Source organism: Daejeonella rubra, assembly GCF_900103545.1.
Lineage (GTDB): Bacteria > Bacteroidota > Bacteroidia > Sphingobacteriales > Sphingobacteriaceae > Daejeonella > Daejeonella rubra.
In genome coordinates this window covers 1-43554 of the sequence record NZ_FNHH01000034.1, presented here as the reverse complement: position 1 = coordinate 43554, position 43554 = coordinate 1, and the positions used below count along the sequence as shown (strand labels likewise).

Genomic DNA, 43554 nt, shown 5'->3' with positions numbered 1-43554 from the left:
TTTTCATACATCAATATACTGATTATCAATATATTATGCAAATTAACTTGTATATTTATTCCATAAAAAAGAGGCTGTCCTTTTGAGACAGCCTCATATTTAATTACTTTGCCTTTGTTTCAAATTCACTAACCTTAATGACAGGAGGATTATTATATTTTACACTTTCATCCTCAACATATTTAACAAAATCCTTTTCATTGTTATTTACTTCCCCAAAGCTCCATGCACCTAAAATCATGTATTCATAAGAAAGATCAGCGGTTACAGGCATTTTAAACACATGGTTCCCACCAAAATTCTTGATCGATTTGTATTCGGGCTTATATTTATCCCTTACAACCAAACCGATCCCCTGCCATGGCACTCTTAAAACTTCTTCACCTATATCTTCATCTGGTATCCTGGCTTCCACATCTTTACCCATTGATATGGCTATTCCCTTTTTATTTACGGAAGTATATTCATTCATGATCTTTCTGATCCCGGCTCCAAAATTAACATCGGCATTCGGAGGAAGGAATTTATTGAATTTAGTTTCCACGATGCTCCAGCTTTTACCGGCCATGGCGGTATAATATTGATCCAGCTCATAGAACCCCTTTCCTGAATTCCAGTTGGTGGTAGTCACTTTGATCATACTGCGCAGTGGTCCGTTATAAACAACATCAAATGTATAACGGGTATCATCAAAGGGGCCCTTATTCTTAAATGGAGAATGATAGGCACGTGAAGGGTTTTCCATATCGTTTGGATTTTCAAACACAGCCATCCCACCGGCACCAAAAGTAGTAGCAACTGTCATGATATCAGTTCCCATTTCCCATGGCATATAGTATCCCGACTTATTAGTAGAATATTCATAATAAGCTGTGAGCATAGGGGCTCTTTTTCCATGAAGATCCACATCATGAGGATACCATAGTTTCCATCCCATATCTTTTGACTCCCATAATGGAACCGTATGACGGCCATAATTTGCAATGGCAGCGTGAACCTCATGCTCATACATACCACGCTCATAATGATCTATATAGATGTAGAAATCTCTTGATTCTCTGGCTTTAAGATCCGTCATAAAGAATATTTCATCCCAGATACCATCTTTATCTTTATCATCAACCTGAAGCTCCACATAATGACCATTGGTTTCTTTTCTTCTTACGTAACCGCTATTCTTCTTCAATTCCTCAGCTGTTGGTTCAGGATCTGAGGGTAGAGAAGGGTCAACAACTCCAATCCATCTCTCCGGAATATTCTGAAAAGGAAGACTTTTACGCTGAACTACAACAGGAGCACCTTTAACAGGGATAGCCAGGGGGTTGGTAACATTGATCTTTATACGCCTTGTAGGGGCATAATCCTTACCTTCAGTGTACCAGCCTGATTTAGATTGAGCATTCGCCATTCCCGCTGATAACATGATCACACTCAATACGGCGATCTTCTTTTTAAATTTTAAAAACATAGTATAATTATTATAGTGTATTGTATTTAAGCTTATTAACTAGTAGTATTTATTCTTTATCGATCCTTCTGATGAACTCATCAAACACCAGAAAACTAATTTCCACACAATCCAGCGGCACTTTATCTGCGGTATCGTCAGGGCGATGGTAAACGGGCAAGGTCTTTTCATCATATCCTCTGCTATTCGCATGCAATGCTTTAGCTCCTGATGCTCTGAAAGGCAATGAATCCATTACATAACCATCACCTTCATCAAAAATGGGCTTTGTATCAATATTCAGGTCTTTATGAATTTCACGGATCAAATCTTTTACACCCTGATCTTTGGAAGATATCCATAAATTAGGCCCATAGGTAAGGGAATCAAAATTGAGAACATAGCGTATGTTCTTAAGCGTATTATCGGCAATCCGATCTTCGGCATAATTGTATGCTCCTTCGTAGTTATATTCTTCAGAGTCAGAAGCTACAAATGTGAGTGTATGATTATTTTGCCTTACCGCAGCTGCATGAACAAGCATTAACATCACAATTACAGATGAGGTATTATCATTTGCTCCGGGGGTATTGAAGATGGTATCTGCATGTGAAATTATCAGGATCTCATTTTTGCTTTTACCTGGTATCCTGCCAATAACATTTATTCCTTTACTTTTTGAAGTTCGAACATCAGCACTAATAAATGCCATCAGTTTATTTTGGGCGCTCCGTTCAAGCAATGGTATATCCTGCTTTCCTAAGCCAAAAACCGGGACTGGTTTTGATAACTCCATGTATGGGGATCCCGCAATTGCTTTGCCATATTGATTAATAGAAAAAATGGCCAGGGTCTCAGAACTGAGTTCATCAATAATTGCAAAACCCTTACTGTTTTGTATAAATACACCTCTTATACCTTCATTCGGTGTACCCAAGCCTTTCTTTTGGCAGACTGCTTCAATATGCTGGCCTCCTATAATCAGATCAGAGCTATTCAGGAGTTCCCAATAATCGAAATCATAGATATCATAATTAACATCCGACAAGGAACGCTTCATTTCCTGCAGTATGATCTTTGCACCTTTGGCGTATGCTCTGCTTCCACTTGGCCGTGGTCCAATATCAGTAACAAGTTTTTTAAGTAAACGGATCGTGTAGTACAGCCTTAACTGTGGAGTGGAAACCAGATCAATACCCGACACTTCCAGGGCTTTAGCCCAGGGTCCACTGAATGTTAATAAGGTAATTCCACCCGCCAGACCTATAAATTTACCTCTGGAAATTCCTTGTTCCTTCATTTAAAAAAATATCCCACAATTGACAAAATCACTGGCATTTTAACTATTTAAGTTTAAAAAAAGCCATCCTGTTTTACATTTTAGAACACCGCTGAATGGCTATTTTCTTTTATTGATCAGGGGTTATAAGCAACCTGTAATTCACTTATAGGACCTAATATTCCTCTTGTATTTTTTGCACGTACCTTAATGGAATTCAGACCACTCTGAAGTCCCCAATCCCATGATCTTTGGTCCCTTCTTAACCACTCACCATTATTTACTGCTACAAGAAAACTATCAAATCCACCGGGAGTGAAAGTATCAACTTCTACCTTTAGAACTCCGGGCTTCCGGGTTTCGTTAAGGTATACTTTAGCTTGATTTAGCGGCTGATAAAAATCACTTGCACGATTTGTATATCGCTGATATTCGTCACGTTTAGGGAAAACATCATCGTACCAGTTTAAAAATCCATCCCATCCCCACATGGTATCACCGGTATGAACCGGAACAGGTAAAGGATTTGAAAGGAAATCATTTCGGGGTATTATTCGAAAATGTCCCATGATTTCCAGAATGTGTGTTCCTCCACCCTTTTGAATAGAAAATGGGTTATTGCCCTGACGCTGTGCAACTTTTAATTTGGATACAAGCTCCTCTCCCATTTCAGGTGCAAAAGGACGTTTCCATGTTTCGACACGAGGCATCTGTTCAGCCAGAAGATTGTGAATTTCAAGCAGATTGAAGGGTATACCAGTTTCGGGATTAAAGTAATAGTAATCACGTGTAGAATCCATGTATATCCACTTATTCAGCTGGTTAGACCAAACTTCTGTCACTTCATGTCCGCTTTCTCCTTCACTATGAATATTAATATGCCTTGCCTGATATCCCATTGAAAGCAGAGCCCCAATTAAAGCCTGGTTAGGATAAAGACACATTTCAATCATTCGCCTGCCCTTAAAAAAAGGTCCGTTAAGCTGCGGCATTCCTGTACCTTCTGCAATTACCGGACTTACTGTTACGTTATTCCAATTCCAGGAATAGGCATCGCTTGTGAGCGGTACCCTGTAGGCCCAGTTAAGTAAACGCATCATCACTTCGAATTCTGAATCAGCACCTTTAACGATCTTATCCAGCTGATGATCTTCTCTGTACTTTTTCAGGTCCAGATGGTTTAAATTCTCGTATGAAAAAGGATAAGAAGGCTCCACAATTTTTCCGTTGTTGATTACCTGGGCCTGCAACCCTGTCCCTTTATTCAATGATTGGTCTTCCCATGTTGCTGTAAAACGAAACCTTCTGATCAGGGGTGTCTTGAGGGGGTCGCTTGTTGAAAGTTCAGCCTTCCATTGCATATAGTGCTTATCGGCAAGAGAATACTCTCGTCCTCTTTCCAATGGCTGCCAGGCTGTCCAGGACTGATCTCCGATAACAGGACTTGATCCAAAACGAATGAAAGCTTTAGCCAGGGTTTGGGATGGCTCTTCAAAATCAGGCCATAAAGTCATTTTCAGATTAGCAGAACTTCGTTTTAATGGATTATCTCCGTTTACCGGGTCAATTAAAGGTGAAACATATTCACCTGAAGACAGAAAACGATCGATGCTTAATCGAATTGAATATTCACCGTCAATCAAATCCATAGCACCAAGTCGCGTATCAGTCCAGCTCTTTCCCCCGTCACTGCTTTTCAATGAACGATTCGGACTTGTACGGGTTAGTGAACCACGTTTAAATTCATTAATGTGAGCAATAAGTATCCTCCAGGAAGTTGAATCGCTCTCAGTCCACATGAGGATCTCATTTTTCCCTTTCCGGAGCTTTTCAACAGGAACATCTACATAAAACCATCGGTCTAATCCTGCCATATCGATATATTGCCTTGCCTGAGGATAGGCAATGATCGAAGCAGGTCTGATGAACTTTTCACCATTCAAAGATAAATGAAGCGGTTCTCTGTTTCCCTTAACCTCCATACCCTTGAACACAAGTCTGGCAGAAGTTGCAGCAGGATTTTCAATCTCCAGGATCTTTTTTATGATGATTCCTTTCTTTAAATCTTCCACCCACTCAACAGGGCCTTTGGTATACGTTTTATAGCCCTCAGGAAGACCGGCAGCAGGAGCATCATCCTCAATGAGTTCAGTGTCCTGAAGTCTGATTATTTTTTTATTATTATCAAATTGAAGTTTGATCAATTGTGCCTGACTTTCAATACTGGCGGCATCAAGTTCAATTTCTTTTACCCGAAAATCAGGATTGTTTTTTTGATCAGCGACAACAGTGGCTCCGCTAAGCCTCTTGAAATTTGATTGGCCATTACTGACGATCTGTGCGGAGACGGAAATTACGGTGAAGCACATAACAATAAGAAAAAGAAATACTACTTTTCTCATTGTTACGTGCTTTGAATTACCGTGTGTAAATAAATTATTCATTGAAAAAACGATGTCATTTATAAACACATTTATAAATTAATCAACCGGAATTGGATAAGATGCCAAAGGTTTAGCATCCCACCAAACCCTGGTTGCATAAGTATCCGGGCCACCCAATAGTGCCAAAGCGGCCTCTGTTGCTACTTTATTAGTTGAATAAGAGTTTGGCGGATAGATCAATCTTCTTGCCAGCTGAGTCCTAGTTAGAACTGGATTTGCAGACTCAATAATGGCATAACCTCTGGGATAACCAGTTCTACGGCGTTCAGCCCAGGCTTCTGTGTCGTTCATAGGAAACAGCGCAAGCCATTTCTGAGTGATGATCTGCTCTAATTGTCTCTCAAAGCTACCTGCTGTCTCATAAAGTACCGGGATATCAGAAACCGGCGGACTGTTTCTTACGTCAGGATTACCAAATCTATCCAATGGTTTTGCAGGCTTTTTAGTGCTGTTAATGTATGCATCAACTACCGCATCTGAAGCAGTTGTCCTGAACTTAATGGATGCTCTGATTCCTTCATTATAAAACTGCTGTGCTGTTCCACCCATATTCCATCCTCTCAGAGCTCCTTCAGCCCTCAGGAAAAACACTTCTGCAGCTTCCATAATATGATCGGGCTCATTGGTTCCTCCGTTATTTATAGGCAACCATCTTTTTCCAACATATGAATATTGTAAATCAAGGTTGGTACCCCTTTGAGATGATGGGTTACCATTCCTAAATCCTACCAAACCCCCAAAAACAGCACTGGCGGGAGTTAAACGTCCGCAGCAAGGTTGAGTATAAACCGGAATTCTGGGATCCTCATATCCATTCATAAGACTAGCAACAGTAGAGCTAAGTACAAATTCACTGATATAAGTAATTGTACTTAGTTTATTTACGTTTGTACCGTCTATTTTAACCTTTGAAAGCGCATTATCCGCATTATTTACGATAAAACCCTCAGGAGCAGCTGCAGCTTTTTCAGCCTCTTGCTTTGCTTTTGCAGGTTCAATATAAGATATCCGTATAGCAAGCCTCAGACGTAAAGAGTTAAGAAACTTAAGATTCTTTAACACATTTCCATCGTAAACAAGATCATGGGACCCAGTGCTTATAGCGAAAATTTTGGTCGCCGGATTTGCTGCTCTCAGGTCTGCTGCTGCCTCGTCTAATATCTTGAAGAAATCAAAATATATGTCCTTCTGTGAATCAAAAGCAACACTGGTTTTACCATTACCAAAATTGGAATAGATAATTGGTCCCCAATAATCAGTCTGACGGTGATATAATGCAACTTTCCAGATCTTTGCGAGTGCATTCTCGGGCTTCAGGTTATTTGCAGCAGTATTTTTAAGTACTAAATCAAGTTGATTCGCTGCAGCTCCATAAGCAGTGTTCGAATAAAACCCTTCCATTAGCAAGTTTGACCAGCTACCCGGACCGTTATAATTGGAAGATGCAAAGTTAGGATGTATTGTAGCATGAAACTGAGAGTACTCACCAGCGAAAAGATTGTTCCCCTGATACCAGGCACGCATACCAAAATGCTGAGCTTCAGCAAATGCAAATCCAACCATACTCGCATCCATCTGCTCTACTGTAAGCTGTGCTCTGGGTGTGTTGAGATCATCGAATCGGTCAGTGCACGAAACAGTGCCCAACATAAGCAGGATTACCAGCATAGCAACACTACTCTTTATATAATATGTTATTTTCATGATATTAATATTATATCTAATTAAATATTATTAATTCTAAAATTTTCTTAAAAATCTACCTTGAGGTTTAAACCAAATGTTCTTTCAGTTGGTGGAACATAGGTTTGAAAACCTGCTGATGCTGTACCTGCTCCCGAAAGAATTTCCGGATCCCAGTTACCTGTTCTCTTTAAAAAGAACAGATTCCTTCCAACTAATGATAACTTAACACCCGAGATAAATCCGACTTTACTCAACATTGATTTAGGGAAAGTATAACCAAGTGTCGCTTCTCTGACCCTGGTATTAGTGGCACTTACAATAAATGCTTCACCAATCGGAGCATTTCTTCCACCTATTGTTCTCCAAAATGTTTGTGAAGTTATAGCAGTGGTATTTGGCGCACCAGAAGCAAGAACACCTGTTTCATTTGGAAATAAATTCTCTCCGAACACTAATCCTCCATCTCTTCCAGCAAGCGTTTCCTTGTTAATTCCTTCTCCATATAAAAGTCCGTCTGTTATGGAGACCATGCTACCACCCTGTCTGTGCTCGATCAGGAAAGCAAAATTAAAATTCTTATAAGAAAAATTATTTGTAATGGCACCCATCCAGTCAGGGTTAAAATTTGCAGCTAATACGGATCTTCCCGCAGTCAGGGTTGGCATACCATTAGCACCAACAATTACATTACCCTGAGCATTTCTTGCCCATCCTCTGGTATAAATATTACCAAATTCCTGTCCCTGAGCCACAACGAAATCAGACATATATGGATCACCGCCAACAATAATACTTGGACGATCATCAGATATCTTATTAACCCAGTTTTTATTTTTTCCAAAATTACTGCTGATATCCCAGGTTAAGCCATTCGCATTCCGGACTGGTGTAGCGGATAGAACAAGTTCAATACCTGTATTCTGAACATCTCCCCCATTGGTAAAAAATGAAGCAGCACCTGAACCTGATGGTAAACTAACCGTAAACAACTGGTCAAAAGTATTCGTTTTGTAAGCTGTGATATCAAGTCCTAAACGACCGTCAAATAAGCGGGTATCAAGTCCAATCTCATAGCCCTCGGTTGTTTCAGGTTTAAGATTTGCATTTGGCAAAATAGCACCTAAAGTTATGAAACCGTAGTTTCCTCCTGTTCCGGAAAAGGAAGCAGATCTGCTTAACTGATAAGGAGAAGCACTGCTACCTACTTTTGCGTAAGAAGCTCTCAGCTTTGCATATGAAATTACATCAGGAAGCCCCGGGATCATATCTGTAAGAATCGAGGAAATACCTACAGATGGGTAAAAATATGATCGGCTATTTGCTGGAAGAGTTGAACTCCAGTCATTACGACCGGTAACATCAAGATAAAGATAATTCTTCCATCCAAAATTACCTGAAAAGTAAAGAGATTGTAGTTCTTGTCTTGTACTTGGATTAAATGCACCCTGTGTAAGGGCAGTATTACCAAATGAAAAGAAGTTAGGAATAATAAGTCCTTGTTGTGTACTTGCACTAATACTTCCTGAACCATCTGTTTTTCTTAATGTACCACCAACCAGGGCTGAAACATTTAGATTTTTCGTTATGTTGCTATTGTAAGACAAGAGTGCATCATGGTTCCAGATTTGACCCGGGCCTGAAATACTGGCACTATAACTACCGAAATTATCCTGACCACCTCCATAAGAATCAATCCAGGCCTTTCTCTCAGTAGTGCTGGATCCGCCATCAAAGGATGTCCTGGCCATTAATTTTAACTTATCAGTAAAATCAATTGTCAATGAACCCAAGGCAATTATGCGATCTGTTGTTTCAAAATTAACAACACGGTTCATGATCCAGAATGGGTTCCTCCCAATTGTAGATCCCGGATTCCAGTAATTTTGCTTGTTAGCACCTGACGCATCGGTATATTCAAATTGTCTCAAATCACTAATTAAAATATTACGTGGCATACGGTAAATATTCATGTAAGGATTATTGGCCGCATTATCACCGGTTCCGTTTTGATTATCTATTTCGTTCCGGATATAATTTAATTTGGTATCGAGCGAAAGCCATTTTTTCAACTTGCTGGTCACTCTGACAGATGCATTATCCCTTCTTAATTCATTATTCTGCATCAATCCCTTTGCATCTTCCCTGGTATAAGAAAAAGCAGTTTGTGTAGTTGCAGAACCTGCTGTTGCATTTACGTTATGAGTAATGTAGGTTGAGTTCTGGAAAGCATCTTTATAATTATTGGGCTGAGGAGAAAAAGCAACCTGAGTTCCAGCTTTACCCGGTGCAGCTGACCAGTGATTGACCATTTGACCGGTCATTTTTGGACCCCAGGATTCTTCAGATGTTGCATTATAAACTCCTGTAACACCTTGCCCATACTCACTCTGTGGCTCGAAATAATGAAGAGGTCTTCCTGTCTGGAAGGTTTCATTTACACTAATTTGAACCTGTCCCTCTTTACCTTTCTTGGTTTCAATAATGATAACACCATTCTGAGCAGCACTACCATACAAAGCCGCAGCGTTTGGACCTTTCAATACGTTAATCGATTCGATATTATCCGGACTAAAATTAGCTATCGCAGTACTCATAGGAACACCATCTACAACATAAAGTGGTCCACTGTTTCCGGAAATTGAACGGTTTCCTCTAAGAACTACACGAGCTGCACCACCTAAACCTGTACCAGCTGTTTCAATGGTCATACCTGCTACTTTACCCTGCAAGGCATTCACCACATTCAAAGTACGTGTTTCTGTAAGTTCTTTTGCACTTACACCCTGAGTTGCATAAGTCAGAGATTTTGCTTCTCTCTTAATACCCAAAGCCGTAACCACAACCTCTGTTAGCGATGTGGAGGATGGATCAAGGGTAACATTTAACGTTGTTTGATTATTAACTACAACCTCTTTGGTATTATATCCAATGTAAGTAAAAACAAGTGTAGCATTATCAGGAACATTCAATGAATAACGACCATCAATATCTGTGGATGCTCCGATTTCACTTCCTTTAACCTTTACGCTTACACCAGGAAGGGTCTCTCCCTTTTGATCTTTCACCTGTCCGCGTACTACAATATCAAGTTCACGGATTAATTTATCATTCAGAATCAGAGGGCTGGGATCCAGGTTCTTCTTTTCCGAACTGATGATCATGATCCGATTATTCACCTGTTTGAAGTCAAGAGATGTATTAGCCAGCATTTCCTGTAAAAATGCAGCCACCGACTTTTTTGAAGAGGGTATTTCCAGTTTATCAATATCCTTTACATCGGCATAGCGATACATGAAATGAAAAGGGCTTTGCTTTTCAATTTTTTGAAACGCATTTAACAAAGACTCATTTTTGAGCTCCAGTCTGATTTCAACTTCATCCATAGCCTGACTTTTTACCGGCGGGGCAGAAAATAGCTGGATGGATGTAGTTAAAACAATAAAAAGTGCCAGTCTTAGCTGCATAATTAGTAGAAATGTTTTTTCAAAAAATAACCTGAGATTATATCCTAACAGGTTCTTTTGCTGATGTTCAGCATTAAGTGTAAAAAAAATCATAGTTTTACCTCGTTTTAAAAAGTTATCAAATTGCCTGATAGATTATCAGGCAGGATTTAAAACACTATTGTTTTCCGATAGCAGTCGAAAAACAACTTCCCCTCTGAAATATCTGAACCAACAGAAATTCAGAGGGTTTTTTATGGTGGTAATTCTTTATACATAGGCTTTTTATTAATTTATTAAAAGTTTATTGTATCCTATTAAATATAAGCTACTTTGAGCTAATTAAGACTTCCGATTTTTCCACATCATATGTGAATTTTGCATCATTAAATTCTGCAATACTGTTCAATATTTGCTCAATCCTTTCTCCTTTCAAAACGGTTGTAGTAAAACGCTTTGATTTGATCTGCTCATCAGAGATCAGTATTTTAACCTGGAAACGTTTCTCCAAAAGCTCTGCCGCTTCAGAAATAGTTACATTACTCAATAAAAGATCATGGTCCTTCCATTCAAGATATTCAGACACGTTAACTACCTTTTGAATAATATTTTCATTGGTCTTGTCATAGGTAATTTGCTGATTAGGAGTAATAACACTTATGGTCCTGTTATTTTGATCTTCAACTTTCACTTTACCTCTGCTTACAGTAACTCTGACATCAGGTTCGTCTGACCATGCATTAATTTCAAATGCAGTTCCAAGAACAGTTGTTTTCAACTTACCCGTGTGAATGATAAAAGGTTTTAAAGAATTGTGCTTCACGTCAAAATATGCCTGACCATCCAAATAAACTTCCCTGTTTGACAAGCCATCAAAACTGGAAGGGTAATTTAGTTTGCTGCCATGGCTTACAATCACTGTACTCCCATCAGGCAATTGAATTAATCGGTTCTCTCTGACACTGGAAAATCTCGAAATGACTGAATTTTCATTAAGGTGTTTATGATCGATAAAATACAGGTCGCCAGCTAATACAATAAACATAACAGCTGCAACAGATATAACTGAGATCCAAATTTTACGTCTAAATGAACGTTTTCCCTTAACTCTACTAGTCTCAGAAGAAATAATATTCCTGATATTATTATCGATCTCGTTCTTTAATTCAGACTTCTGATCTTTTGTTAAAGTATTCAAAATTTCAGGCTCCAGATCAAACAGATTATAATGCCTTAAAAGCAACTCACATTCCTCCCCGGAAGCTTCTTGCCTTAGGTATTTATTTAATAACTGTAAAAAGTATTCTTTGTCCATGTAACAAGTTCAAGTACAAGCTTTTCAATAAGACCCTAATATTTAAAAATGTCCCATTATATATTAAAATATTTTTCGGAGATCTTATAAATGTTAAATTCCGGGTACTCAGAGAAACGGACAGAATAATTAGAAGACTGGAATTTTCAAAAAACACAGGTAAAATTCCTTTGGATGTTCAGGGTAATAGAGTAATCCTCAATTGCTCAATGGCCTTACCTAATTGATTTTGAACGGTTTTTCTGGAAATTTGCATCTGACTGGCAATTGTTTTTGTTGGCACGTCATCATGAAAACGTAATCTGAAAATTTGTTGTCTTTTAGGCGGAAGCTTTAATAACAGAGCTTCATATGAACTGTAAAATTCCTGCCATAAAATATTAGAATCGGCATTCTCATTATGAGCTGGAATATTATCAAGAAAATCAAAAAAAGGAGTCAGGTTCTTATTTTTTGCAGCAAGTTTAAACACCTGATTCCTCACCGATATACTTAAATAAGCTGGCAAATTATTAATAGGGTTTTGTCTGTTAATCCAGATACTGGCAAAGATTTCCTGAACGATATCCTTTGACTGCTCGGAGTCACCTAAACGTTTGTAAGCATTGGAATATGTTTGTTCCCAATACTTATTGAACAAAACATTAAAAGCGGATCTATTACCCTGTTGCAGCTGGAGTAAAAGCATTCCATCATTCTCAAATTCGGGGTTAATGTTTTCCATTTTACAAGCTTTTAAAACATGATAATGTTATTCAAAACTATTCCAGTATTACTTTTGCTTGCCGACAAAATTGTTTAATTATGGGTATTTATGATTGAATACTTATTAAAAAAACTCTGTTTAAATTAAAATCAATAAGATTAAAAATCAGTATTCAATTTTAACTCTGAATATTCTTTCAGGCAGGATAATTTAAAACGGTTTATGGAAATTCTATTTTTTCAATATCCCTCTCTCCTTTAAGCGTTTATATTTATGATGTAATTTACGTTTACGTACCCGAAAATGCAAATCATTTTATTATTTTTTTATTTTGAATAAAAACACCAAATATTATTTAAAAAAGGTAAAATTTTATTTTGCTGGGCGAAGTATTCCGGCGATAGCATTCAGATCATACACGATCTTCCCATCTCTGATGGTCATTTCACATTCAAATTTCTGCTTACCGTAATATTTATTCCCAGCAACATCTCTGAAACCAAAATTTCCGTTACGCATACTTATGATCGCAATATCTGCTACTGAGCCTTGAGAGAGGTTCCCAAGTTCTTCTCTTTTTATAACCTGTGCGGGAGTCCATGTACTTGCTTTTATCAGTTCAGGGATATTCATTCCCATTGAGAGAAAAATAGATAAAACATTCATTTGATCCTTCATGGCACCATTTACACTACCCTGGTGCAGGTCTGTACCCATAGTATTTGGATAAAACCCTGCCTTTAAAGCAGGTAATGCCTGGTTGAAGTTGAAACTACCCCCGCCGAAGCCTACGTCGAATATAATTCCCTTTTTCTGAGCTTCCAGAACAAATGGCTTAAACTTGCGTGTCTTGAGATCTACGATTGGATCAACTACACCCCGGGATGATTGAATAAAGGTGTGCGTATAAATATCGCCGGGGCGGAGATATTTTGTAAAGAGCTCTTCAATTGAAAAATACAGGCTATTCAGATCGATCATGACAGGCATATTGGCAAATTTACCTGCATCCACGCCTCGCTGAACCGGGGTCCATTCCGAGCCAGTAAAATGGGCTACCTTAAACCCTACCACATCATTTTTATGGGCAAGCGCAGTGTCAGCAGTTCTTTTCGCATCCATATCACTAACATTTTGCTCATACTTCTCAATTCCTCTCATTCCCTCTCCCACAATATTCAGCAATGACAGGACTCTGGTTTTTGAAACATCAATGATATTCTTTTTGAATGTTCCAAATGATCTCCACCCTGCTCCACCAGCATCAACAACTGTTGTTACTCCGGAACGAAATGTAGATTGATCAGGCAGTACTGCAACAGTTCCACCGCTTAGATAACTATCCGGATCAAAACCATAAAAAACATGTGCATGAATGTCTATCAGACCGGGTGTAACATACATTCCCCTTGCATCAATGACCTGCTGAGCCATTAAAGTATCAATATTCCTGGCAACACGGACTATCTTATTATCCTGTATTGCAATATCCATCACTTCATTTATATTATTTTTAGCATCTATTACATGTCCCCCCTTTATGAGTAAACGATAAGGTAACTGCGCCTGTACTGTGAAAGTAAAGAGGATCAGAATGGAAAGAAAGATTGATATTTTACGGGTCATGGCAGTACTATTGATATTATACAGATGCTTTAATTAATTCTTCGGTAAATCTTTTTGCAACGATCTTTTCCTCCCCGGCCTGCATCATCCATACAGAAAGTATCATGGCATCATTAATGCTTTTGGGAGCTTCAATAGATGGTTCACCATTGCGAAGGTTCAGAGTCATATCCTTGGTACTAAGCTTTATAAGTGTCTGGTCCCATGATATTCTTAATGTAGGAGTAACATTGGCTATTGGCGGAACAAAGATCTCTGCCTTTACACCCTTCACTTTGGTAACTGCCTTTAAAATAACATTTGCACGATCTTCCCACATTTTCCATTCTTTACCCTGGTCAAGATTAATGAAGCGATCTAATGCGGCATACATACCAAAGACCTCTTCCTTATTGACCTTCATTCCACGACCGATATTGCCTCCTCCCGGAGGAGCACTCAGACGAGCAGCTGCAATAATTTCCTTCCTGCCCATCAAAATCCCGGCACTCTGCGGACCGCGGATAGCCTTTCCTCCTGAAACACAAACCACATCATAGCCCATATCATTGAATTTCCAAAGATTTTCAACGGGAGGAACATCCGCAGCGATATCAACCATTGCTGGTATTTTATGCTTTTTAGAAATAGAAAGCCACTCATCATGTCCTATTTTACCCCATGGAGCTGCTTCATTGTAGAACCAGGTCATAGCGGTTTTAGAATTGATCGCTCTCTCATATTCTTCCACCGTTTCTACGAAAACCCGCTTTATTCCAGTATTGGTTAAGGCATGGTCATAAGAACCGCTATGTGTTTTCTGCAGGATCACTTCATTACGTTCAAAATCAGCAACATCAGGCAACCTGGCCACTTTGGTCTTATCCATTCCTGTGAGGATCCCAGCAGTTCCCAACACCAATGCCGACCAGCAACCGGAAGTAACCATAGCAGCTTCAGCATGGCACATAGCTGCGATCTTCTCACCTACCTTGTCCTGCAGGTCATTATACAGTACATATTTTCTTGAAACCGAATTTATTGCCTCCAGGACCTCATCGGCCATTAATGAAGCCGTATGGGTGGTGTAAACTCCATAAGCATTTATGAAGGTTCTCAGTCCTAATTCCTTGATCAGATCCCTTTTAACAAGGGAGCTTGCAGCATTTGCCGGATTTAAGGGAACACCTGTAAGTCCGCCAGCCAGTGGTGCTACAGATAAATATTTGATCAGGTCTCTACGTTTCATGATGACATTATATAATGGTTATTCTAATTATTTGAAAGCAAGGATGCAGAAGACTTATCCAGAAAGAATAAACAATTAGCATGTGTCTGTAAAATACTCGCAGGATCATTATTACTAACCTTATTCTCCAATGTGTTTTTAACAGCCTCAGCCTTTCTGCTATCCGGTACTGAGCAAATAATCATTTTTGATTTGCATATCTGTTTGATCGACATGCTTATTGCCTTCTTTGGAACTTCTTCCAGAGAAGGAAACCATCCTTCATTAAACTGTTGTAAACGACATTTATCATCAAGATTTACGATAATATACGGTGAATCAGTATCAAAATCAGCAGGAGGATCATTAAAAGCCAGGTGCCCGTTCTCGCCAATTCCAACTAATGCAACATCGATCGGGTGATCAGTGATGATCTGATTTAAACGCTGACATTCTCCTTCAGGATCAGTTTCACCATTAACCAGATAACTAGCTTTCAGCGGACTTACCAGATTTAAAAAACGTTCCTTCAGATACTTTCTGAAACTTGCAGGTGCTGTTTCAGGAAGGCCGATATATTCATCCAGGTGAAACATCACCACTTTGGACCAATCTATATTTTTATCCTCAACAAGATTCTTTAAAGTTTCAAACTGGCTTGCACCTGTAGCAAGAATAACATTCGCCTGTCCTTTCTCCTTAATTGCATTAATTATTCCCTCTGATGCTGCAACTGCAGACACTTTTCCTAATTCGACAGGATTATCGGATATTACTATATTCATAAACTATTTAATTATTAATCAATTGCTACTTGGTCCGGCGTAATTTAAATTACCTCTATTTATTATCTGAGAGCTTATTTGCGTGCAGTTACAGTGATCTCAATTCTTGCAGGGCCGATAAGGCTTTTTATACCCATGATAGAACGGGTTGGACGTGGCTCATTAAAATAGGTACGATAAACAACATTCATTCGCTCAAAAAGTTCCATATCTGTCAGGTAAACCTGTACAGAAACAACATCCTTATAATCCATATCGGCTTCCTTCAGGATCACACCGATCTTATCCAGTGCCTGCTTAACTTCGGTTTCAAATTCTTCAGGAATAACACCGGTTTTTGGATCTTCACCACTGAATCCGGCTACATAAAGAGTACCATCAACCAGAATTCCCGGAGTGAACGGTAGTCCACGGTTATAGCCTTCAGGCATAATGTTTTTTCGCTCGGTGCTAACTTGTTTATTTTCAGTTGAAACAGTCCCTACACAGGACGTTAATCCAAGGATGAGCAAAGAGCCTAATAAGATATTTGATTTCATTTTGTTATTGATTTATGTTGTTAAAACTAATGTACTAATAAATATAATATGCCTGCCTTAAAGAAGATCCGTTAAGGCTTTGTTTTACTTCTTATTTTACTGACTTCCAGAGTACTTACTGCACTGGCTTTATTACCGAAACTCTGCCGTAAATAAGTTGAGATGGATGCAATTGCATGGTCATCCAGAATATTGGAATGTGCGGGCATTAAACCCTGCCATGTTTGGCCATTTACCTTAATTTCACCTTCCAGGCCATTCAGGATAGCATTGATCAGCCTGGTCTTATCTCCTGTTACCCAATCAGATCCGGCAAGCGGAGGAAATCTGCTGTCATCTCCCTTACCATTACTCTGATGACAATTTGCGCAGTAAGTTGTGTATAAAATACTCCCTGCCAGCCGATCTCCTCTCTGAAGATTATCCTTCACTACATCAGGTGTTTTGATATAAGATCTTTCTTTACGCAGTTCCATCTTTGCAAGTTGTGCTTGTCCGAATCTATGTTTATCACCCTTATACATAACCCTCCAGATCTTGCCCTTGTTTGATTCTGAAATGTATAAAGAACCATCAGGCCCGGTGGAAAGTCCCATAGGCCTGTAAACAGCATCGCTTGTATTTACAACAGTATCAACACCGGTAAAACCATCAGCAAAAACCTCCATTTTGCCATTTGGTTTGCCATTTTCAAAAGGGACAAAGCAAATAATATATCCCGCCTGTGGGTAAGGCGACCGATCGGTAGAACCATGAAATGCAACGAAGGCACCACTTTTATATCGCTCGGGAAACTGATCACCCTGGTAGAACAAGACATCCATTGGTGCCCAGTGACCAGGAAAACCAATCGCCGGAACATCAAAGTGTGCTGCTCTGCCAATGATTTTACCATCACCACCATATCCTGGCTGCAGCACATTCTTCTTTTGTAACTGATCATAATAAGCATAAGGCCAGCCAAAATCTGAGCCTTCAGTAACTTTCAACAATGGTTCAGAAGGAAGAACTGCAGCCTGCCATGCCGTATAGAGGTCGGGATAAATAGTTCGGAAATTATCAATACCATTCATCACGGCATACAAATGATCATCAGCATTATTCCAGGCCATACCTACCACACTACGGATACCTGTTGCAAATTTATACCCGTCCTTTTGTGTCTGTCCGGTTTTATTTGCATCAAATCGCCATATCCCGGCATGATTGATCCGTTCTGGTGATGGATCCAGTCCTTTACCCCCAGGTATTCCGGTAGGCCCGTATTTGGTCATATCTTGACCGGCGTCCGAAGGAGATCCGAAAGGAACATACATAAATCCTTTTTTATCGAATGCTAGAGGCTTGGTTGTATGCCAGTTCTTTGCAACATTAGGATCAAGATCTGTAAGAATAACTTCTGTTTTACTGTCAGGAACCAGTTTACCCGGACTTAATTTATTTCGAAGCACCTGATTTACGGTGCTTGTATACAGGTAGCCATTGTGAATAGTCACACCTACAGCAGAGCTGCCTACATCCTTATAATCACCAAAATAAACGATAGAATCTGCCCGTCCATCTTTATTGATATCACGTAAAGCTACTGTGCCTCCTGAACCATTCATAGCCCGGTTATAGGTCAACTTTACATAAATATCTCCATTGTCATTCACAACAAGATGTCTGGCCTTACCAATACTATCTACAACTACCAATGCCTCAAAATCATCCGGTAAAAATAGTCCTCCGTTATCAGCCGAAGCCTTAGGTAAAGTGGTGGAGATCTTTGAACAGGAATATACCAGAATAATGATCAGTGCCAGTACAAGCTTTAAACTGCTGATCCTGGTCCTGAAAAATGTCGAAAAGGACTGAAATAAAATCATTCGATATATCTGTTTTAATTTTAGAGTTTTGACTATTAACGCTTCAGGTATTTGATCAGCAAGCTCATATTCTTTTCGTATTCTCTCGTTGAAATATATTGTTGTTCTGATGCATCAACTATACCTTTTCCATTCTCATCACTCAATTTGGCTGTATTCATTTCTTTACCATCTGCAGTTACAGAATAAGGTCTGCTTATCTGAATGTGCTTTACAAGCCAGCGATCCTGATCCAGAGATCCGATGATCGTATTAATGGCCGCTTCATTTGGAACTGGGCCATTAACCGAACCAGATATCAATTGTTTTTGGGGTAAGGAGCCGTCTTCAACTGTTCCGACCTTTAAAGGCGAGTTTTTAACAGCCTCTTCAACCGGAAGTGAACTTATTCTTTTATACTCATCTTTCAGGTGCTGAATATTGATATTGGCTTTACCGCCATAATGTGCCAGAAGGTTTTTATCATCATAGTCATGCCAGTAATGACCATCACTCACCCCGGAACCTTTTCGATGCGCATAAAGACCTTTATTGGTTCCGATTTCAATAAATGTGGCATGAGTACGTGTACCTCCTTCCCTTTTATCCTGAGGAAGCATAGAGCTTTCAAGCCATTTTATGGCATCCGGGATACGGGCAAGGAATTTACTGTCGCCAGTCAACTGATAGTATTTTAACAAAAGTAAGACATGAGTATAAGTAAATCCGGGCATTAAGGCTGCAGGCTCATAACTACGTGCATAGGTCGGCTGAAGGTCCATATTGTATTGCTGCCCCCATCCGCCCTGGGGATTTCCCTGCTGGGTGATCAGGTAAAAATTCATACCCCGTCTGATGGGATCCAGAAAACGTTCTTCTCCTAGTGTTGCATAACATTGGATAAGAAAATCAATGTTTCCGGAAATCACTTCATCATTAAAAGTGTAAAAAGATGTATAATCATCCTTGCCATTTTTGGGATGGTTATTCTTTAATGGATAACGCTGTGGCCATCCACCAAGGGGATACTGACTGTCAATAATTAACTGTATTGCTTTATCCAGAGCAGGTTTAAATTTAAGGTCCATCTTCTGCAGATAGATTCTCAAAAGAAAATTAGCTGGCCCTGAGGTATTTGAATCATCGAAAGTGGTATTATTATAATAGTAATAATACTCTTCAAAACCCCATGCATTCTTACCTATTGTATTATACCATTGTTTTAAAGACCGGTCGCCGGCAAAGTCGATCATGTAGTTCCATCCCCCCTCGGGCCGCTGTCCCCAGATAAGTGCCGATGCTACTTTCTCTGCAGCCTGATAGTAATACTCATCACCTGTTGCGTTATAAGCATCAAGAAAAATATTGCCCATACTTACCGTACCCGGATCCTGAACCCATATCTGGGTCTTGAACCCTTCCAGTTCCCCCCAACGACGGGAAAAATCAGGTAAATAGTGCGCAACGTAACCACCATTGGTACTAGCCTTTTCAACCATGAACTTAGTGGCACTAAGCATTGCAGAACGGACATCCGGATTGAGATTTTTGGGCTGGGCAATACCGCTCTGGACTATCAGAAATGAAAGAGCAACAGCAGAGAAAATGGACCTGAAAGTTGACATCCGGATTTCTTTAATAGTTTACAATTTTCTTTACGCTGGCAATTTGCTTATCAGTAAGGATAAGCTTACCTGCTGCTGCATTTGATTCAAGTTGTTTAACACTGGAGGAAGATGGAATTATTGGACCCATTCCCTTCATTGTCAGCATGTAGGCCATAACAAGCTGACTGAGTTCAACTCCCATTTCGTTTGAAATAGATGCAAGTGCATGTAGTTTACTCATATTTTCAGGACTTGTCTTCGCTTTCAGGTCTCCCTCATCAAATAAACGATCGCCCGGACCAGCATTTACAGGATTAAGATACCGGTTTGTGAGTAGCCCTCTTGCCATCGGGCTCCAGCCAATGAATGATATACCCTGTTCGGAGGCATATTCCATAACACCTTTATCTGCTTCAGCCTCCCCATCGAGCAAATCAAATTGATTTTGAACAGCAAGAATCCGGCTTCTGACAGTCATTTGAGACTGAACAGACTGAAAGGTTTTAAGAATATCAACACTAGCATTTGAAACGGCAAAATAACGTATAAGATCCTGTTTTACCAGATCTTCAATTGCTGATAGACTTTCTTCAGGAGGGGTTGTTCCGTCAAATCTGTGAAAATAGAGAAGGTCAATATGATCAGTTTGAAGCCTTTCAAGACTGGCATATACTGCTTCCATGATATTTCCTCTTGAAAGCCCGCAATGATTCGGGCTCAAACCGTCCATTGTGCCTGCCATTTTTGTAGCAAGCACCACATTGCGCCTCTGGTCGGGATGTTTTTTAAACCACTTCCCTATGATCCGTTCAGAATTTCCGGATGCATTATTATATCTGTTTGCAGTATCCCAAAAAGTAACACCAAGGTCTATGGCCTTGTCAAGAATACCAAAAGATTTTTTTTTATCAATTCGGGAATCATCCCCACTTTCCGGATAACCCATTTTCCATGTTCCAAGACCGATATTTGAAACTTTAAGTCCAGATTTACCCAGAGTGCGGTAAGGCATCTCATTAAAGGTATTTACTTCGAAAGGAGCATTATAAAATGCCTGACCAGGATATTCTTTTTTACTCATCAGAGAATTATTAGGTTATGTTTCTTTACCGTTTCCGGTTATTATATTTTGTTTAAAGCCAGCACATCTGCAAAGCAGATTTCCAGAAAAATTTATTTTATGAAAAGATTCCCGAAGGTTTTTCTCCTCTTTTTAATATCCTGTCAATAGCAAGAATCGATACCATTAACTGACGGGGATAATGATAATGTTCGGCACGAACACTGGTATGCTTTGCCATCTTCCGATCACCACTATCAATGATAAAAGCATATTCCGGACGAACATATTTCTCTCTTACATAGGCTTCTGTACGGGCAAAACAGTTCAATGCCCATTCATCACCAGTATGTTCAATTAGGATCAGTGCACCTATCAGGATCTCTTCCTGTAACCAGCGCAATTTATTCAATGTCCAGGTATTAGTACTGACATTTTCAAGAACATGAAAATGGCCTCCATAGATATCATCCCATGCAACATCCACATGCCTTTTAAACTCCGCCGAGGCTCTTTTGAACAGGTTTGCATCTTTTATAAGCACTGCATAATTCATTACGAAAGCCAATGTTTCACAGCCATGACCGATATCTCCAAACTGTGAAGCCACCGGATCCGTAAGCGGACTCAGATCGTGGGCCAGTGCTTCATTTAACAATTTAAATTCAGGGTTTAGATGATGATTCATGATCGCATCCACACAACGGTCGGCCAATGCTCTGATCTCCTTATCAGGATACTGACGCAGCATTTGTGTAGAAAGACTTAGCAATATCATCCAATGGCCCAGAATCCGGGGACCTGCAACTCTGTTTTCTGCTTTATAGGCATAGGTAAACTCAGGCCGGTCGTAACGTTCTACGGCCTTTAAAATAATATCTTTTGCCTGATCAAAATATCGCTTATCACCAACAGCCTTTGAATATTCCGCTAAGCCTTCAGCAACAAAAAGGTTTCCATAAATATCTCCCTCAACATCTCCAACCGGAACACCCTCTTTGGAGAATGAGGAAATATAATAAGTACCATCTTTTGGCAATAATTTTAATATAAAATCTTTCGATTTTGTGGCAATTTCAAGATAACGGGGTTTCTTTTCAATATTGTTATAGAGAAATGAATACATCCAGATACCTCTTCCTTCAAACCAGGCACGTTTGCTGGTATTGATAAGTTTCCTGCTAAGAATGTCAATAGAACACATAAATCCACCTAGTTCATGATCAACCACATAGCTATCCATATTGGGAATGAACTTACCCAACAGGGCTTCCATATAGGTTTGACGTAGCTTTTTCAGGTTAAGACCTGAAATCTTACTAATTTCTGCTGTAGTTTCAATGCCATTGGCAGATGCATCGGTTGTAATTAAGGAAACTCCAAGGGTCCCTGCACTAATAATTCCCAATCCTGCAATTGAGTTCCTTCTTAAAAAGTCTCTTCTTGAATATTCTTTATTCATCATAAATTAAAACTGCTGCAATTTGTTTTTTAGTTCTGTTTAGATCAGTCAAATAAATTTGAAACCTTGCCTTTGCGATTGAGCATTCTCTTCACTGCCAAAAGATTGAGCATAAGATGACGCGGATGATGATAATGTTCAGCTCTAAACCTGGCGTAATCTTTCATATACCTGTCGCCGGCTGAAGCCCAAAATAAATTACCGGGTATATCAAACTTCTGGTGTACATATTCCAGAGTTTCATTGAAACATTCCTGCGCCCAGCTATCACCTGTATGTTCTGTCATAAACAAGGTACCAATAAGAACTTCTTCCTGAAGCCAAAGCACCTTATCTACCTTCCAGGTATTATTTCCCACATGGTCCAATGCCCGGAAATAACCACCATAAACATCATCATGAGCAACAATAACATGCCTCTTAAACACTTCGGCTATCCGATCGAACAGTTTCTTATCCTTTCTGCGCGCCGCCTCAAAAAGAAGCATCCAGCAGGTTTCAATTCCATGTCCGGTATAGGCAAAATCTTTGTATGAATTATCGGGTCTGCTCATGTCATGATTCAGAACTTCATTAAAAAGTTTGTATTCCGGGTTTAAGTGATGATTCAAACATGCATCGAGACAACGATCAGCCAGTTTTTGCATTTCTGCATCCGGCCCGTTCTCAAGAATTTGTGTTGCAGCTCTGAGAAACACCATCCAATGTCCTAAAACTCTGGGAGCGGGAATTTTTGGTGCGTCAGGATTCAAATAAGCAACATAATAATCATAATCAGGGCTATCATAACGATCCAGGCATGACAGAATTACTTTCTTGGCGAGTGTGAAATATTGTTTTTCACCGGATGCTTTTGCGAACTCGGCAAGGCCTTCAGCTACGAACAAACTGCTGTAGATATCCCCAGGACCAGATAAGGGGTTTCCTTCCCTGTCAAAGGAGGATGTCCAGAAACTATTATCTTTGGGCTGTAACTTGAGTATGAAATCTTTTGATTTGCGGGCAGCTTCCAGATATTTTGGATTTTTATCCAGGTTATTATAGAGAAAAGAATAGGTCCACATTCCCCTGCCCTCAAACCAGGCAGACTTATTACTGTTAACCTGCCGGCCATTAGTAATATCCACTGAACACATAAAGCCACCATTTTTATGATCAATTACCCATTTATCCATATTTGGGATAAAATGGTCGAAAAGATCTGATTTGTATCGGTCATGCAGCTTTTCAAGGCTTAACTTAATTCCATCAGCACTTAAAAAACCTTCTTTTCTTTTTCCCGCTGTTTCTGCATTTTCAAATCCATAAGCTCCAAGGCTTAAACTTCCAATGCCCGCAATCAGGGAGCCTGACATAAACTGTCTTCTTCTCATTTTTCAGTAGTTAGATTCGTTAAATCCATTGATGTGTAAAGGCTTAAAGCATTTTTCCATCGGAACTAAAAATACAATTATTTTGATATTAGCACTCCTATTTGTTAATAAAATATTTGCTTTAAAACCATTGGGTACGTAAACATAAATATTTTACCAGAAATCAGTCCCTGATAAGCTTTGTAGAATGCTTACTAAGGAAGTATCAGGTTCTGATCAGCATAATTAAAAAAACTAATAACCTGTTAATCGGTCAGAATACTGTATAAACTATGTAACAATACTGATTTGTATCCAATTCATGAGCTGTGGGGGATTATCTTTGACATTAAAATATTAACTGAAAGTTCAGGCAACTGCTTCAAAAACAATGATTAAGAAACCTGTGACTAATTGGCCTATGAAAAGAACCCTCCTTACCTTCACTTTTGTTATATGTTTTTTACAAGGTTATTCTCAGTCGTATATAGTAAAGGGAATTGTCCAGGATACATCAGGTATACCATTAACAGGCACACTTATTAAACTCAAATGGGCAGGCGACAGCCTTGCTACGGCAGCAGATATCAATGGTGCCTTTTCATTCAATAATGTTAAGTGGCCCGAATTTAATTTTTCTGCTGCATTTCTTGGTTTTGAAACCTTTATGAAAACCTATAAGATCACAGAAGGGAATTCACTAAATATCCCTGCAATAACATTAAAAACATCATCCAACACACTGAACGAAGTAGTAATAACGGCTGTGACTTCAATAAAGATCGGCGAGGACACGGTTTCATTCAATGCAGCGGCATATCCAGTTCGTCAGGGTGATGCAGTAGATGAGGTGCTTAGAAAACTACCTGGAGTGAAAGTGGATGTCGACGGAAATGTTACCAATCAGGGAGAGGCGATTACAAAAATACGGATCAATGGAAAGGATTTTTTCGGAACTGATGTAGCCACTGCAATCAAGAACCTACCAGCCGATATCATAAAAAATCTTCAGTTTATTGACGATTATGGTGATCAGGCCAGACTTACGGGTATAAAAACCGGAGAACCTGAGAAGATATTGAATCTGACCATACAGGAGGACAAGAAAAAGGGATATAGCGTAAGGATGTCCGGCGGTTTGGGAAATCAAGATCGATACAATACCTATTTGAGAGGAAACACCTTTAAAGGTGATCAGCAGATCTCATTTGACGGCACAATAAATAACACCAATATGCGTGGTGGCGGAAATGGAATTACCAATACCAATGCTGTCAATACAAACTACCGGAATGACTGGGGCAAAAAATTCTCTGCTGATGCCGCATACGGTTTCAATAATAGAAAAAACACAACTCTGACCAAAACTTTCACACAAAACTTTCTTGAAAATTTTACTCGCCGTGAAAATGCTTCAACAAACAATAGCAGCAATAATTTCAGTCACGAGTTTTCAGGAAATATGGAATACAAGCCAGACTCACTTAATTTCTTTAAGATCTCTCCCCGTATTACTTTCAATGATAACAGCTCAGATAATCAGGGATTATATGATATAGCCCAGGAAGATCTAATTACAGAAAGAACTAACTTATCTGGAACAGATGCCACATCCCTGAATATGTCAACCAATCTGTTTTATAATCACAGGTTCCATAAAAAAGGCCGTAATATTAGTGTCAGAGGAAATTTTAATTATTCTGAAGGAGATAATTTCAGAAATGTATTGAATAACTATCTTATCAAACAAAGCGGAAACGACTCTACACGGATACAGAATCAATTGATAGACAATGTCAATGATAATTTCTCCACATGGGGCAACATATCTTATATGGAGCCTTTATGGAAGAAGAATTACCTGGAATTCAGCTACAGCCGGAGTCATTCAATTACTAATACTACCCGTGAAACAAGTGATATAGTAAATACTCAGCCGGTTCTGAATTCCGATCTGAGTAATGAATATGAGTATCAATTCACCACTAATCGTTATGGATTAAGTTACAGGTTTATTGAACAAAAATTTAATTATACATTAGGTTTAAATGCACAACCAACTTTACTGGAAGGCAGAAATTTGAGCAGAGGTATCGACACAAGAAACAAAACATTCAACATCATTCCATCTGCACGCCTTTCATATAAATTTTCCAAGCAGCAGGCATTGCAGGTCAATTACTGGGGCAGAAGTAATCAGCCTGGCTTCCTTCAATTACAGCCAATAACTGATAATTCTAACCTTCAGAATACAATTACAGGAAACCCGGATCTGAATCCGGAGTTTGTTCACTCTTTCAATGCCCGCTACAATCAGTCAGACTGGGACAAAGGGCATATTCTGTATGCGAATCTGGCTCTTAACCAAACTCAGGATAAGATCGTTACCACCAAAGTACTGATCCCAAATACAATTAATCAGGTGACAAGTTATACCAATACTGATGGGTTCTACACTGTGCGGGGTGACTACTCTTACGGGGTACCTTTTGCAGAGCGTAAATTCACCATTACCTATTCAGGAAGTGGTGCATTAAATAATAATGTGGCTTTTATAGATCAGTCAAAGAACATTGCAAAGAATTTCATTGTCAGACAGGAAATTGAATTTGAAGTTGACATTAAAGATGTGATCGATGCGGAACTTGAAACTTCCTACTCAATCAATACGACCCGATATTCGCAAGAAACCTTTGAAGATCGAAAGACCAATACAATTGAAATTGAATTCAGAGGAAGAAATTACTTTTTCAAAGATCTTACTCTGGGATATGACCTCAGAAAAACCATCAATTCAGGATTTGACAATTCAATCATCAAAAATCCAACAATTTTAAGGCTGTATACTGAATACCGATTTATGAAAGGTAATGTTGGTGCACTCAGATTAGAGGCATTTGATATTTTCGATCAAAATTCAGGGATATCCAGAGATGTGTTTGACAATATTATTATCGATCGTCAGGTTAACCGTCTTGGAAGATACTTTATGCTTTCATTTAACCTGCGTCTAAATAAATTTGGCGGCGGCGCGGTAACGAGAAACTAGTTGTTCATAAAAGCTGATAACCTGGAATTGTCAATGCTACAATTCAATTCCCAAGTAAGACCCCGTATTTAGTTGCTTTCAGCATTGAAAAATAGTCGAACACCCTCTTTGAGATAGCAGCAATAATATCAGAGGGGGTGGCAGAAGTTTTATAATTCTCCATTACTGCAATGGCATACGGGCTGTTTGATAAATAAACTATTCCCCATTCAGTTGACACCCCTCCCATACCTCCAGGTTTGAATGCAAGCTTCACATTTGATGGAAGTCCACCGGCAAGCTTACTATTTTCTATGGGATTCTTTTTCAGGATAGATAAGATCTCTTCTGAACTTGTTTTATCGATGAACTTCCCTTCGTGCAATAACTTCATTATTCGGGCAGCCTCCGCTGGAGTAGATAAATTCTCCTCATTACGCAAGGAAGCAGGCTGATCGATCATTTTTCGCTGAACCTTCGTATTTGGAAAACCTAAAGACTGCATGGTACTATTGATATTCTTCATTCCCACGAGCTCGATCAGAGTATTCGTTGCTGAATTATCGCTTAATCCAATCATCAGCATACAATAATTACGAATACTCAGATTAACCGGATCGGTCATTGCATTCAATATGCCCGAACCGGCTACGATGTTTGAAGCAACTAATGGTTTAATGTCTGATAGCGCAAATTTCTTTTCATGAGCCTGCTTGTAAACCTCCATCAGGATCGGGATCTTGATAGCACTGGCTTGAGTGAAAACAATATCAGAATTAATTCCAATGATTTCTCCACTGGTCAGGTCAATGGCCATCAAACCAGTGAGTGAAGGTGACGAGCCAATGATCTCTTTCAGATCATTCTCAGTCTTTTGTTTTAAAATCTCCCTCGCTGAAACCTGCGCAAAAGCAGTCATTTGAATGATACAAAAACCAATTAATAGCAGGGCTTTTTTCATATTTTTTTATTGATAATTTTAGATTTTAAAAGACAATATTTTTTTTATTTAAGACAATTGTCTTGCCTGAATCATTCTCTTTCAAAGGATTCAGAACTTTTTGATTCAAAGCTAAATTTCTGCCAACTAGTCCCGGGCACAATTTTCAGAGTACAAAATCCGGATTTTCAGTGATACGCTTTCCTTCATTCTGAAAGGTCTCTATATAATTTGAGATCCGTTTTTTTGCAACATTCAGATCAGAATTGTTCAGGTTGATATTCAGCAGATCAATGAACCATGGAATCTTGAATTCATTGAATACATAGATCTCAGCGATCTCCCGGGCAATTGGAAGTGTTGTTGTTTTTGAAGCATCATAAACATCCTTATTATCAGCCTTCAGCAGTTTAGAATATTCCTCTTCAATCAATCTTTTGAGCAGATCAAAACTGAATACATCTCCTGCATTCACACCGGTTTCGACATCTGAATCAGTAAATCTGGCACCTTTATGTACCCATTCCCATACTATACTTAATCTTATCTCGCCTGTGGCCATATCTTCCATCAGGTAAAGGATATCGTCATTGCCAAAATCATCTGCTGCCTTAAGAGCTGCAGCCTGCATTCCCTGAGCAAATGCATTGCCATATTGAATAGCAACACTCAAAAGGTTGCGTGCACCTCTGATCGTTATCGGGGCTGGTTCCAGCAGAATTAAGCCATCCGCATCCTGCTGGGTATAAGTAAGTGCTGGAAATTTTCTTCCCACCTGATTCGCTTCCCCTGATTTTTCCCATACCGGCCTGACGATATTTACCATTTTCCAATGCGCCACCCATTTTCCGCTGGCACCTTCTCTTTGTTCTCTCTCAGCTCCGGCAAATGCCTTTTTCATACTTGCAGACACACCGTCAGGAGATCCAACCGGTATATTGGGTTCCATCCCACCCTGCCAGATCGCACAATTTCCATTTATATCAGGTGTATTCACCGCTCTGCGAACACGGTCTTCATAGTTACGCATATAACCATAGGTCATGGTTACCGACTCAATATTCGGATTGATGAAGGTCTTATCCCATGCCATGGCATCAGAAACACTGTTTATATAATCCCATCGGCCTGTATTATAGCCAACAAAATGTTTTCCTAGTACAGCCCTGATCTCCATCAGCTGATAGGTTGCCTCCAGCTGCTCAACGAGAAGATATACCTTGATTGTTCCTGTTTCAAGTCCGAGATGGGCTTCTAGTGCAGTCAGCATTTTATTCCATAGTGCTGCCTCTGTTGCAGTCTGTATCTTGGGAAGATAAAGTACAATGGAAGAACCGGAAATCTGCAGTTGTCTGTAATTATTAACCACATAAAGGCAAAGATCAGCTATGGAAGCGGCCATTGCTACCCCTTCCGCATCACGGATATGACGATCATCCAAATGAAGCCCGCGGCAACGGAAAATCTTAGTCGTAAAGTCGAGCTGTGTCTTCCAATCCTTAACCATTGGATACCCCAAAAAACCTTCCGACCAACGGTTCATTTCACCAGCAACTTGTTCTGCTACTTTTAAGAAAACCGGATCTTTGGATATCGCCAGCTTCAGGTTACGCTGATTATCAAGCGACATGCTTGCGATCTGACCCAATGCGTCCTCCCCATCAAACATCCATCCGTCTGCACCTGATAAAAGTGCATAAGCCGCATTTCTGATGCTGCTCTCCAAACTTGCATTTGGCTTTGAAGCAGGACCAGTACCCTGAATCCACTGGCGCTGAAGGTCATGCGGAATAGCGGATCCTTCAAATTTTCCATCCCGTGCATCCTGAACTTTAATATCAGTTCCAGGGATCATACTTTCAGGATCATAAAAAGTGATTCTCGTTTTATTCTTCTGACGGTCGTTTCTTCTTTTGATCCTTTCGGTCATCAGGTCCTTAACAGACTTATTAAAATGTGCAAGAGCATTCAGCGCATCTATTGCCTCAACAGTATAAATATCCTGGTATTCCTCTTGAAGGTTATCACGGATAATGATGGCATTGTTTTTCATTAGTAAATAATTGTTTTTAAATAGCAATGAAGCTTGCATGAGCTTATATTTATGTCTTTTTGTGAGCGGCAAGCGCATGCAGGTTTCATAGTATAGGTATTCCTGTAAGATCATTTTATTAAATAAACAGTCATGCTAAGTGGGCCATGTGCACCCAAAACCAATGCCTGTTCAATATCAGCCGTTTTTGAAGGTCCACCGATAAAACCACCAAAGCCATATTCTTCATCTGCAATTTTAGCATAAGCCTCATGCATGGTGGATACGATAACTGACTCATCCACTACCACCGCAAGGTGCTGAGAAATATAAGGTATGATACGATGCCCCATAACCTCTTCGGTTAACCAAACAGCACCATTCTCTGCAACAGCCAAACGTGCCTCAATAATAGCCAGTTCCACATCTTCAAAGCTATGGGGCTCAACAGATGCTGAACAAAACTCAGCTACATCACTCAATGCAGGCAGAGTGCTGACAATCCTTTTTCCGGTGTCGAAATTCTCCCTGATGTGATTTTTTACTGCTTCCATATTGGCAGCACTATACACAATTCCTCCTATTCCTGAAAATGTATCTTTGTATTTTTCAACAAGATCTTCTTCAGGAACTTTAAACCCGGAGATATCCGGAAGGGAAGTTAAAGGGGGCTGATTTTTCAAAACAGCTGCCAGTATACTATCTCTGCTGCTCATTTGTTTTTATTTTTTATCATTATTACTCAGCTTTTCGAACCATTTTTTGCATACCATTCGCCAAAAGATTGCTTGGGACTATCAGGCATTTCGCGCTGTTTATACCAGGGATTGAATTTATTATTGATGGCAAAAGGTGCATGATTTAATATCCAGCGACCTGTTTTGCCAGCAGTTTTATAGATCTCAGGAGATGACAAAGTTAATGCCATGGCCTTCATACTGAATGTCTTACGACTTGCTGAATATCCTTCTTTCACTATAACCTGACGCCATTTATAAAGCTGATCGTGGATCGGGATCTTAACCGGACAAACATTGGAACATGATCCGCACAAAGTGGAAGCAAATGGAAGATCCGCATGTTTTTTCATGTCAAGATTCGGAGCTAAAATAGCACCAATCGGACCCGATATCGTGTTATGATAACTCAAGCCACCACTCTTGCGATATACCGGGCAGGTATTCATACAGCCACCGCATTTTATACATTTTAATGAATCCCTGAAATCAGGACGGGCAAGCAATGCACTTCGCCCCTTATCAACTAATACCAGGTGCATTTCCTGTCCCGGACGGGGTTTTCTGAAATGACTGGAATAAATAGTGATCGGCTGACCGATGGCACTTCTGGCGAGAAGTCTGAGGAATACCCCAAGATGCTTACGCTCAGGAACGATCTTCTCAAGTCCCATGGAAGCTATCTGAACCTCGCATAAATGAGCTCCCATATCAGCATTACCCTCATTGGTACATACCACATACTCACCCGTTTCTGCCACGGCGAAGTTCACACCTGTTAAAGCCGCACGCCTGGTCATAAATACATTACGGAGATGCTTACGGGCAACGCGAGTTAATAATGTAGGGTCAGAAAGGCCCTTTTCCGTTCCCAGATGCTCATGAAACAATTCTCCAATCTCCTCCTTTTTCTTATGGATACAAGGCAATACAATATGGCTAGGTGGCTCATTATCAATTTGTTGAATATACTCCCCCAGATCGGAGTTAATCACATCAATTCCACGCTCGGCAAGATATTCATTCAGATGGCATTCTTCAGTGAGCATGGACTTGCTCTTAACCATCTGATTGATATTCTTCTCACTTAATATTTTATAAATAATCTGGTTATGCTCCTCTGCATCTGCAGCCCAATAGACTTTCACCCCATTTCTTTTGAGATTCTCTTCAAATTGCAGGAGGTAATCGTGCAGATTTGATATCACATTGGATTTAATTGCTGAGGCCGCTTCCCTTAACTCCTCCCACTGAGGAGTTTGGTTTGCTGAACGGTCGCGTTTTTGCCTGATCCACCAAAGGGCACCGTCGTGCCAGTCGACACGATCTTCGTCCTTATTGAATGCTTCTGCTAATGCTGCGTGATCTTGTGTGCCTTTCATGCCTTTATGGATGAACAATTTAATATTTCTGCTATATGAATGATCTTAACCTTACTGTTATTGCGCTGAAGGATTCCCTCCATATGCATCAAACAGGAAAGATCGGGTGATGTAATATACTCTGCACCATGTTTTGTATGATCTGTTATGCGGTCTTTTCCCATTTTTACTGAAACTGCTTCTTCTGCTATACAGAATAATCCGCCAAAACCACAACACTCATCTACCCTGTCAAGCTCAGTTAATTCGAGTCCCTGAACCATATTTAATAATTGTTTTGGTTTTGAAAAATCAGGGGCAACAAGTTCAGACATCTGGGCAAGGTGTAAACCTCTCAGACCATGACAACTCTGGTGAAGGCCAACTTTATGAGGGAAACAAGCATCCAGTTTCTCTATTTTAAGCACATCTGTCAAAAATTCAACAAGCTCATAGATCTTTCCTCTGATCGAGGCAGCTGCCTTTTCATCAGCATGAGAGTGCAAATGGTCTTTAATATGTAGAACACAACTTGCTGAAGGCGCTACCACATAATCAAATCCGGAGAAATTCTCAATAAAAAGATCATTACATGACTGTGTAAGATGCTCATAACCCGAATTGGCCATAGGCTGACCGCAACAGGTTTGTTTAGAGGGATAACTAACATCAGCACCCAGTTTCTGCAGCAATTCGAGAGTTGCTATGGCCGCATTGGGATATAACTGGTTAACATAACAGGGGATAAAAAGACCGATTTTCATATTTTTTTTTCATTCCAAAAATTAATCCTCAACACCAATCATTCGCAGAACAAAATACACAATTTTTATAAAGTTAAAATAGTTAAAAGGCGATTTCTACGAGTTAAACAAAGAAATTTTCAGGAAATTTTCTGATACTTGAGCAATAAAAACCGGAATCAATTTTTTCAAGCCATGAAAGTGAAATTTTTATACCTATTTATTAGCCTTTTTGCATTTCAGTACAGCTATGGACAGTCAAAGCAAAGCAATGGTCTGCATACTGATTCTCTTAGCCACGGTGACTTACAGCGTAAATACATATACTATATTCCTGCAGGAATTGAGAATCTGAAAAAAGTACCTGTGGTATTTTTCCTTCATGGAATGGGTGCAAGCGCTCAGATAGGTGTAAATGTTCTAGGACCCCAGTACCATTCGCGTGCTGAACGTGATAAGGCCATTGTGGTTTATCCGGATGCCACTTCAAAGCACTGGAACGATAAACTAGGAGGATCTTACCCACTTACAGATAAAATTGATGATGTAGGATATCTTACTTCCCTGATAGACCTGTTTGTACGGGATTTCAAGGCAGACCCTAACAGAGTTTACTTCTCGGGCAGTTCAAACGGGGGAATGATGACCTACCGCTTAAGCTGCGATATACCTGAAAAGATCAGAGCCATAGCACCATTTGTTTCAACTATTAGTCCGCAGATTGCCGAACAATTTGCAACAGCAAAACCAATTCCCATCATTATTACCAGTGGTACTGCAGATTCAATTATCAAATGGGAAGGCGGTCCTGTTAAAGTAACGCGTACACCAAGACTATTCTCAGGAGATGAAAATATAGCCTACTGGAAAGCCAGAAATGGGGTTAAAAGCAAAGCCAAAGTCACGGTTTTACCGGATGTAGAACCAGGCGATAAATCTACCGTCGAGGTTCATCATTACAAAAGCAGGAACGATGTGGTTCTTTACAAGATCATTAATGGAGGTCATACACACCCAACCTTAAGGGAAAGCGGGAAACCTCTGGTACCAGGTAAAAACATGGATTATAATTCTTTCGAAACCATTTGGGACTTTTTATTGTCTTATAAATAAGTATCAGGAACCAGGAACCAGGACAAAATTCAATTAACTGAAAAATCACTTTTTGTAAATTGATAAACGAAGATGAGGGATGATGTCTGAGGTATGATGACTGAGGTATGAAGTATGATGGCTAAGAGTATAAATCTTACCTTGGACAAAATAACTTACTACTTATAACCTACTACTTATAACCTACTACTTATAACCTACTACTTATAACCTACTACTTAAAACTTATAACTTATAACCTACTACTTAGAACTTAGAACGTAATACTTACAACGTAAAACTTAAAACTCAAAATGCGCGATATCAGCCACAAACAGATCACCCTCCGCACCGCAAGAGCAGTTGCTATTATTTTTTGTTCGGAGAAAAGTATTGAATTGATCCGTTCGAATGAGCTCCCAAAGGGAAACCTTTTTGATGTGGCGCGTGCAGCGGGGTTTTTAGGTGCAAAGCTTACCCCTCAACTCCTTCCCCATTGCCATCCGGTTACTATTGATGCAATGGAATTCACGTTCGATTTCATCAATAGAGAACTACATACAGAGCTCTTTGCTGAGGATATATTGAACAGAAGCGGAATTGTGATTATGGGTGAGGCTAAATCCATCGGACGTACAGGCATTGAAATGGAAACATTAACCGCTGTTTCTGTTACTGCGCTCGAGATCTACGATATGCTTAAGCCGGTTGATACCAAACTTGAGATCGGCAATATCAGATTATTGGAAAAGAAAGGCGGCAAAAGCGATCGCAACCGTTTTATTGAAGAATCTCCATCCTGCGCAGTCCTTGTTTGTTCTGATTCTACCGCACGTGGTGAACGTGAGGATAAAAGTGGTCTGCTGATCTCCGATATGCTGAAAAAAGTTAAGGGTAATGTTCTTCATTATAAAATACTTCCCGATGATAAAGAGGCCATCCAGAAACAGATAAAAGATTGGGTTGCGGATGATATCCAATTCATTTTTACTACGGGTGGAACCGGATTAGGCCCCCGTGACAATACCGTCAGTGCAGTGAAGGAAATACTGGAACGGGATGCTGATGGCATTACAGAAGCTATGAGAACTTTCGGACAGATGCGTACTCCCTTGGCCATGATGAGTCGTTCAGTAGCCGGAGCTATCGGTAAAACAATGATCATCACCCTACCGGGAAGCCCCAATGGTGCCAAAGAATCTCTGGAAGCTATTTTGCCGGGTGTTTTCCATGCACGCAAGATGATGGAAGGTGGAGGCCATTAGTCGGTTTTTGCTTTGTTTTTCATAAGAAGACAAAAAACGGTAATGGGTTCTGACCTCCGGCAAAATCCCCTGCTAGCGACTAAATTTCTCTTTGGCTGTATCGACAAGGTAATAGATCATCGGGACTAAAAAGACTGTCAGAACCAATGATGAAAGCAGTCCGCCAATAATTACCCATGCTAATCCATTCTTCCATTCTGAAGCTGTTCCTGATGCCATTGCAATAGGAAGCATACCAATAACCATAGAAAGGGTAGTCATCAAAATAGGTCGCATCCTTCCTTTTCCTGCGAGAATCAGTGCCTCCTTGAAATGTTTACCCTCAGCCTTTAGCTGATTGGTAAAATCCACGATCAGAATAGCATTTTTCACAACCAAACCCATCAGCATTATCAATCCTAGCAAAGAAAATAAACTCAAATTATTCAGTGATAAGTTTAAAGCCAGAAATGCACCGATAGCAGCCAGCGGAATTGAAAATAATACTACAAAGGGATAGACAAAACTATCGTAGAGCGCTACCATTATAAGGTATATCAGAAGAAATGACATTAGCAAAACTGAACCCAGTGCCCCAAAACTATCATTCTGCCTTTTAATATCACTCCCCCAGGTCATTAGTATTCCATCTGGTAGCGGATTCTGTTTTAAATAGGCAACAACATCATCTGCCACTGTTCCCGATGGCCTGCCCAGGGCATCTGAAGTGAGTGTAACTGCAGGCTGGCGATCCAGACGTTCCAGAAGAGATGGCGAATTATCCTGTTCAACCGTGGCAAATTGTGACACCTTCAGAGTCATACCATTTGGGTTTACAATTGACAGGTTTTGAACATCGTCATAGTTTTGGCGGCTAAATTCATCCAGCCAGATCCTTACAGGATACTCCGTACCATTCTCGGTTAGTGTTGCATCATCATTTCCTGTAAATGCTGTCCTGAGATTTATTCCTACGTAGGCGGTACTTAAACCTAAACGCTGCATTTTATCTTTATCCGGTATGATTTTATATTCAGGATTTCCTTGTTCAACTGATAAACGAACATTATCAGCTCCCGGAATTTTTTCTATGATAGACCTCAATTCGCTGCCTGTTTTCATCACCAGATCAGAATTACTTCCGCTTAAGGTAATTTCAATGGGCGCTGAACGTGGAATTAAACCCAGTGCAGCCATGGAATAATTGATCCCCGGATACTTCATTTTCAGTTCTTCACGAAGCTTTTTCATGAATTCTTCTGTCGGGACATCATTCAGTTCTTTCTTTGATTTCAACTGTATGGTAAACTCTGTTTTATTAGCAGAACCAAGTCCAAGACTTCCAATACCTGTACTGGGGCCGCCCACATTACTGAATACGCTTAGGACTTCAGGCTTTTTAGATATCACATCCGCAATTTTCAGGGAGATCAAATTGTTCTGTTGGATAGACATTGATTTGTCAAACTCAAGATTCATTCTGAATTTCCCCTGATCCCCCGTTGAAATCAACTCCTTTCCAATAATTCCCTGCTTCATGATCCCCAGGGTCATGGCCGAAAGCAGGATCACAATACCAGTGAAGATCAATTTATGATTCAATACCCACTCCAGCTTTATACCGTACCACTCCGTAAACCCTTCGAGCTGACGCTCGAACCAAAGCAAAAAACGATTAAAAAAATTGCTTGGTTTCAAATCATCTTTCTTTCCGATTCTTGATGCCAGCCATGGGGTAAGCGTGAATCCAACCAGTAAACTGGTAAGGGTTGATGTAATCACAACAATTGAGAATTGTTTAAGCATGTCAGCAACAAAAACCTGTAAAAAAAGTATCGGAAGGAAAACAACCACGTCGACCAATGTTATTGACAAGGCCGAAAATCCGATCTCCAAACGTCCATCCATTGAAGCAATTCTTTTTTCTTTACCCCTGTCCAGATGCTTTTGTATATTCTCTAAAACGACAACAGCGTCATCTACCAGTATGCCAATGATCAATGACATAGCAAGCAAGGTCATTAAATTAAGGGTGTATCCCAGTATCCACATAACCGCAAAGGCAGTGACAAGGGAAGTAGGAATGGCAATTATAACGATCAATGAATTTCTGAAACTCCTAAGAAAGAGCAGCATAACGATTGAAACCAGAATTACAGCAAGAATCAAATCAAAAACCACTGAATCAACTGCGGCAATGGTATTATCAGTACTGTCATCTGCAATTACAAATTTTGTAGCTGAGCCTGCATTCAGGGCTTCAATAGTTTTGATTTTTTCACGTACCGATCCGGAGACTTCTACCGCATTCGCATCACCCTGCTTTTTCAATAATAGTCCGATACCATTTTCCCCATTAAAACGGCTGATCGATGTTATTTCTTTAACACCATCGGTCACATTTGCAATATCCTTGATGTAAACCGGGCTTCCCTGAACAGGCATGGCTATCTGAACGTTTTTAATATCCTCTATTTGAGTAAATTTTCCTGATAAACGAACCGAGCTCTTTTCCTTTTCAGTTTGTACCTGCCCTGTCGGAAGGTCAAGTCCGGAGCGATTGATTGCTTCAACAACCTGAGTCAATGAAAGCCCATACAGTCTTAATTTATCCTGATCTACCTTGATCTGTATCTCTCTTTCCTGTCCGCCCAGTATGCTAATTTCTGCAACACCCTTAATCTGTTGTATCTGAGGCAGGTACTCATCCTTCATCTTCTGATAGAATTCTGTTGCCGGTAAATTACTGGTAGCAATGATTGACATGATCGGAAGATCATTTGGAGAAACTTTAGTCATCACCGGACTCATAACATCTTCCGGAAGATCCTTCCGGATATTATCAATATAGCGCTGAGCATCCTGCATAGTTTTATCCAGATCTGTCCCGTATTTAAGATTGGCAATGATAACCGAAGCATTTGGCAGGGACTTGGTTACCAGATAATCTACACCTTCCAGATTAGCTAAAGCATCTTCTATTTTTCGGGAAACAGAAGTTTCTACTTCAGAAGGTTCAGCTCCGGGATAAACCGTCCTGATCACAACTACCGGCTGATTAAAATCTGGCATTAGCTCGTAACTGAGATTTTTATATCCTATGATACCTAAAAGTGTGAGTACACTAAAAAGCACGATGATCAGTGAAGGGCGTTTGATTGATATTTCTGTAAGATTCATTTCTCGCTGATTTATTTAATGATCACATTAGCACCGTCAAAAAGATTGATAAAACCAGACAGTATAATCATATCTCCTTCATTCAGTCCACTATTAATTACACTGTTATTCTTTACCCGATCAGAGATGGTTATGTTTTTCAGAAAAGCCTTACCTTTTGATATAGAACCGGAATTTTCAGTATTTCTGACCAAGTAAACCTGAGTCTGATCATTTGTTTTGATTATCGCTGAAGAAGGGATCATAATTCCTTTCTCCTGAATGACAGAAGCCAGATTCACTTTTCCAAACATCCCTGATTTGATCTTCTGGTCTGATGTATTGTTCAGGGTAAATTGCACAGGATAACTACTGCCGGAATTAGCTTTATTGCCTATCATGCTTGTTTTTCCTGACATGTTAATTTCAGGATAGGCATCAGAAGTAATACTATACGAATGATTCTGAACAAACATATCCAAGTCATTCTCAGCAACATTTACCGTAAATTTTAACCTATGAATATCAGTGATCTGAAGTAAAGGAATTCCGGGGGAAGCAAATGCACCCTCCTCACTGATCTTAGCGGTGACAAAGCCATCAAAAGGAGCTCTGATCGTTGTTTTATTGATCTGCTCGATCAATGATGCCCTTTGCACCTGAGATGACTTTAAACCAAGCTCGGCCTTTTCTAATTGAATGCCCTGAATTGCACCGGCCTTTGCTAATATTGAGTATCTAGCCACATCTGCCTGAAGGCCTTCCATCTGGACTTCAATATTCTTTAGCTGCAATTTCAATAATGAATTATCCAGAATTATTAGCGCCTGCCCCTTTTTTACTGAACTGCCAGCATCTACCAATACAGAATTGATCTTACCCTGAACTTCAGAACTGATCTTCGATTCCCTATATGGCTCAAATGTTCCTGTAAATGCGAATTCAGTATTTAAGTCTTCCAGTTTAATCGTGTCTGTTTGAACGTTAATTGCCTGCGTCTTATCATATTGATAAACACTTTTTTGAGTGACCTCCTTATTACTCTTAAGCCTTATCACTGCAACCGCGATCAGGGCTATTGGAATAACGATGATTAAAACTTTTTTAATTACTGCCGATTTGCTGTTCATAGCTGTTATTTTTTGAATGTTGAAATGTTTCCGGTTAATTTTTTCAGTTCAAGGTCCGCCTTCAGATAATCGACAACAGCCGAAAGATATGTTTGCTGTGCTTCACGCAAAGTATTATCACTAAGAAGTACATCGTTTAAACTTGCTGTCTGATACTTTTGCTGAAGAAGGGTTTGCTCATATATTGTTTGGGCAAGATTTAACTGATCTGATATTGTTTTGATAGACCTTTGAGCAAGATTACGCTGTAGTTTTGCATTTTCCACCTGCATGGCATTTTGCTCAGTGAATAAACTATTCTGTAGTTCATTATTATTTAGCTCAAATCTTTTCTGATTCACTTTTTGCTGTGATACAGCTCCATTAAACAATGGAAAAGAAAGCTGTACTCCAGCAAATCCGACAGGATAAAATTTCAAAAATGAATTGGGCTGTTTGTCGTATCCAAAACCCGTGGTTCCATAGGTTCCAAATAAAGAAAGCATTGGCAATTTGGACTTTTTCAAAGTATTGAGTTCAACTTTCAGCAAGCGGTTTTGTATTTCAGAGACCCGAACATCTATGCTGGAAAATGTCTGAAACTCTTCAGGAAGTTGAAACTGTATAGTTGGATCTATTTGAATATCCCTTTCAATCGATACACCCATGGCAAATTTCAGGGCATTTAAGATCTGCTGATATTTGCTGTTGACCGCTTCCTTTTGGGTGTTCAATTGTGTTACCTGTAACTCTGTCTTATTCAGATCTGTACTTTTGGCAAGCAATTGCTCATGCAGAAGTTTCATATTGCTCAATAACCTTTTTGCATTCAAGAGATTACTATCAATAAAAGCTTCCTGATGATACAGAATACTAGCGTTATAGTACAAATTGGCTATTTCAAAAAATACCTGCTCCTCAGTTTTTTGAAGTTGAAGATGATTAAGTTCTGAAGCTATTTTGCTTGTTTTGATCGCTCCATAAACCTGAGCATTATACAAAGGCATTGTTAATTGCACATTGGCATTCATATTATGAGGGACCCCGAACCGGGCCTCCTTAAACTGCCCTTCCTGACCACCAAATACCGACATTGGCAATAACTGATATGGCAGATCAGCAAAATATTTATAATCTGCATTTGCTGATATTCTGGGGATCAAACCAGCTTTGGCCTCTTTATACCGTTCCTCACCAATTTCGATTGAATTCCTTCCAATTTTAAGGTTATTATTATTAACCTGTGCAGTGTCAATACATTGCTGTAATGTTAATACCTGTGCCTTTGCGACTGTAATACCGGAAATCCAGAACAGGAGAAAAAAATATAGTTTGTGAACGCTTACTAACATAATGAGATGTTTTTTTTATAATTCTATTCGCTGATTATTTTCTTGTACCTCCATGGCCACCTGCAACTATGCCCAAAATTTTTAAGCTCAGATAAATGAATCTGAAAAACTGAATAAAAGGATTTCGCATTCGGGAATGCTCGGCATTTGATATTATTTGTGTCATGATCTTAATTTTTATTCCGGAATTAACCACCAGAAAGGTTTCATTTTAGCTTTATATAAGAATGCATAATGTAAAAGCAATTTCAACCAGTGACCGGCTAGTCCCATGTCACCGAATGTCTTCTTCAAATCCCTGCCATGTGTATGCTTATATTTATTATAGTCGGGCACTATCGGAAAAGTAGTCATACTGATTCCGTTGCCCTCGAGCAAACCATAGCCGGCAGATGCAATACATGCGGCCCCCATATTTCCCATAGAACCCTTATGATTTAAGCTAACAGCATGTGATGGGGAACCACTTTTGATAGTGTCAATGATATTATCAGAAACAATTTTTGCGGTTATTCCTGAAGGCATTCCTGTCCTTGGAGGGGATGGGAAAATATCTGTACCATTTTTACTTTTACGAGGCCTGGAAATAGCATGAGGCGGTGCAAACGCAATTCCGGGAGCAAAAATATTTTTGTAAGAAGGATTCTGATAAGTCTCCGGCCAGTCCTGAACAGACCATTCTTCATAAGGTTTTGCAGAATAATCTGCATCCACAATCATAAAGCCCTTAAATAACTTATCGGTTATATCATTATTGACTTTGTCGTATGCTTTAAATCCATGTCCCGAAAAAGAAGGAATCAGCATGGCAAAATCGAACTCCTCCGTTTTATAATCGCCATCAAGATTTTCGTATAAAACCTTTCCATCTTCTACCTTATAAACTCCTGCACCTAAGATCCATTTAATACCACGATCGGCGAACACCATTTCAACCATATCGCTTGACTCAAGGGTAGTATTTCCATAAGTAAGGAGCATACCATCCATACCAAAGTCGCCTAACTGAAATTCATTTGATATCCAGGTAACATCTACTTTATCCCTGACATTGAATTTGACCAGTTCCTTTTCTACATTCAATATATACTCAAATGCGGCACCCTGGCATGTAGCCCGTGCATGCCCTGTTCCGATAAGTATTTTAGCCCTTTTACCAGATGATCTTACCGAGCTAATCAGTTGATGTAATGCTGCGGACGCATGAATAGCATGGTCGTATGTACAAACAGAAAAAGCTTTATTGGTACCAGGATTCAAACCCTCTGTGAGATCAAATGCAAGCTTGGGTCCGGTGGCATTGATCAGATAGTCATAACTTATATCCTCCTGAATACCAGCACTTTCACCATAAATATATTCAACCCTCACAAATGGCTTATTTTCTGTACTGCTGCCCTCCGGATGAAAAGAAACTACCCTGGCTTGTTTATATCCAATTCCATGCTTTTTATAAACCGGTTCCAGAGGAAAAGAAACATCACTCACATTCATCCTGCCAATTCCAACCCAAATATTGGAAGGTACCCATTGATAATTCCTGTTCGGCGAAACAACCAGAATTTCATGTTCGCCGGATAATTTTCTTCTCAAATGGCTGGCTGCTGTATGACCAGCAATGCCTGCTCCCAGAATTACTACTTTTGACATGGTGTTACTATTTAATACTATAAATACTACTTTATAAGAATTAGCTGACTGTCATCAATCCCCTTCACCCAATGTTTAACCATCGACTCAATATTTATATAATCACCGGGAAAAAGAGTTTCCTTTAACCCCTTTTCATTTTCAAAGACAACCTCACCATCAATACATAATAATAGTGCGGGAACTTTTGATACATGTTCTTTCAGCTCCTGATTAGCCTTGATTTGTAAAGCAATTGTACCTTCTCCTGTACCCTTAAAAATTGATACTGCAGATACTTCCTTATTCGCCGGGTGTAGTTCTTTAATATTCATCTCAATAGTATTAAACAATTATAACAAGCATTTAGTTTGATTTGGATCGGATCAGAGTAAGCAGGCTTTCAATCATATGATCCCCTTTAACCCTGATGTCAAAATCAAAATTTGCTACCCGCCATTTAAACATCTGAAGCCTGAAAGTACCCATGACAACATTAAGCAGATCCTCTGCGCTAACCGAGTCGGTAAATACATGCAAGGTCTGCCCCTCTTTAATAATGGGCATGAGATGCTTCATTTTTACACTCATTATTCGTAATATCTTTTCATTGATCTTCTGACTTTCTTCAATCAGTCCGTCAGAAAACACAGCCACTACAAAATGTGGGTTCTTCTTAAAAAAGGAAAACTGACCTTTAAAAATAGTTTTGAATTTTTCCTCAGGAGACTGTTCTTCAGAAATGACACTTGAAAATCGGTCCTCCATATCTTTTGCAAGGTATTCAAGCAGCGTAAGAATAATATGCTCCTTGCTTTCAAAATGCCTGTAAATGGCACTCTCTGAGAACTTCATTTCCTTAGCTAAATTCTTTATTGTTAGACCGCTTAGCCCTGAAGCAGTTAAGATTTTACCAGCAGCTTCAATTATTTCAAGCTGCCTGTCTGATATCGATCTTATCATGGTTATTTAAATTTGAGACTAAAATCCATTATCAAAATCACGTTCAATCGAAAAAATTGAATTTTTATTATCAATTTAATATGTTAGTGAATATTCACTTACAAATATAAAGACATTTTAATTAGTAAAACAAATTATTTTTAGTGATTGACTTGAGGTTGAAGTTTACAGCAGAAAGAACGATAAACCAGAATGCAAATGCTGGATCTATACCCTTTACGAATTTGCAATACCAATAAAATATCCAGCAAAAAAATACAAAACAAAAAAAGAGGCTGTCTCAAAAGGACAGCCTCTTTTTTATGGAATAAATATACAAGTTAATTTGCATAATATATTGATAATCAGTATATTGATGTA

At 39.5% G+C, this 43554-nt stretch carries 31 protein-coding genes; 3 read left to right on the top strand and 28 right to left on the bottom strand.

Annotated features, from left to right (window positions below):
* Positions 1-103 precede the first annotated feature (103 nt).
* From BLR27_RS16670 to BLR27_RS16595, 16 genes are all read right to left on the bottom strand, one after another.
* Entirely contained in the window at positions 104-1468 is a 1365-nt protein-coding gene (locus tag BLR27_RS16670) for a DUF4861 family protein (RefSeq protein WP_090706779.1), read from the bottom strand.
* Between the two features lie 49 nt (positions 1469-1517).
* Positions 1518-2747, bottom strand: a complete 1230-nt coding sequence (locus tag BLR27_RS16665) for a M28 family peptidase (RefSeq protein ID WP_090706777.1) — start codon at positions 2745-2747, stop codon at positions 1518-1520.
* Between the two features lie 116 nt (positions 2748-2863).
* Positions 2864-5128, bottom strand: coding sequence for a hypothetical protein (locus tag BLR27_RS16660; protein WP_090706776.1), 2265 nt, complete (start codon positions 5126-5128; stop codon positions 2864-2866).
* A gap of 78 nt (positions 5129-5206) precedes the next feature.
* A complete protein-coding gene (locus BLR27_RS16655; RefSeq protein ID WP_090706774.1) occupies positions 5207-6874 on the bottom strand; it encodes a SusD/RagB family nutrient-binding outer membrane lipoprotein in 1668 nt (555 codons plus the stop codon).
* Positions 6875-6921: 47 nt separating this feature from the next.
* Positions 6922-10413, bottom strand: a complete 3492-nt coding sequence (locus BLR27_RS16650) for a SusC/RagA family TonB-linked outer membrane protein (RefSeq protein ID WP_090706773.1) — start codon at positions 10411-10413, stop codon at positions 6922-6924.
* 214 nt (positions 10414-10627) lie between these two features.
* Positions 10628-11614 carry a FecR family protein gene (locus BLR27_RS16645; RefSeq protein WP_090706771.1) on the bottom strand — a complete coding sequence of 329 codons (987 nt, stop codon included), beginning with the start codon at positions 11612-11614 and terminating at the stop codon, positions 10628-10630.
* A 178-nt stretch (positions 11615-11792) separates the two neighbouring features.
* Complete coding sequence (locus BLR27_RS16640; RefSeq protein WP_090706770.1) at positions 11793-12338, bottom strand: RNA polymerase sigma factor; 546 nt, start codon at positions 12336-12338, stop codon at positions 11793-11795.
* Between the two features lie 354 nt (positions 12339-12692).
* Positions 12693-13946 carry an amidohydrolase/deacetylase family metallohydrolase gene (locus BLR27_RS16635; protein ID WP_090706768.1) on the bottom strand — a complete coding sequence of 418 codons (1254 nt, stop codon included), beginning with the start codon at positions 13944-13946 and terminating at the stop codon, positions 12693-12695.
* 16 nt (positions 13947-13962) lie between these two features.
* Entirely contained in the window at positions 13963-15174 is a 1212-nt protein-coding gene (locus BLR27_RS16630; protein WP_221406369.1) for a PLP-dependent transferase, read from the bottom strand.
* 23 nt (positions 15175-15197) lie between these two features.
* On the bottom strand, positions 15198-15938 hold the full coding sequence (locus tag BLR27_RS16625; protein WP_090706764.1) for a glucosamine-6-phosphate deaminase: 741 nt from the start codon (positions 15936-15938) through the stop codon (positions 15198-15200).
* A 74-nt stretch (positions 15939-16012) separates the two neighbouring features.
* Positions 16013-16477 (bottom strand): RidA family protein, encoded by a 465-nt coding sequence (locus tag BLR27_RS16620; protein WP_090706763.1) that lies wholly within the window; start codon positions 16475-16477, stop codon positions 16013-16015.
* A gap of 71 nt (positions 16478-16548) precedes the next feature.
* Positions 16549-18345, bottom strand: coding sequence for a c-type cytochrome (locus BLR27_RS16615; protein ID WP_090706761.1), 1797 nt, complete (start codon positions 18343-18345; stop codon positions 16549-16551).
* Positions 18346-18380: 35 nt separating this feature from the next.
* Positions 18381-19949, bottom strand: a complete 1569-nt coding sequence (locus BLR27_RS16610) for a pectate lyase (protein ID WP_090706759.1) — start codon at positions 19947-19949, stop codon at positions 18381-18383.
* Between the two features lie 10 nt (positions 19950-19959).
* Positions 19960-21012: an aldo/keto reductase gene (locus BLR27_RS16605; protein ID WP_090706757.1), complete on the bottom strand. Its 1053-nt coding sequence runs from the start codon at positions 21010-21012 to the stop codon at positions 19960-19962.
* Between the two features lie 97 nt (positions 21013-21109).
* On the bottom strand, positions 21110-22456 hold the full coding sequence (locus tag BLR27_RS16600) for an AGE family epimerase/isomerase (protein WP_090706755.1): 1347 nt from the start codon (positions 22454-22456) through the stop codon (positions 21110-21112).
* Between the two features lie 41 nt (positions 22457-22497).
* The gene (locus BLR27_RS16595) at positions 22498-23826 is read right to left on the bottom strand and encodes an AGE family epimerase/isomerase (protein ID WP_090706754.1); all 1329 of its coding nucleotides are present in this window, start codon (positions 23824-23826) and stop codon (positions 22498-22500) included.
* A gap of 400 nt (positions 23827-24226) precedes the next feature.
* Between BLR27_RS16595 and BLR27_RS16590 the strand changes: the two genes are divergently transcribed.
* Positions 24227-26854, top strand: a complete 2628-nt coding sequence (locus tag BLR27_RS16590; protein ID WP_176767729.1) for an outer membrane beta-barrel protein — start codon at positions 24227-24229, stop codon at positions 26852-26854.
* Positions 26855-26897: 43 nt separating this feature from the next.
* On the opposite strand, the gene BLR27_RS16585 is transcribed toward BLR27_RS16590, so the two are convergent.
* The 5 genes from BLR27_RS16585 to BLR27_RS16565 all read right to left on the bottom strand — a co-directional run bounded on the left by BLR27_RS16585 (position 26898) and on the right by BLR27_RS16565 (position 32667).
* Complete coding sequence (locus BLR27_RS16585; RefSeq protein ID WP_090706751.1) at positions 26898-27794, bottom strand: serine hydrolase; 897 nt, start codon at positions 27792-27794, stop codon at positions 26898-26900.
* A gap of 145 nt (positions 27795-27939) precedes the next feature.
* Positions 27940-29826, bottom strand: a complete 1887-nt coding sequence (locus tag BLR27_RS16580) for an aldolase/citrate lyase/malate synthase family protein (RefSeq protein WP_090706780.1) — start codon at positions 29824-29826, stop codon at positions 27940-27942.
* A 110-nt stretch (positions 29827-29936) separates the two neighbouring features.
* Positions 29937-30521 carry a LutC/YkgG family protein gene (locus BLR27_RS16575; protein ID WP_090706749.1) on the bottom strand — a complete coding sequence of 195 codons (585 nt, stop codon included), beginning with the start codon at positions 30519-30521 and terminating at the stop codon, positions 29937-29939.
* 26 nt (positions 30522-30547) lie between these two features.
* Complete coding sequence (locus tag BLR27_RS16570) at positions 30548-31924, bottom strand: lactate utilization protein B (RefSeq protein WP_090706747.1); 1377 nt, start codon at positions 31922-31924, stop codon at positions 30548-30550.
* Entirely contained in the window at positions 31921-32667 is a 747-nt protein-coding gene (locus BLR27_RS16565) for a (Fe-S)-binding protein (RefSeq protein ID WP_090706745.1), read from the bottom strand. The genes BLR27_RS16570 and BLR27_RS16565 overlap by 4 nt, the downstream gene beginning before the upstream one ends.
* A gap of 174 nt (positions 32668-32841) precedes the next feature.
* Here BLR27_RS16565 and BLR27_RS16560 point away from each other — a divergent pair, with 174 nt between their 5' ends.
* Positions 32842-33759 carry an alpha/beta hydrolase family esterase gene (locus BLR27_RS16560; RefSeq protein WP_090706744.1) on the top strand — a complete coding sequence of 306 codons (918 nt, stop codon included), beginning with the start codon at positions 32842-32844 and terminating at the stop codon, positions 33757-33759.
* A 293-nt stretch (positions 33760-34052) separates the two neighbouring features.
* On the top strand, positions 34053-35003 hold the full coding sequence (gene moaCB, locus BLR27_RS16555; protein ID WP_090706743.1) for a bifunctional molybdenum cofactor biosynthesis protein MoaC/MoaB: 951 nt from the start codon (positions 34053-34055) through the stop codon (positions 35001-35003).
* A gap of 72 nt (positions 35004-35075) precedes the next feature.
* On the opposite strand, the gene BLR27_RS16550 is transcribed toward moaCB, so the two are convergent.
* From BLR27_RS16550 to BLR27_RS16525, 7 genes are read right to left on the bottom strand one after another with little or no spacing between them, the layout of a single operon-like run.
* The gene (locus BLR27_RS16550) at positions 35076-38162 is read right to left on the bottom strand and encodes an efflux RND transporter permease subunit (RefSeq protein WP_090706741.1); all 3087 of its coding nucleotides are present in this window, start codon (positions 38160-38162) and stop codon (positions 35076-35078) included.
* A gap of 11 nt (positions 38163-38173) precedes the next feature.
* Positions 38174-39271: an efflux RND transporter periplasmic adaptor subunit gene (locus BLR27_RS16545; RefSeq protein WP_090706740.1), complete on the bottom strand. Its 1098-nt coding sequence runs from the start codon at positions 39269-39271 to the stop codon at positions 38174-38176.
* A gap of 5 nt (positions 39272-39276) precedes the next feature.
* Positions 39277-40602 (bottom strand): TolC family protein, encoded by a 1326-nt coding sequence (locus BLR27_RS16540; protein WP_221406368.1) that lies wholly within the window; start codon positions 40600-40602, stop codon positions 39277-39279.
* A 34-nt stretch (positions 40603-40636) separates the two neighbouring features.
* Positions 40637-40768: a hypothetical protein gene (locus BLR27_RS18840; protein WP_262485663.1), complete on the bottom strand. Its 132-nt coding sequence runs from the start codon at positions 40766-40768 to the stop codon at positions 40637-40639.
* A gap of 11 nt (positions 40769-40779) precedes the next feature.
* The gene (locus BLR27_RS16535) at positions 40780-42252 is read right to left on the bottom strand and encodes an NAD(P)/FAD-dependent oxidoreductase (protein WP_090706736.1); all 1473 of its coding nucleotides are present in this window, start codon (positions 42250-42252) and stop codon (positions 40780-40782) included.
* A 26-nt stretch (positions 42253-42278) separates the two neighbouring features.
* A complete protein-coding gene (locus BLR27_RS16530; RefSeq protein WP_090706735.1) occupies positions 42279-42566 on the bottom strand; it encodes a cupin domain-containing protein in 288 nt (95 codons plus the stop codon).
* Between the two features lie 31 nt (positions 42567-42597).
* Positions 42598-43194: a TetR/AcrR family transcriptional regulator gene (locus tag BLR27_RS16525; RefSeq protein ID WP_090706733.1), complete on the bottom strand. Its 597-nt coding sequence runs from the start codon at positions 43192-43194 to the stop codon at positions 42598-42600.
* Positions 43195-43554 lie beyond the last annotated feature (360 nt).

Excerpts from the sequence above, each read along its gene's own strand:
- BLR27_RS16670 (WP_090706779.1), bottom strand. The coding sequence starts at position 1,468 with ATGTTTTTAAAATTTAAAAAGAAGATCGCCGTATTGAGTGTGATCATG.
- BLR27_RS16665 (WP_090706777.1), bottom strand. The coding sequence starts at position 2,747 with ATGAAGGAACAAGGAATTTCCAGAGGTAAATTTATAGGTCTGGCGGGT.
- BLR27_RS16660 (WP_090706776.1), bottom strand. The coding sequence starts at position 5,128 with ATGAGAAAAGTAGTATTTCTTTTTCTTATTGTTATGTGCTTCACCGTA.
- BLR27_RS16655 (WP_090706774.1), bottom strand. The coding sequence starts at position 6,874 with ATGAAAATAACATATTATATAAAGAGTAGTGTTGCTATGCTGGTAATC.
- BLR27_RS16650 (WP_090706773.1), bottom strand. The coding sequence starts at position 10,413 with ATGATTTTTTTTACACTTAATGCTGAACATCAGCAAAAGAACCTGTTA.
- BLR27_RS16645 (WP_090706771.1), bottom strand. The coding sequence starts at position 11,614 with ATGGACAAAGAATACTTTTTACAGTTATTAAATAAATACCTAAGGCAA.
- BLR27_RS16640 (WP_090706770.1), bottom strand. The coding sequence starts at position 12,338 with ATGGAAAACATTAACCCCGAATTTGAGAATGATGGAATGCTTTTACTC.
- BLR27_RS16635 (WP_090706768.1), bottom strand. The coding sequence starts at position 13,946 with ATGACCCGTAAAATATCAATCTTTCTTTCCATTCTGATCCTCTTTACT.
- BLR27_RS16630 (WP_221406369.1), bottom strand. The coding sequence starts at position 15,174 with ATGAAACGTAGAGACCTGATCAAATATTTATCTGTAGCACCACTGGCT.
- BLR27_RS16625 (WP_090706764.1), bottom strand. The coding sequence starts at position 15,938 with ATGAATATAGTAATATCCGATAATCCTGTCGAATTAGGAAAAGTGTCT.
- BLR27_RS16620 (WP_090706763.1), bottom strand. The coding sequence starts at position 16,477 with ATGAAATCAAATATCTTATTAGGCTCTTTGCTCATCCTTGGATTAACG.
- BLR27_RS16615 (WP_090706761.1), bottom strand. The coding sequence starts at position 18,345 with ATGATTTTATTTCAGTCCTTTTCGACATTTTTCAGGACCAGGATCAGC.
- BLR27_RS16610 (WP_090706759.1), bottom strand. The coding sequence starts at position 19,949 with ATGTCAACTTTCAGGTCCATTTTCTCTGCTGTTGCTCTTTCATTTCTG.
- BLR27_RS16605 (WP_090706757.1), bottom strand. The coding sequence starts at position 21,012 with ATGAGTAAAAAAGAATATCCTGGTCAGGCATTTTATAATGCTCCTTTC.
- BLR27_RS16600 (WP_090706755.1), bottom strand. The coding sequence starts at position 22,456 with ATGATGAATAAAGAATATTCAAGAAGAGACTTTTTAAGAAGGAACTCA.
- BLR27_RS16595 (WP_090706754.1), bottom strand. The coding sequence starts at position 23,826 with ATGAGAAGAAGACAGTTTATGTCAGGCTCCCTGATTGCGGGCATTGGA.
- BLR27_RS16590 (WP_176767729.1), top strand. The coding sequence starts at position 24,227 with ATGAAAAGAACCCTCCTTACCTTCACTTTTGTTATATGTTTTTTACAA.
- BLR27_RS16585 (WP_090706751.1), bottom strand. The coding sequence starts at position 27,794 with ATGAAAAAAGCCCTGCTATTAATTGGTTTTTGTATCATTCAAATGACT.
- BLR27_RS16580 (WP_090706780.1), bottom strand. The coding sequence starts at position 29,826 with ATGAAAAACAATGCCATCATTATCCGTGATAACCTTCAAGAGGAATAC.
- BLR27_RS16575 (WP_090706749.1), bottom strand. The coding sequence starts at position 30,521 with ATGAGCAGCAGAGATAGTATACTGGCAGCTGTTTTGAAAAATCAGCCC.
- BLR27_RS16570 (WP_090706747.1), bottom strand. The coding sequence starts at position 31,924 with ATGAAAGGCACACAAGATCACGCAGCATTAGCAGAAGCATTCAATAAG.
- BLR27_RS16565 (WP_090706745.1), bottom strand. The coding sequence starts at position 32,667 with ATGAAAATCGGTCTTTTTATCCCCTGTTATGTTAACCAGTTATATCCC.
- BLR27_RS16560 (WP_090706744.1), top strand. The coding sequence starts at position 32,842 with ATGAAAGTGAAATTTTTATACCTATTTATTAGCCTTTTTGCATTTCAG.
- moaCB (WP_090706743.1), top strand. The coding sequence starts at position 34,053 with ATGCGCGATATCAGCCACAAACAGATCACCCTCCGCACCGCAAGAGCA.
- BLR27_RS16550 (WP_090706741.1), bottom strand. The coding sequence starts at position 38,162 with ATGAATCTTACAGAAATATCAATCAAACGCCCTTCACTGATCATCGTG.
- BLR27_RS16545 (WP_090706740.1), bottom strand. The coding sequence starts at position 39,271 with ATGAACAGCAAATCGGCAGTAATTAAAAAAGTTTTAATCATCGTTATT.
- BLR27_RS16540 (WP_221406368.1), bottom strand. The coding sequence starts at position 40,602 with ATGTTAGTAAGCGTTCACAAACTATATTTTTTTCTCCTGTTCTGGATT.
- BLR27_RS18840 (WP_262485663.1), bottom strand. The coding sequence starts at position 40,768 with ATGACACAAATAATATCAAATGCCGAGCATTCCCGAATGCGAAATCCT.
- BLR27_RS16535 (WP_090706736.1), bottom strand. The coding sequence starts at position 42,252 with ATGTCAAAAGTAGTAATTCTGGGAGCAGGCATTGCTGGTCATACAGCA.
- BLR27_RS16530 (WP_090706735.1), bottom strand. The coding sequence starts at position 42,566 with ATGAATATTAAAGAACTACACCCGGCGAATAAGGAAGTATCTGCAGTA.
- BLR27_RS16525 (WP_090706733.1), bottom strand. The coding sequence starts at position 43,194 with ATGATAAGATCGATATCAGACAGGCAGCTTGAAATAATTGAAGCTGCT.